Annotated in this window: 63 protein-coding genes and 3 tRNA genes (1 of these 66 running past the window's edge); 16 read left to right on the forward strand and 50 right to left on the reverse strand. The window is 45.1% G+C overall.

Features of this window, described 5'->3' with window-relative positions; translation table 11 throughout:
- Positions 1-273 (forward strand): 4Fe-4S dicluster domain-containing protein (locus Nant_RS13585; protein WP_202905021.1); only part of this gene is annotated, 273 nt, incomplete at its 5' end.
- Positions 274-485: 212 nt separating this feature from the next.
- Here Nant_RS13585 and Nant_RS13590 read toward each other — a convergent pair.
- The 4 genes from Nant_RS13590 to amrB form a co-directional block, all read right to left on the reverse strand.
- Entirely contained in the window at positions 486-989 is a 504-nt protein-coding gene (locus Nant_RS13590) for a M48 family metallopeptidase (RefSeq protein ID WP_054342213.1), read from the reverse strand.
- Positions 980-1,774: a hypothetical protein gene (locus Nant_RS13595; RefSeq protein ID WP_054342275.1), complete on the reverse strand. Its 795-nt coding sequence runs from the start codon at positions 1,772-1,774 to the stop codon at positions 980-982. Before Nant_RS13595 ends, Nant_RS13590 begins: the two co-directional genes overlap by 10 nt.
- A 94-nt stretch (positions 1,775-1,868) precedes the next feature.
- Positions 1,869-2,447, reverse strand: a complete 579-nt coding sequence (gene amrA / locus Nant_RS13600) for an AmmeMemoRadiSam system protein A (RefSeq protein WP_054342214.1) — start codon at positions 2,445-2,447, stop codon at positions 1,869-1,871.
- On the reverse strand, positions 2,434-3,270 hold the full coding sequence (gene amrB, locus Nant_RS13605; protein WP_054342215.1) for an AmmeMemoRadiSam system protein B: 837 nt from the start codon (positions 3,268-3,270) through the stop codon (positions 2,434-2,436). The genes amrA and amrB overlap by 14 nt, the downstream gene beginning before the upstream one ends.
- A 64-nt stretch (positions 3,271-3,334) precedes the next feature.
- Here amrB and amrS point away from each other — a divergent pair, with 64 nt between their 5' ends.
- Positions 3,335-4,411: an AmmeMemoRadiSam system radical SAM enzyme gene (gene amrS, locus Nant_RS13610; protein WP_054342276.1), complete on the forward strand. Its 1,077-nt coding sequence runs from the start codon at positions 3,335-3,337 to the stop codon at positions 4,409-4,411.
- On the opposite strand, the gene Nant_RS13615 is transcribed toward amrS, so the two are convergent.
- Complete coding sequence (locus Nant_RS13615) at positions 4,408-5,385, reverse strand: tRNA dihydrouridine synthase (RefSeq protein ID WP_054342216.1); 978 nt, start codon at positions 5,383-5,385, stop codon at positions 4,408-4,410. The genes amrS and Nant_RS13615 overlap by 4 nt on opposite strands.
- 39 nt (positions 5,386-5,424) lie before the next feature.
- Between Nant_RS13615 and thpR the strand changes: the two genes are divergently transcribed.
- Positions 5,425-5,952, forward strand: coding sequence for an RNA 2',3'-cyclic phosphodiesterase (gene thpR, locus Nant_RS13620; protein ID WP_054342217.1), 528 nt, complete (start codon positions 5,425-5,427; stop codon positions 5,950-5,952).
- 65 nt (positions 5,953-6,017) lie between these two features.
- Here thpR and Nant_RS13625 read toward each other — a convergent pair whose 3' ends face one another.
- From Nant_RS13625 to leuC, 16 genes are all read right to left on the reverse strand, one after another.
- Positions 6,018-7,235 (reverse strand): O-succinylhomoserine sulfhydrylase, encoded by a 1,218-nt coding sequence (locus Nant_RS13625; RefSeq protein ID WP_054342218.1) that lies wholly within the window; start codon positions 7,233-7,235, stop codon positions 6,018-6,020.
- A gap of 14 nt (positions 7,236-7,249) precedes the next feature.
- Positions 7,250-8,788: an amidophosphoribosyltransferase gene (gene purF / locus Nant_RS13630; protein ID WP_054342219.1), complete on the reverse strand. Its 1,539-nt coding sequence runs from the start codon at positions 8,786-8,788 to the stop codon at positions 7,250-7,252.
- Positions 8,789-8,850: 62 nt separating this feature from the next.
- Positions 8,851-9,345, reverse strand: coding sequence for a CvpA family protein (locus tag Nant_RS13635; protein ID WP_054342220.1), 495 nt, complete (start codon positions 9,343-9,345; stop codon positions 8,851-8,853).
- Between the two features lie 59 nt (positions 9,346-9,404).
- Positions 9,405-9,986: an SPOR domain-containing protein gene (locus Nant_RS13640; RefSeq protein WP_238377148.1), complete on the reverse strand. Its 582-nt coding sequence runs from the start codon at positions 9,984-9,986 to the stop codon at positions 9,405-9,407.
- A gap of 11 nt (positions 9,987-9,997) precedes the next feature.
- Entirely contained in the window at positions 9,998-11,311 is a 1,314-nt protein-coding gene (gene folC, locus Nant_RS13645; RefSeq protein WP_054342222.1) for a bifunctional tetrahydrofolate synthase/dihydrofolate synthase, read from the reverse strand.
- Between the two features lie 52 nt (positions 11,312-11,363).
- Positions 11,364-12,338: an acetyl-CoA carboxylase, carboxyltransferase subunit beta gene (gene accD / locus Nant_RS13650; RefSeq protein WP_054342223.1), complete on the reverse strand. Its 975-nt coding sequence runs from the start codon at positions 12,336-12,338 to the stop codon at positions 11,364-11,366.
- 33 nt (positions 12,339-12,371) lie between these two features.
- A complete protein-coding gene (trpA, locus tag Nant_RS13655; RefSeq protein ID WP_054342224.1) occupies positions 12,372-13,175 on the reverse strand; it encodes a tryptophan synthase subunit alpha in 804 nt (267 codons plus the stop codon).
- Between the two features lie 20 nt (positions 13,176-13,195).
- Positions 13,196-14,386, reverse strand: a complete 1,191-nt coding sequence (gene trpB / locus Nant_RS13660; RefSeq protein WP_054342277.1) for a tryptophan synthase subunit beta — start codon at positions 14,384-14,386, stop codon at positions 13,196-13,198.
- 13 nt (positions 14,387-14,399) lie between these two features.
- The gene (locus Nant_RS13665; protein ID WP_054342225.1) at positions 14,400-15,026 is read right to left on the reverse strand and encodes a phosphoribosylanthranilate isomerase; all 627 of its coding nucleotides are present in this window, start codon (positions 15,024-15,026) and stop codon (positions 14,400-14,402) included.
- Positions 15,027-15,085: 59 nt separating this feature from the next.
- Positions 15,086-15,955 carry a tRNA pseudouridine(38-40) synthase TruA gene (gene truA / locus Nant_RS13670; protein WP_420798932.1) on the reverse strand — a complete coding sequence of 290 codons (870 nt, stop codon included), beginning with the start codon at positions 15,953-15,955 and terminating at the stop codon, positions 15,086-15,088.
- Positions 15,952-18,999, reverse strand: a complete 3,048-nt coding sequence (locus tag Nant_RS13675; RefSeq protein WP_054342226.1) for a FimV/HubP family polar landmark protein — start codon at positions 18,997-18,999, stop codon at positions 15,952-15,954. The genes truA and Nant_RS13675 overlap by 4 nt, the downstream gene beginning before the upstream one ends.
- Positions 19,000-19,173: 174 nt before the next feature.
- Positions 19,174-20,199, reverse strand: coding sequence for an aspartate-semialdehyde dehydrogenase (locus tag Nant_RS13680; RefSeq protein ID WP_238377149.1), 1,026 nt, complete (start codon positions 20,197-20,199; stop codon positions 19,174-19,176).
- Between the two features lie 63 nt (positions 20,200-20,262).
- Positions 20,263-21,378: an aspartate-semialdehyde dehydrogenase gene (gene asd / locus Nant_RS13685; RefSeq protein WP_054342228.1), complete on the reverse strand. Its 1,116-nt coding sequence runs from the start codon at positions 21,376-21,378 to the stop codon at positions 20,263-20,265.
- 120 nt (positions 21,379-21,498) lie between these two features.
- Entirely contained in the window at positions 21,499-22,581 is a 1,083-nt protein-coding gene (gene leuB / locus Nant_RS13690; RefSeq protein WP_054342229.1) for a 3-isopropylmalate dehydrogenase, read from the reverse strand.
- 62 nt (positions 22,582-22,643) lie between these two features.
- On the reverse strand, positions 22,644-23,291 hold the full coding sequence (leuD, locus tag Nant_RS13695; RefSeq protein ID WP_054342230.1) for a 3-isopropylmalate dehydratase small subunit: 648 nt from the start codon (positions 23,289-23,291) through the stop codon (positions 22,644-22,646).
- A gap of 29 nt (positions 23,292-23,320) precedes the next feature.
- Positions 23,321-24,742 (reverse strand): 3-isopropylmalate dehydratase large subunit, encoded by a 1,422-nt coding sequence (gene leuC / locus Nant_RS13700; RefSeq protein WP_054342231.1) that lies wholly within the window; start codon positions 24,740-24,742, stop codon positions 23,321-23,323.
- A gap of 345 nt (positions 24,743-25,087) precedes the next feature.
- Here leuC and Nant_RS13705 point away from each other — a divergent pair, with 345 nt between their 5' ends.
- Entirely contained in the window at positions 25,088-25,351 is a 264-nt protein-coding gene (locus tag Nant_RS13705; protein WP_054342232.1) for a PH domain-containing protein, read from the forward strand.
- Positions 25,352-25,412: 61 nt separating this feature from the next.
- Here the strand turns inward: Nant_RS13705 and hisA are convergent, their stop codons facing one another.
- The 9 genes from hisA to Nant_RS13750 form a co-directional block, all read right to left on the reverse strand.
- A complete protein-coding gene (hisA, locus tag Nant_RS13710; protein ID WP_054342279.1) occupies positions 25,413-26,174 on the reverse strand; it encodes a phosphoribosylformimino-5-aminoimidazole carboxamide ribotide isomerase in 762 nt (253 codons plus the stop codon).
- Positions 26,175-26,308: 134 nt separating this feature from the next.
- Positions 26,309-26,572, reverse strand: a complete 264-nt coding sequence (gene minE, locus Nant_RS13715; RefSeq protein WP_054342233.1) for a cell division topological specificity factor MinE — start codon at positions 26,570-26,572, stop codon at positions 26,309-26,311.
- Positions 26,569-27,381, reverse strand: a complete 813-nt coding sequence (minD, locus tag Nant_RS13720) for a septum site-determining protein MinD (protein WP_054342234.1) — start codon at positions 27,379-27,381, stop codon at positions 26,569-26,571. Before minD ends, minE begins: the two co-directional genes overlap by 4 nt.
- 49 nt (positions 27,382-27,430) lie before the next feature.
- Positions 27,431-28,120: a septum site-determining protein MinC gene (gene minC / locus Nant_RS13725; RefSeq protein ID WP_054342235.1), complete on the reverse strand. Its 690-nt coding sequence runs from the start codon at positions 28,118-28,120 to the stop codon at positions 27,431-27,433.
- A gap of 425 nt (positions 28,121-28,545) precedes the next feature.
- Complete coding sequence (locus tag Nant_RS13730; protein ID WP_143773606.1) at positions 28,546-28,815, reverse strand: hypothetical protein; 270 nt, start codon at positions 28,813-28,815, stop codon at positions 28,546-28,548.
- Between the two features lie 222 nt (positions 28,816-29,037).
- Entirely contained in the window at positions 29,038-29,967 is a 930-nt protein-coding gene (arcC, locus tag Nant_RS13735) for a carbamate kinase (protein ID WP_054342237.1), read from the reverse strand.
- A gap of 10 nt (positions 29,968-29,977) precedes the next feature.
- Positions 29,978-30,979, reverse strand: a complete 1,002-nt coding sequence (argF, locus tag Nant_RS13740) for an ornithine carbamoyltransferase (protein ID WP_054342238.1) — start codon at positions 30,977-30,979, stop codon at positions 29,978-29,980.
- A 133-nt stretch (positions 30,980-31,112) separates the two neighbouring features.
- Positions 31,113-32,354 carry an arginine deiminase gene (locus Nant_RS13745; protein WP_054342239.1) on the reverse strand — a complete coding sequence of 414 codons (1,242 nt, stop codon included), beginning with the start codon at positions 32,352-32,354 and terminating at the stop codon, positions 31,113-31,115.
- A gap of 80 nt (positions 32,355-32,434) precedes the next feature.
- Entirely contained in the window at positions 32,435-33,841 is a 1,407-nt protein-coding gene (locus Nant_RS13750; RefSeq protein ID WP_054342240.1) for a YfcC family protein, read from the reverse strand.
- A 252-nt stretch (positions 33,842-34,093) separates the two neighbouring features.
- Here Nant_RS13750 and Nant_RS13755 point away from each other — a divergent pair, with 252 nt between their 5' ends.
- Positions 34,094-34,924 carry a hypothetical protein gene (locus Nant_RS13755; RefSeq protein ID WP_054342241.1) on the forward strand — a complete coding sequence of 277 codons (831 nt, stop codon included), beginning with the start codon at positions 34,094-34,096 and terminating at the stop codon, positions 34,922-34,924.
- Between the two features lie 712 nt (positions 34,925-35,636).
- Here the strand turns inward: Nant_RS13755 and Nant_RS13760 are convergent.
- Positions 35,637-36,410, reverse strand: a complete 774-nt coding sequence (locus tag Nant_RS13760) for a hypothetical protein (RefSeq protein ID WP_054342242.1) — start codon at positions 36,408-36,410, stop codon at positions 35,637-35,639.
- Between the two features lie 346 nt (positions 36,411-36,756).
- Between Nant_RS13760 and Nant_RS21085 the strand changes: the two genes are divergently transcribed.
- The 3 genes from Nant_RS21085 (at position 36,757) to Nant_RS21750 (ending at position 38,774) form a co-directional block, all read left to right on the forward strand.
- Complete coding sequence (locus Nant_RS21085; protein ID WP_076496133.1) at positions 36,757-36,942, forward strand: Com family DNA-binding transcriptional regulator; 186 nt, start codon at positions 36,757-36,759, stop codon at positions 36,940-36,942.
- Positions 36,893-37,654, forward strand: a complete 762-nt coding sequence (locus Nant_RS13765) for a DNA adenine methylase (RefSeq protein ID WP_054342243.1) — start codon at positions 36,893-36,895, stop codon at positions 37,652-37,654. Before Nant_RS21085 ends, Nant_RS13765 begins: the two co-directional genes overlap by 50 nt.
- 490 nt (positions 37,655-38,144) lie before the next feature.
- Complete coding sequence (locus tag Nant_RS21750; protein WP_156298834.1) at positions 38,145-38,774, forward strand: hypothetical protein; 630 nt, start codon at positions 38,145-38,147, stop codon at positions 38,772-38,774.
- Between the two features lie 192 nt (positions 38,775-38,966).
- Here Nant_RS21750 and Nant_RS13775 read toward each other — a convergent pair.
- From Nant_RS13775 to Nant_RS13800, 6 genes are all read right to left on the reverse strand, one after another.
- Positions 38,967-39,053, reverse strand: a tRNA-Leu gene (locus Nant_RS13775).
- A 37-nt stretch (positions 39,054-39,090) separates the two neighbouring features.
- Positions 39,091-39,164: transfer RNA gene (locus Nant_RS13780), tRNA-Cys, on the reverse strand.
- 16 nt (positions 39,165-39,180) lie between these two features.
- A tRNA-Gly gene (locus tag Nant_RS13785) sits at positions 39,181-39,256 on the reverse strand.
- 86 nt (positions 39,257-39,342) lie between these two features.
- Positions 39,343-39,891 (reverse strand): CDP-diacylglycerol--glycerol-3-phosphate 3-phosphatidyltransferase, encoded by a 549-nt coding sequence (gene pgsA / locus Nant_RS13790; protein ID WP_054342280.1) that lies wholly within the window; start codon positions 39,889-39,891, stop codon positions 39,343-39,345.
- 32 nt (positions 39,892-39,923) lie between these two features.
- A complete protein-coding gene (gene uvrC / locus Nant_RS13795) occupies positions 39,924-41,741 on the reverse strand; it encodes an excinuclease ABC subunit UvrC (protein ID WP_054342245.1) in 1,818 nt (605 codons plus the stop codon).
- 5 nt (positions 41,742-41,746) lie between these two features.
- Entirely contained in the window at positions 41,747-42,043 is a 297-nt protein-coding gene (locus Nant_RS13800) for a hypothetical protein (protein WP_054342246.1), read from the reverse strand.
- A gap of 113 nt (positions 42,044-42,156) precedes the next feature.
- Between Nant_RS13800 and Nant_RS13805 the strand changes: the two genes are divergently transcribed.
- Complete coding sequence (locus Nant_RS13805; RefSeq protein WP_054342247.1) at positions 42,157-43,107, forward strand: DUF1853 family protein; 951 nt, start codon at positions 42,157-42,159, stop codon at positions 43,105-43,107.
- Positions 43,108-43,161: 54 nt separating this feature from the next.
- Here the strand turns inward: Nant_RS13805 and Nant_RS21590 are convergent, their stop codons facing one another.
- Positions 43,162-43,314 (reverse strand): hypothetical protein, encoded by a 153-nt coding sequence (locus Nant_RS21590; RefSeq protein ID WP_179078952.1) that lies wholly within the window; start codon positions 43,312-43,314, stop codon positions 43,162-43,164.
- 54 nt (positions 43,315-43,368) lie between these two features.
- Positions 43,369-44,238, reverse strand: coding sequence for an NAD(P)-dependent oxidoreductase (locus Nant_RS13810; protein ID WP_054342248.1), 870 nt, complete (start codon positions 44,236-44,238; stop codon positions 43,369-43,371).
- A gap of 149 nt (positions 44,239-44,387) precedes the next feature.
- Between Nant_RS13810 and Nant_RS13815 the strand changes: the two genes are divergently transcribed.
- Positions 44,388-44,879: a TlpA disulfide reductase family protein gene (locus tag Nant_RS13815; protein WP_054342249.1), complete on the forward strand. Its 492-nt coding sequence runs from the start codon at positions 44,388-44,390 to the stop codon at positions 44,877-44,879.
- Between the two features lie 79 nt (positions 44,880-44,958).
- Here the strand turns inward: Nant_RS13815 and Nant_RS13820 are convergent, their stop codons facing one another.
- The 3 genes from Nant_RS13820 to Nant_RS13830 form a co-directional block, all read right to left on the reverse strand.
- Positions 44,959-46,137 (reverse strand): pyridoxal-phosphate-dependent aminotransferase family protein, encoded by a 1,179-nt coding sequence (locus Nant_RS13820; protein ID WP_076496135.1) that lies wholly within the window; start codon positions 46,135-46,137, stop codon positions 44,959-44,961.
- 45 nt (positions 46,138-46,182) lie between these two features.
- Entirely contained in the window at positions 46,183-46,932 is a 750-nt protein-coding gene (gene mtnN, locus Nant_RS13825) for a 5'-methylthioadenosine/S-adenosylhomocysteine nucleosidase (protein WP_202905022.1), read from the reverse strand.
- Positions 46,933-47,124: 192 nt separating this feature from the next.
- Complete coding sequence (locus Nant_RS13830) at positions 47,125-47,943, reverse strand: pseudouridine synthase (protein ID WP_076496136.1); 819 nt, start codon at positions 47,941-47,943, stop codon at positions 47,125-47,127.
- Between the two features lie 145 nt (positions 47,944-48,088).
- Between Nant_RS13830 and Nant_RS13835 the strand changes: the two genes are divergently transcribed.
- The 6 genes from Nant_RS13835 to Nant_RS13860 all read left to right on the forward strand — a co-directional run bounded on the left by Nant_RS13835 (position 48,089) and on the right by Nant_RS13860 (position 51,005).
- Complete coding sequence (locus tag Nant_RS13835; protein WP_054342251.1) at positions 48,089-48,769, forward strand: Bax inhibitor-1/YccA family protein; 681 nt, start codon at positions 48,089-48,091, stop codon at positions 48,767-48,769.
- A gap of 77 nt (positions 48,770-48,846) precedes the next feature.
- Positions 48,847-49,239: a sulfurtransferase complex subunit TusD gene (gene tusD / locus Nant_RS13840; RefSeq protein WP_054342252.1), complete on the forward strand. Its 393-nt coding sequence runs from the start codon at positions 48,847-48,849 to the stop codon at positions 49,237-49,239.
- A 1-nt stretch (position 49,240) separates the two neighbouring features.
- A complete protein-coding gene (tusC, locus tag Nant_RS13845) occupies positions 49,241-49,603 on the forward strand; it encodes a sulfurtransferase complex subunit TusC (RefSeq protein WP_054342253.1) in 363 nt (120 codons plus the stop codon).
- Between the two features lie 2 nt (positions 49,604-49,605).
- On the forward strand, positions 49,606-49,902 hold the full coding sequence (tusB, locus tag Nant_RS13850; protein ID WP_054342254.1) for a sulfurtransferase complex subunit TusB: 297 nt from the start codon (positions 49,606-49,608) through the stop codon (positions 49,900-49,902).
- Positions 49,902-50,237: a TusE/DsrC/DsvC family sulfur relay protein gene (locus Nant_RS13855; RefSeq protein WP_054342255.1), complete on the forward strand. Its 336-nt coding sequence runs from the start codon at positions 49,902-49,904 to the stop codon at positions 50,235-50,237. The genes tusB and Nant_RS13855 overlap by 1 nt, the downstream gene beginning before the upstream one ends.
- Before the next feature lie 207 nt (positions 50,238-50,444).
- Positions 50,445-51,005, forward strand: a complete 561-nt coding sequence (locus tag Nant_RS13860; protein ID WP_054342256.1) for a chemotaxis protein CheW — start codon at positions 50,445-50,447, stop codon at positions 51,003-51,005.
- Positions 51,006-51,099: 94 nt separating this feature from the next.
- Here the strand turns inward: Nant_RS13860 and Nant_RS13865 are convergent, their stop codons facing one another.
- From Nant_RS13865 to pabC, 8 genes are all read right to left on the reverse strand, one after another.
- The gene (locus Nant_RS13865; protein ID WP_054342257.1) at positions 51,100-52,200 is read right to left on the reverse strand and encodes a malate dehydrogenase; all 1,101 of its coding nucleotides are present in this window, start codon (positions 52,198-52,200) and stop codon (positions 51,100-51,102) included.
- 125 nt (positions 52,201-52,325) lie between these two features.
- The gene (locus tag Nant_RS13870; RefSeq protein ID WP_054342258.1) at positions 52,326-53,225 is read right to left on the reverse strand and encodes a radical SAM protein; all 900 of its coding nucleotides are present in this window, start codon (positions 53,223-53,225) and stop codon (positions 52,326-52,328) included.
- Positions 53,225-54,025: a TatD family hydrolase gene (locus Nant_RS13875; protein ID WP_054342259.1), complete on the reverse strand. Its 801-nt coding sequence runs from the start codon at positions 54,023-54,025 to the stop codon at positions 53,225-53,227. The genes Nant_RS13870 and Nant_RS13875 overlap by 1 nt, the downstream gene beginning before the upstream one ends.
- A 13-nt stretch (positions 54,026-54,038) precedes the next feature.
- Positions 54,039-54,389: a PilZ domain-containing protein gene (locus Nant_RS13880; RefSeq protein ID WP_054342260.1), complete on the reverse strand. Its 351-nt coding sequence runs from the start codon at positions 54,387-54,389 to the stop codon at positions 54,039-54,041.
- Between the two features lie 21 nt (positions 54,390-54,410).
- Positions 54,411-55,430 (reverse strand): DNA polymerase III subunit delta', encoded by a 1,020-nt coding sequence (locus tag Nant_RS13885; protein WP_054342261.1) that lies wholly within the window; start codon positions 55,428-55,430, stop codon positions 54,411-54,413.
- Complete coding sequence (gene tmk, locus Nant_RS13890) at positions 55,430-56,065, reverse strand: dTMP kinase (protein ID WP_143773609.1); 636 nt, start codon at positions 56,063-56,065, stop codon at positions 55,430-55,432. Before tmk ends, Nant_RS13885 begins: the two co-directional genes overlap by 1 nt.
- Positions 56,065-57,102 carry an endolytic transglycosylase MltG gene (mltG, locus tag Nant_RS13895; protein ID WP_076496137.1) on the reverse strand — a complete coding sequence of 346 codons (1,038 nt, stop codon included), beginning with the start codon at positions 57,100-57,102 and terminating at the stop codon, positions 56,065-56,067. The genes tmk and mltG overlap by 1 nt, the downstream gene beginning before the upstream one ends.
- Positions 57,099-57,395, reverse strand: partial view of an aminodeoxychorismate lyase gene (pabC, locus tag Nant_RS13900; RefSeq protein ID WP_054342263.1) — the 3' end only. The gene runs 546 nt beyond the window's last position; only the last 297 of its 843 coding nucleotides appear in the window; the start codon falls outside the window, past its right edge — the gene reads right to left on this strand; the stop codon is at positions 57,099-57,101. Before pabC ends, mltG begins: the two co-directional genes overlap by 4 nt.

The following is a 57,395-nucleotide window of genomic DNA, read 5'->3' on the forward strand; positions in this document are numbered from 1 at the left end:
ACCAATCATGAAGAGAACCAGCCGTGCCATCTGAAGCTGAAAGACAGTAACCTGCCACTGAGCAAAAATCTGCCCTTATATGCCGAACCTGCTCAGCGTTACTGTCCTGCCGGAGTATATGAAATCGTTGAAAATGAAGCGGGAGAAAGCAAGTTTCAGATCAACTCACAGAACTGCGTTCACTGTAAAACCTGTGACATTAAAGATCCGTCGCAGAACATTACCTGGGTAACACCGGAAGGCGGCGGCGGGCCTAACTATCCAAATATGTAGCAGCCCAATATGTAGGCCCAATATGTAGCAGCCCAATATGTAGAGGCTAAATATAGAGGCTAATATGTAAAAATCTGCTGCAAAAGCCCGGTTATCCGCAATGCTGTTTACTTAAGAAGAGCAGCATTGCGATCTACCACATATCGATTTTTTGATATATTGACTGTTCGAGACGCTGCTGGCCTCTAACGCTTTTTTACAAATTTTACTTTTTAAGAATACAGCGTTCCATCCAACTCCACGTGAGTGAGATATAAACGCATTTCAAACTCCAGTTGGTGATAATCAGGCAGCATATATTGGCACAATTGATAAAATGCCTTGTTATGCTCTTTTTCCTTTAAATGTGCCAACTCGTGCACAACAATCATGCTTAAAAACGCTTCAGGTGCTTTTTTAAATAGAGTACTGATACGAATCTCATTTTTACTTTTTAGCTTGGCACCTTGTACACGGGACACATAACTGTGCAATCCGAGTGCATTATTGATGACATGAATTTTACTATCGTAGCCAATTTTACTCAGTGGTGCAGACTTCTTCAGATACTGATTCTTCAACGTCATAACATAATCACGTAAACATCGATCATTAACGACATCATGCGGATTTGGATATTTTGTGAGTAAAAATTGTGCCAAACGCTTTTGATCAATCATTTCCTGAACCTGATTTTGCAGTTCAGGCGCATAAGCAGATAGATACTTTAATGACATAAAGAAGAATCCCTCCTGTATTTCACCAGTCTTTCCAGAGCCTCAGGCTGCTTTGCAATCTGTTTACGCGCTCGCTTATAACTGCTTCTCAAGTGTTTTTTTAAGAAAGACGTGGCGTGCGCGTCTGGAATTTCTTTCAATAAACAATACAGAGCCAAAGCAAAAACTGTTTCGTCTTCTGATAAAGTCGCCTGACGGTTAGCCTGTCCGTTATAACAACTACCGCAGCCACCTCGAAAAGTATAAGCAGAGTTTGATAACAAAACACCAAAACCCATCACAACAGCCAGAATTTCTGTCCCTTCCGCTAAATAGTCAACGCCTTTTGGCGGAAATTGCTGAGATTGAGCAACCAGATGCTGGGCAATCCAATGAGCGAAGCTGGAAGACAGGTCTTCCGGCTTTAAAGTTTGTTGAGGATTATAGGTGAGGTGTAAAGCATGCTCACTTATTAGCGCTGGCAAGGTATTATCTGTCGAGTCACGCACAACAGCAGCGAAATGCAACGGCACTGCAGGTATATTCTCAAACTGTTCTGGCGATTGCAGCCTGAAAGGCCAATGCCTAAGCCCCGCATGCCTGACGGTATGCTGAAATATATTTTCTGCTTTAGCATGAACGCTGTCGACATTTCCGGGGAAAAAATCGTTTGTGGGTTGCACTAAGCGGCTACGATGAAAAAATTCATCGCTGTCGAAATTCTGCAATACCCACTCAAACGTATCAAAAATCCAATCAGCACTGGATGAATCAATGAGCGGGCGTGATTGAAAAATAGTTAGCATTTTTTTAGTCTTATCGGAGTCAAATTCCGAAAATAATAACACGTATATTTCTCGAAACAAGGATCAGAATAAACACGCTAACGGTGTTTTATTTCTAAGAACACTTGTGAGAGTAATTTTCATAAAAATTAATAGCCTGATAGATCGAAAACCTTGTCGAGTCACTCCAATAATTATCAGATAATCCTGCCTTACGTTTTAAATGCAGGAGAAACTCCTCAGGAGTCGGCAATGCTTCCCACACAGCAGGTAAAAAAGTGGCTCGATGATGCCCCTCTTCTAATATCAACCCATCAATATCAGGACGTAATCTATTCAAGAGATCCTGTTCACTGGCAACACTGATAGGCTGGGGCGCTGTTAACACCGATATCTCTATTCTTACCTGGTGGAACTCGTCCTCCATTAACGGAGGAAACCGCGGATCCCTAAATGCGGCACTATATGCATTCTGCCATACATCCGACATTAAAGACTGGTAAGCCTCGAGCGTTCCGATACAGCCACGCAACTGACCATGCAATTTCAATGTAACGAATGCGGCACCCAAGTCATCCGGTTCTAGAATCGCAGGCTTCTGATCCCAATCTCCGTTTAGAGCCTGCTGTATAGATTTTCTTGCGCAGACTAGTAGTGCCTTTTTTTTCTCGTCGCTCAAATTAATAGATGCCATAACAACCATACCCCACGACGCGGTCTTGATCCCCTGCCGTATCACCGCTATTACACATCGCGATTTTTTCAATTGTTAAATTCTGCCGCTTAACAGCCAATAGCAAACCATTTAAGGCATGACAACCACAAGCTTCAGTCGGTTGAATATCATGATCAGCATTCATAATTTTAAGACCCGTACGTTCATCAATTTTCACAGCATTACTATAACTATGAAAGTGACTCAAATCTGTGCTGATAATCACTAGTTTAGTCGGATCATTCAATAGTGGCTCAATAATATCCGCAATTTCGGAAGCAGGACACTCCCCCACGACTACCGGAACGATCGGCATATCGATTCTCATAAACTGAAGAAATGGCAACTGAACTTCCACACAATGCTCTTGAGCATGAACCTCATCAGACATAATCATCAGCGGCGATTTCAATAACTCCTGAACGGCTTTCTGGTCTACTTTTAATCTACCCAGCGGGGTTTCAAAAGCGTCGCTTTCGGGCAAGGCACAGCCATGTAAGGCTACCCGGTGATTAGGTCCAAATAAATAAACAGCATCATAAACAGAACCTTTTCTTAGAAGGCCGTAGCCCTGCCCTGCTATAGCACCGGAATACATATAACCAGCGTGCGGCACGATTAGCGCCTTAGGATTATTGGAAGCATGAAAATGTATCGGAGGTTTCTCTGGTACCATCCGGGCAAGCATGGCATACAAATCATCCTTGTCTTCAGGATAAAAGAACCCTGCGACAGCGGCTGGCCGAATATTCATAGAACTATTGATTGGACTGTTAATTGAGTTATGAATTGGATCACTCATTTCAGTACCCTCTTCCATAAATATGTTTTATATTTTTAATATAAATAATAAACCGGCAACGTTTATGAATCCAGATCAACATAAAACTCTTTTCTGGCATAAATTGGATAACGATCGCATCCAGTGTGACCTTTGTCCTCATCATTGTTCTTTAAGAGAAGGACAACGGGGCGTTTGTTATGTTCGGGGTCATGAAAACGGGCAGATGAAACTGCATACGTATGGAAGGTCCAGTGGTTTTTGCATTGATCCGATCGAAAAGAAACCACTCAATCATTTTCTACCGGGCACACCAGTACTCTCTTTCGGTACGGCAGGGTGCAACCTTACCTGCAAATTCTGTCAAAATTGGGATATCAGTAAAGCACGGGACATGGATCACCTCAGTGATCAGGCTTCGCCCGAACAACTGGCTATCACCGCTAAGCATTATAAATGCCGGTCAATCGCCTTTACTTATAATGATCCGGTGATTTTTCTGGAATATGCTGAAGATGTAGCGGCAGCATGCAGAGCAGAGGGCATTAAAAGTATTGCCGTAACCGCTGGCTACATAACGGATATTGCCCGCCCCCGCTTTTTCTCTTCGTTTGATGCCGTCAATGTTGATCTGAAAGCATTCACCGAAGATTTTTACCAACATATTTGTGGCGGTCAGCTCAGTACAGTCCTTGATACATTACTGTACCTTAAACGTGAAACAACCATCTGGTTTGAAATAACAACGCTACTGATACCCGGTAAAAATGACTCCGAGCAGGAAATTGAAGCACTCTCTAAATGGATTTACGATAATTTAGGGCCCGATGTACCTTTGCACTTCTCGGCATTTCATCCTGACTGGAAAATGTTAGATACGCCACCAACACCTGTCGCTACATTATTAAGAGCGCGCAATGTCGCACTGAAAAATGGTATCCGATATGTGTATATAGGTAATGTTCATCACCCCGAAGCAAGCTCAACACACTGCCACCATTGCAAACATTTATTAATTGAACGCGACTGGTATGAGCTTGGCCAATGGAATATTCATGACGGAAAATGCCGAAAATGTGCCACACCCATTCCCGGCATTTTCGAAAACGAACCCGGCACGTGGGGCGCTAAAAGACAACCGGTGAGAATTCAGCCGGTTTAAAGCTCTCGTTCAAGCATAGAACGCAAGTCGTTCAGATCATGGATGGTCTTGACATCAAAAAAGAGCTTTTCCGCTTCAGGTCGTTGTGGACGCATCATATGTAGCCATTGTTTGATACGACCATGAACATATTTAGGGGGCAGCTTGGCCTCAACATGACCAAAGTAATCTAATAACATCAGGATTATTTTCGACCACGCCTCACCCTCGGCGCTTTGCCCCAGCTGAAAACTTTTGATCATAAGCCCCAACTCGGGTCGTGCAATCAGCCCGCGTCCGATCATCACATCGTCACAACCGCTCAATTCCCGGCACCGCTGATAATCATCACAATTCCACACTTCGCCATTGGCGATAACGGGCAAGCTAACCTGTTCTTTAATGCGGCCAATCCACTCCCAGTGAGCTGGCGGCTTATAACCTTCAACCTTAGTGCGTGCATGTACCGCCAGACTAGTAGCACCTGCTTCCTGAATGGCACATGCATTATCTATCGCTAGGGATTTATCCTGATTACCTAAGCGCATTTTTGCAGTAACAGGAATATTCTCCGGAACGGCCTGGCGAACCGCTTTAACTATTTGATGAATTAATGCAGGTTCATCCAGTAACACCGCGCCGCCACGATGCTTGTTAACCGTTTTCGAAGGACAGCCAAAATTAAGATCGATGGCAGGCGCGCCCATCTGTGCAGCGCGTATAGCATTCATAGCAAGTAGCTCGGGCTCACTTCCTAATAACTGCACCACAACAGGAATACCTGCAGGCGTATTGCCATGGTTATCCAGTTCAGGTGAATACTTAAGAAACTCTTTTTCCGGTAAAGTATAACCCGTGATACGTATAAACTCAGTGACACAAAGATCGACCCCCCCCAATTGAGTAATCAATTTACGCATGGTTGCATCAACCACTCCTTCCATCGGAGCAAGGATAATTTTACCTAGTTGTGTATTCTCTTTAGCCGGGTTCATGTCTATGCTTTAATCACTATTTAAATTGAGGAATCTCGGATGCGTCTTTTTATTGCTATCGACATACCCGACACAGTACAGCAGCAGATTTCTCGGCTTTATTGCAACTTTCATGGCATTAGCTGGACACCACCAGAAAGGCTACATATAACACTGGCTTTTTTAGGCCGGGTACAAAAAAAGAAACTTCCCGATCTTAATCGCCAACTAGACAAAATCACTTTCACGCCCTTCACATTATGCTGTGACCGGTTTGGTAGTTTTCAAAGTGGTGATGTGTGGTTAGGCATAACTCCTGAAGATTCAATAACACAACTCCATCAACGAATTGTCGATGCATTACGTGAAATTGATATGGGGTTTGAAGGGAGGTTATTCAAACCTCACATCACCTTAGCGTACACAAAGAAAAATGATGAACAACAGATTATGACTGTTCTGGAAAACCGCCGAACATTTGATACGTTAAGCTTTACCGTAGATCACTTCAATCTTAAAAGCAGCTGGCCCAGACCTTCTGGGTCCCTGCATCGTATTGAAGCAATCTACAGTAGACACTCAATGTAACCTGAATTTTTACTCAGAATTTTTACTCAAGCCGCATAATCCGGCTGTACAATCCGGCTTCACGATTAAAGAGCAGCCAGACCCAACAGCATATCCGCCCGGATATCGTCTACATCTTCAAGACCCACCGATAGGCGAATTAAGTTGCTTTTAATACCCGCTTCTGCCCTGGCTTCCGGCGTCATCCGCCCATGAGTAGTCGTTGACGGGTGAGTAATCGTGGTTTTAACATCACCAAGATTACCGGTAATGGATACCATTTGAGTCGCATCGATAAAGCGCCAGGCCGCCGCCTGATCACCGGCTACTTCAAATGATAATACGCCACCGAAACCTGTCTGCTGTTTAAGCGCAAGCGCGTGCTGAGCATGACTCGCCAAACCCGTATAATGTACCCGTTCAATACCCGACTGTTGCTGCAACCATTCAGCTAGCTCGATAGCATTACGGCCATGAGCTTCCATTCGGATTTTTAATGTTTCTAATCCTTTATGGAACACCCATGCATTAAACGGGCTCATACAAGCACCACCAGTACGGATAAAGCCGTAAACTTCTTCCATCAGTTTATCAGAGCCTAGTACTACACCGCCGATACAACGTCCCTGGCCATCCAGATACTTAGTCGCTGAGTGAATAATAATATCAGCACCCAATGTCAGCGGACGCTGGAAAATAGGGGTAAGAAAACAATTATCTACCGCTAACCAGGCATCATATTTATGCGCAATAACAGAAACTGCTTCGATATCCGTTAACTCGCCTAATGGATTGGAAGGCGTTTCCATAAAGAATAATCGGGTATTCGGCTGCACAGCTGCTTCCCACGCCTGCAGATCTTTTGGATCAACATAAGTCGTAGTAATACCTGCACGACTCAGATATTTTTCAAATAATGAAATTGTCGAACCAAACACACTGCGGGAACAAACAACATGATCCCCTTGCTGCAACAACGCCAAACCAATACTCAGAATAGCAGCCATGCCTGATGAAGTAGCGATGGCACGCTCAGCACCCTCTAATGCCGCCATACGTTTTTCAAACGCATGGACGGTCGGATTAGTGAAGCGTGAATAAATATTACCCTCTTCATCGCCACTAAAACGCGCTGCCGCTTCACGTGCACTAGAGTAAACAAAACTGGACGTGGGGAAAATAGCGTCGCTATGCTCGCCTTCCGCTGTCCGGGTTTGCCCAGCTCTGATCGCTAATGTCGAGAGCCCTGCATCTTGCAGCGTAAACTGAATGCGCTCTTCCCGTTCAAAGCCTGGTTTAGCCATTATCCGGATCTCTCTTATCGAATTTCTGTGTGAAGATCAGCCTCAGCTTCATCTTCATGGTCGTGATCATGATCAGTCGTTTCAGGCGCTATCTTAGCCGCATCGTTACGTTTCTGGTCCAGGCGCTCAAGATAGGCCGCATCAATATCACCCGTCACGTAATAACCATCAAATACTGATGAATCGTAGTCTTTAATTAAATCGGTATTGCCAGCGGATACAGACTCTTTCAGATCGTCCAATTCCTGGAAAACTATCCAATCGGCACCAATAGCTTCACCTATTTCATCTTCGCTACGATTATGTGCGATAAACTCTTCAGGTGATGGCATATCAATACCATAAACATTCGGGAAGCGAACCGGTGGCGCTGCTGAGGCAAAATAAACCTTACGCGCACCGACATCCCGGGCCATCTGAACGATCTGTTTGGAGGTAGTTCCGCGAACGATGGAATCATCCACCAGCATGACAACTTTATCTTTGAATTCAAGCTCAATGGGGTTGAGCTTTCGACGCACTGAGTTATTACGCTGCGTTTGCCCTGGCATGATAAAAGTACGACCAATATAACGATTCTTAATGAAACCTTCGCGGAAGGTCACATTCAGATGCTTAGCCATTTCAAGCGCAGACGTTCGGCTAGTATCAGGGATGGGCATAATGACATCAATGTCATGATCAGGCTGCATGAGTTTTACTTTTTCAGCGAGCTTAATACCCATACGCATACGGGCTTGATGCACGTTAATATTATCAATAATTGAATCAGGACGTGCCAGATAAACAAACTCAAACAAACAGGGTGTCAACTGGGTTTTTTCTGCACATTGGCGAGTAAAAACATTACCCTCCAAATCAATAAAAATGGCTTCCCCGGGTGCAATATCACGAACACGCGTAAAGCCGGAGATGTCTAACGCAACGCTTTCAGAAGCCACCATACATTCTTCACCTTCCGGTGTAGAACGCGTGCCATACACCAACGGGCGAATGCCATTAGGGTCACGGAATGCAAGCACGCCATAACCTGTAATCACGGCGACAACAGCATAACCACCTTTAACACGTTGATGTACTTTAGAAACAGCTTCAAAAATATCATCGGGTTCAGGCTTCAACTTCCGCTGCCGCTGCAACTCATGTGCAAACACATTGAGCAAAACTTCAGAATCAGAGGTGGTGTTGATATGTCGTAAATCTTCACGGAATATCTGCTCAACCAACTCTTCTGCGTTGGTCAGATTACCATTGTGCGCCAGTGCGATACCGTACGGTGAGTTAACATAAAATGGCTGCGCTTCAGCCGCACTAGAGCTACCGGCAGTAGGGTAACGAACATGTCCGATACCCACATTACCTAGCAGTCGTTTCATATGACGCGTACGAAACACTTCATTAACTAACCCATTATCTTTACGCAGGAAAAAACGGTTTCCATCACAGGTCACCATGCCTGCCGCATCTTGTCCACGGTGCTGAAGCACGGTTAGTGCATCAAAGATCGTCTGGTTAACAAGTGATTTGGCTACAAGTCCAACAATACCGCACATTTAAACTACCTCAAGGGAATCAGAAAAAGCTATCAGACCTGCAACGAGGCCACTGTTTTATCTTAACGTCCTGCGTTCCAAATCAACTGTCCCACTTCTGAGGCAACCTCTTTAGACCATGCTTCCATCAAAACAAAATGAGGAATCAATTGTGACTCCTGCCACCAAGCGTCTTGCACTGCAGGAGTACCTCCCAGCAAAGCAATAAGCACGACTACCACTAAGGCACCTCGTGCAAGACCAAAGCCCATGCCCAATATTCTGTCAGTACCGCTTAAACCGGTTGCCTCCACCAGCATGCCAACCAAGTTACTAATCAATGCCCCAACAATTAATGTTATGACAAACAATATCGCAAATGCTGAAGCAATACGAAATGAAGGTGTTTGAATATAATCAGCCAACACCAAAGCCAATGCATCCGTAAAAAGCCTGGCGACAACAAAGGCAGTAACCCAGGTGACTAACGATAATGCTTCTTTAACAAAGCCACGCTTAATGCTGAAAAGTCCAGAAATTCCAACAATCGCGAGGATGGTCCAGTCAGCCCAGTTCATTTATTCTTACCATCTATCCAGTTTGCGCGCATTCTAACAGAGCCCCAAGGTGAACCCAATCACTGAGTCGTGAATCTGAAAATTATTCCATCCAGACCGAAATCACTTTTCAACGTCTCTTTTAATTTTTCAAGACGATCACGTTGCATATCTGGCCCAACATAAACCTTATACAGATCAGCATTTCTACGTGTATATACTTTGTGACCCGCACCTATCAATAGCGTACGTAAAGCGCGAGCATTGGACTCATCACTAAAACTCGCCAGCTGCAACGTCCACGCAACCGGCACATTCTGTTCGTCGAGTAACGGCCTGCTGTTATCAACACTGATTACCGGCCTTTTCTTCTGAGGCGGCATTTCTTGATCTGGCTTGGGCTGAACCGTAACTACTACTTTTTGAGAGGACTTTGATTCAGACACTACCAGTTCTGTTGCCACTTGCGCTGCCGGGTATTCAGATGTATCAGGCAATAGCTGCGTTTGTGGAGTTACATCTATAGCATCAGCTACAGCTGGCGCTGTCGGTATATGACTTTCCAAATGCCGCTCCCGATATCCTTCACCTGTCAGAAACAGAGGAAAAAGAACCACAGCGGCGAGCACCATAACGGAGGCACCCAAAATGCGCTTCTTCACACTATCATCCATTAATTAATTTCTCTTTTAAAAACATGGTACGCATCACCTACGGTATGAAAAGACCCAGCGACAACTACCCTATGCACTCCCGAGCGTTCTTCCATAGCCACTTTTTTTGCAACAACCAGGCTTTCAATAGCCTCAGCAACGCTGTTATGACAAACAACGTTCGAGCTATCGATATCTATTTTCTTTAGATAAAGCTTTAATTGCTCTGCCGTTTGTCCTCTTGGCACATCAAGAGTGACCAAATGCCAGAATGAAACAACAGGTTTTAACGCATCGATCACAGCAGCACAGTCTTTATCGGCCAACATGCCCAAAATCAACTCAACTTGACACTCACCAGACCCATTATCAAGTTTCTGTAATTGTTTAGCCAGATAAGCAGCCGACTGAGGATTGTGGGCAACATCCAGAATAAAAGAATGCCCCTGATAGAGAGTTTCATCCATACGCCCGGCAACAGACGCTTTCTGTAATCCTGCTTTAATACTTTTCGAGCAACAGGGTAATCCTGCAAGCATTATTGCCTGTATAGCAGTAGCGGCGTTTTGTATTGGTAACCGGGGAATTGGTAAATCGGTAAATATTATTTGTTGTTTATCTTTCCCCTCACCCTGCCAGCACCAATGGGCATCCTTAATATGATATTCATAAGACGAGTTTACTTGGTATAAACTAGCACCCAACGCCTGAGCGTATGACGCAATCGACGCAGGTGGATGCAACTCACCACAGACAGCAGGCTTTGTCGTCCGGAATATGCCCGCTTTTTCCCAACCAATTTTTTCCCGATCGTCTCCTAACCAATCTACATGATCAATATCGATCGTGGTAATAACAGAAACATCAGGATCCACTACGTTAATCGCATCCAAACGACCACCTAACCCAACTTCCAATAAGGCCACATCAGGTTGTTGCTGAGCGACGAGCCATAAAGCAGCGAGGGTTCCCATTTCAAAATACGTCAGGGTAATCTCTTCGCACACCTGATCAACCGCCTGAAACGCAGCAACTAACTGGTCATCAGTCACTAGCACACCATTCAGACGAATTCTCTCATTATAAACTTGTAGATGAGGAGACGTGTAGCAAGCCGTTGTGTAGCCCGCTTCGCGATAAATCGCATCCAGCATGGCAACGGTCGAACCTTTTCCGTTGGTGCCCGCTACCGTAATAATACAAACATTCTGAAAATTCAAAACTAACCGGCTGAAAACTTTTTGTACCCGCTCAAGACCAAGATCAATCGCAACAGGATGACTTTGTTCCATCCAGCGCAACCATTGCTCAAGTGTAAATTCAGATCTGTTCATCAAGATTGCTTACCATAAAAAAGGCCGGTGTTTACCGGCCCTTAGTGTCCTATCAACTATTAGCAGCGGCACCTTGCTCAACCGTCGATGCTTGCTGCTCACCAGCGCGCTTAGGCTCTGTTACTGCTACCACGTCGGCATCCACAGTAGGCTTAACATCGCTAACCGGTTCAGCAAAACGGTGCATAAACATTGAAAGCATAGAATACAAGCGATCTCGCATTTCTAGCCGGGAAACAATCATATCAACCTGACCGTGTTCCAATAAAAATTCAGCCCGCTGAAAGCCTTCTGGCAGCTTTTCACGTACCGTTTGCTCAATAACCCGGGGACCGGCAAAACCCACCAATGCTTTCGGCTCAGCAATATTCAGATCACCCAGCATGGCTAAACTCGCTGAAACTCCACCATAAACTGGATCAGTCAATACAGAAATATAAGGGATACCGGCCTGGCGCATTTTTTCTAATGCCGCACTGGTTTTTGCCATCTGCATCAGTGAAATCAGCGCTTCCTGCATACGTGCGCCCCCTGAAGCAGAAAAACAAATCAGGGGTATCTTTTCTTTAAGCGAAACATTAACCGCTCTAACGAAACGCTCGCCAACCACGGCGCCCATTGACCCACCCATAAACCGGAAATCAAACGCAACCGCTACAACGGGCATACTTTTCAGCTTACCGCGCATCGCAACCAATGCATCTTTTTCCCCTGTTGCTTTCTGCGCAGCAGTCAGACGATCTTTATACTTTTTAGTATCACGAAATTTCAGACGATCAACCGGTTCAACTTCTGCCGCCAACTCAGTAAAAGAGCCTTTATCCAGAAATGTTTCCAAGCGCTGGCGTGCAGCCAATCGCATATGATGTTCGCACTTGGTACAAACGTTCAGGTTTTTTTCCAACTCAGGAAGATATAGAACAGCCTCACACTTCGGGCATTTTTTCCATAGACCTTCAGGAACACTCGCTCTCTTGTTCTCTGAACGTACGAGCGAGGGAATAATTTTATCTAACCAGTTACTCATGCTTATCTAACCCAGTGTAATAATTCGTTATTCTCAGGCATCCATCGCACTGCGCATCTGCGCAATGATAACAGCGACATCCGCATTAATTTGTTCAGGATGGGTAACTTTTTCAGCAATAGCATTAACCAGTACGCTTCCCACAATCACACCATCAGCAATTTTGGATACAGCAGCCGCTGATTCACCATCGCGAATACCAAAACCAACACATACCGGCATATCGGTATGACGGCGTATGATTTCCAGCTTACCAGCAACCTCATTCACATCTAATGCAGCGGAACCGGTGACACCTTTAACAGACACATAATAAACATAGCCTGAACCGAACTCGCATACTTGCTGAATGCGACTTTCCTCGGTTGTGGGTGCCAGCAAATAGATCACATCCAACGCATATTGTTTCATAATAGCGGCGAATTCTGCAGACTCTTCCGGCGGCAGATCTACTGTCAGAACACCATCAACACCCGCTGCACTGGCTTTTTCTGCAAAATTTTCATATCCAAGCGCTTCAACCGGATTAAGATAGCCCATCAAAACGATAGGTGTCTGGTTGTCTGTAGCACGAAACTCTTTGACCATCTCCAGTATATCTAACAACCGCGTACCATGACTTAACGCACGTTCACATGCCAATTGAATCACTGGGCCATCGGCCATCGGATCAGAGAATGGCACGCCCAATTCAATAATATCGGCACCGGCATCCACCAATGCATGCATCAACGGCACGGTTACCGACGGTTGCGGATCCCCTGCAGTAATGAAGGGGATCAGTGCTTTGCGACCGCCGACTTTAAGAGACTCGAAACATTGACTAATACGACCCATTACCAAAATCTCCTTAGCTATTACAGCTCAATACCATCGATACCAGCAACGGTGTGAATATCTTTATCGCCACGACCGGACAGATTAACCACAATAATCTGATCTTTATCCATCTCTTTAGCGACTTTCATTGCATGAGCAACGGCATGACTCGATTCCAGTGCCGGCATAATGCCCTCAATCTGCGTCAATGTCCTAAATGCACTTAAGGCTTCCTCATCCGTAATGGATGCATATTCCGCCCGACCTGAATCTTTCAACCAGGCATGTTCAGGACCTACACCCGGATAATCAAGGCCAGCCGATACTGAATGCGTGCCCATAATCTGGCCGGCATCGTCTGACATCAAATAGCTTCGGTTACCGTGTAACACGCCCGGACGCCCTGCACATAAAGGTGCGGCATGCTGCCCGGTTTCAATACCATAACCACCTGCTTCAACGCCGATCATACGGACATTGGCATCTTCAATAAACGGGTGAAAAAGACCAATAGCGTTAGAGCCTCCGCCCACACAGGCAATCAGAACATCAGGCAACCGACCTTCATGCTCAAAGCACTGCTGACGTGCTTCACGGCCGATTACACACTGGAAATCCCGCACCAGTTTAGGATAAGGGTGTGGACCCGCAGCGGTACCGATAATGTAAAATGTATTATCGACATTGGTCACCCAATCCCGCATCGCTTCGTTCATGGCATCTTTTAATGTCCGGGTGCCCGATTTAACCGCGACAACTTCAGCACCTAATAGCTTCATACGGTAAACATTGAGTGATTGACGCTGTACATCATCAACCCCCATATAAACTTTACACTCAAGACCCAAACGTGCTGCGACGGTAGCCGAAGCAACTCCATGCTGCCCTGCACCAGTTTCAGCAATAATACGAGGTTTACCCATAAACTTAGCCAGTAAAGCCTGGCCAATCGTATTGTTGATTTTATGCGCGCCGGTGTGATTAAGATCTTCACGTTTAAGGTAAATTTTTGCTCCGCCGACCTGTTTTGTCAGGCGTTCGGCAAAATAGAGCGGCGATGGACGACCTACATAGTGAGCCAGATCACGATCGAACTCCTTCTGAAACGCTGCATCTTTTGAAAGCTGCTCATAGACCCTTTCCAGATCCTGAAGGGCTCCCATCAACGTTTCAGATACAAAACGACCACCGTAAGGACCAAAGTGCCCTCGCTCATCAGGCAGCTGCATGAGAGCAGCCAGATCAGTTGTTGTTGGCACGTGCCACCTCTTCAAAAAAACATTTAATTTTATGGATATCTTTAATACCCCGGGATGCTTCCACCCCTCCGCTGATATCAACAGCATAAGGCATCACTTTTTGTATCGCTTGCGCGACATTGCCCGGCGTTAAGCCGCCGGCCAAAATAATATGGGGTCGCAGCGAGTCAGGAATCATACTCCACTCGAAAGATTCTCCGGTACCGCCTGGGATGCCTGGTTTATAAGCATCCAGCAGTATTGCCCGCGCAGCAGCGTAGTATTTTGCTTGTTGAATCAGATCAATACCCGGCTTCATTCGCAGCGCTTTAATATAAGGACGATCAAACTGTTCGCAATACACAGGGGGCTCTTCACCATGAAACTGCAGCAGATCAATTTTTGTCAGCGTAATAACTTCTCTGACATAGGTAGGGTCTGCGTCCACAAAAAGAGCTGTCGTGGTGACAAAGGGCGGGATAGCAGAGATAATTTCAGCGGCCACACAAGGATCGATATAACGCGGGCTTGGCTCATAAAAAACGAAACCAAGCGAGTGAGCTCCTGCCGCTACGGCTATCTGCGCATCTTCAACGCGCGTTATCCCGCAAATTTTTACGCGTACTGCCATGATTAAGTCTATATATGATTAGGCAAAGACAGAATTCTAACAGAACTCGCGCCACAACGTTAGCCAGTAATATTAAGGAAGTAAGGTCCGAGTTTAGATTTGGGTAGTGGATAAACCTCCGGATATTTCACATCGACAAAATAGAGGCCCGATGAGGGTGCCGTAATGCCTCCCGCACAACGATTTTTTGCTTCCAGCACCTCTTTTGCCCACATAGGTTCAGCCTCACCCGCCCCAACCGTCATCAAGACCCCGGCAATATTCCTAACCATATGCTGCAAAAAAGCATTGGCCTGAACATCAATAACAATCAACTCCCCCGACTGGTACACATTTAATGCTTTGATATCCCTAACCGGACTTTTTGCCTGGCAGGCGACAGCACGATAGGAAGAAAAATCATGAATACCGACCAAATGATCGCCGGCGGCACGCATACGTTCAATATCTAAGGTTTTATAGGTCCAGGTAATACCTTTCGATAAAAGCGCGGGCTTTATCGGGTGGCTGTATATCAGGTAACGATAACGACGCTCTCGCGCACTGAATCTCGCATGAAAACTGTTATCGACCGGCACAGCCCATCGCAGTGCGATATCATCGGGAAGATTGGTATTGGCGCCTAAAACCCACGCCCGACCCTCCCGCTTTGCAGTAGTGTCGAAATGAATGATTTGATAAGTCCCATTAACGCCTGCATCGGTTCGCCCTGCACAAACAACCGATACCGGCTCATTAGCCACGACAGAAAGTGCTTTTTGAACATGACCCTGGATCGTTGGAACTTCATCATTCTTTTGAATTTGCCAGCCATTGTAACGAGCGCCTGCGTATTCAACACAGAGCGCATAACGATAAGGAGCGACCGAAGTCGCTCCTTGTGTATTCTCTAATTGAATAGAGCCTAATTGAATATTTTCTATCGTCAAGCCTGCAATCCCTCCAGCAACTCTTGTGCTTCAGCTTTCTGAGCATCGTTACCTTCCTTAGCAATTTCGTCCAAAATATCTATGGCGCCATCAACATCGTCCATATCAATGTAAGCTCGCGCTAAATCAAGCTTAGTCTCAACTTCGTCAGCACCATCCAAAAAGCCTAATGAATCAAGTGTTGGCTCTTCTTCAGACGAAGATTCTTCTAAAGCGATATCGTTATCGGTACTACTAAGAAGCGCTTCTAACTCATCATCTAATTCAGTACCAAGATCGTTTTGAATATTTGCGGTTAACTCTTTTGTGGTCTCTTCACTTGAAGGTGTTTTAGGTAATGGCGTGTCTTTTTCATCATCCAGATCCAGACCATCAAGATCGAAACCTGCCAAATCCATCGTTGCTTCTTCATGCTCAGACGGTAGGACTTCCTGATCCAATTCAACAGGATCAGATAACAATTCAGTCACTTCAGGATCCAGCGCAGCAGCCATGGAGACATCATCCAGAACAGCAGAGTCTTCACCCTCCATTTCATCAGTCAGATCCAGATCAAATGCATCTTCAAAATCATCAGGAATATTTAGATCACTCGAACTGTCAGAGGCAAGACGATTTTTCAGATCACTTAAATCCTCCAACTCTTCCAAATCACCTACATCTGCTATCTCGGAACTATCTGTTTTTAAAACATCCTCTTCTAAACCATCCGCTTCTAAGTCATCGACTTCTAAGCTGTCGTCCAAACCGACTGCACCAAAACTTTCGTCGACCTCAGCAGGAACATCACTCGCCGAAGAAGCAACATCAGATTCTGACGCAACATCTGACTCTTCATCCAAAATGGAGTCAAGATCTGCCATTAAATCAGCTTCAAAGTCCAGGTCATCATCATTATCTAACGAATTTTTTTCAGGGGTAGGCTCTGAAGGCGTAGCCTCTTCAAAATCCAGATCATCCAGTTCAAAATCAAGATCATCAATGCCAGCATCAAGTCGGCTCATCTCGATATCGTCATCACCTGCTGCTACAGACTCCTCAGACAGATCATTAAGCCCTAATGATTCCAGAGTATCCTCTGTCTCCGCTATGTCGGCCATAGGCTCAAGCATACCCATGTCTGAACCCGCATTCTTTTGCTGAGATAACTCAAGCGCATCCAGCTCATCACTATCAGCCGCCAGCAATTCGTCCAGCGCAGTATCCGTAGTATCCATAGCTAACGCACTATCTGTCATCGAATCGACATCAAGCTCATCGGCGTCTAAATCCGGCATCGTCGTCTGTTGCTTATCTTCTGCGCTGCTTACTGGTTCATCTTTAAAGTCGTCCAGCTCATCTAATCCCAGGTCAAACTCATCATCATCAACAAGCTCATCCTCATCGTCCAGAATAGAGCCAAGCAGATCATCTTCATCCAGATCATCTACCGGCTCGGCTTCTGGAGCTTTAGGCTCAGAATCATCAATATCATCTAGCGCCAAGTCATCCAGGTCATTATCAAATGATTCATCCAAGTCCAGATCCATATCCAGATTAAGATCATCTAAATCATCAAGCGCATCGAAATCATTATCATCAATACTTTCAAGACCCTCTTCAGCTAGATCTTCGGCGGTAACATCTGCCGAATCGCTGGATACGTCCTCTATTTCAGCAACCGGACTGTCTTTATCATCATCCAGCGTAACCGCACTCGGTAATTCTTCCGCTTCAACAGCATCTTCCGCTTTTTTCTTACGGCGCAGTATTAACCACAGCCCGACCAATACAGCTATCAAACCCGCGCCAATACCCGCCAGATATTCTGGTGCCTGCAGAAGCTTATCCAACAAACTTTTTTCTGGGACGGGAGGCTCAACAGGCAACGGGGCTGGTTTATTAACTTCATTTTGTAGCACAGCTAATTGCTGATCTTTTAACTCAATCAGTCGCAGCAACGAGTCCAACTGTTGCTGTATTGAATCTAACTTATCATTAAGATCAATATTATCGCGCTCTAAACGATCAAGCGTTTCAAGAGAAACTGCCAGTTGATTTTCCAGCAATTCATTTTTTTCGACTAACTGCTGCTTCTCCGGGTTTTCCGACTGCTCACTCTGATCATTAATTGCTGCGTTATCTTTATTAATAGATTCAGAGGGTGTCACTAATTGCAACTGTCCCTTGTCAGCATCATCAGACTCTGCTGTTTCAACGGTTTCACTCTTCAGAGTTTTTTTCGAGCCATCAATGGGCGCTTTTTCAGGGACTGAAGTTTTTCCCTGTTTCCATAACGCTGTTTGCCTATGAACGTCTGCTGCCGCATCTTGTGATGAGACTGCGCGGGCCTCTGCTTCAGTCGGAAGATTAAGCATCACTCCCGCTTTCAAATTATTGATGTTTCCACCAGAAAAGGCCTGTGGATTTTTTTTAAGTAACGCCACCATCATCTGATAAGAAGAGATGCCCGGTGCGACACGATGCTTAAGCGCCAACCCCCAGAGAGTATCTTTAACATCAACATAAACCTGTGTTTTTTTATCCATGCGCGTGCGAATGTTTGATGTTGCATTTGCAGTATTGGCTGACGAACCTGATTGAATGCTCGGGCGAGGATCAATAGGAGTCGTTGCAGGCTCAACAAATCTTTGAGTGGGCGCAGGATCAAATACAGGAGGATCAAGAAGGAGTGTATATTCGCGTACCAGACGGCCACTTGGCCAGCTGACTTCTACCAGAAAGTTTATAAAGGGTTCTTTTACGGGTTCTTTCGAGGTTAACAGAATGACACCCGTACCGTTGGGGCTCACTTTAACCTGAAAGCGAATGTCAGATAACATCCGCTGCTGGCTTAATCCGGCTAATGCAAATTCATCCTGACCCGCCATTTTTGGGCGAATCTGTAGAGGACTCAAATCACGCACCTGATTCAACTGAATCTCTGCGTTCAAAGGCTCATTTAAAGCTGACTTGATGCGAATATCACCCAGCCCTAACGCGTTAACCTGTGTAGATACAAGTGCACCTGCAACAGCCAGACTCAAAGCAAGTTTGCGCAGCATTTTATATTCCTTAAGTTACTTGCTGATTATTACTTGCATAATCAGCAAGTTGCCGATCCGATAGATGCTTAAAGTATTGTTAAAAAGTATCAATCGGTCAAGAAACTGAGCAAATAAGGGCGTTATTTGCTCAATTATTCTTAATTTCTCCGCTCATTTTGCAAATCAGACAACTTATAGGTATTCGTTAATCAACAACTCAGCTACCTGAACTGCATTGAGAGCAGAACCTTTACGGACGTTATCGGCCGTTATCCATAAACTAATACCCTGACGACCATTTAAATCTTCACGAATGCGGCTCACATAAATAGCATCGCTGCCTGCAGCATCGGAAACGGGTGTAGCAAAACTCATATCAGCAACACTGCTTAGAACTTCAACGCCCTCAGTGGTCTCGAGAATATCAATCACTTCTTCTGCACTGATATAAGCAAGCGTTTCTATGTAAACAGACGCACTATGACCGAAAAAAACCGGCACTCTGACACAAGTAGGATTGACCCGTACTGAAGTATCATCCAGAACTTTCTGCGTTTCCCACACTAACCCCATCTCTTCATGAGTATAGCCGTTTTCCAGAAAACTGCCGACATACGGAATAACATTAAATGCAATCTGCTTATCATAAACACGGGATTCAATTTCACGGGCATTTAAGAGTTGCGCGGTTTGCTGTGCCAGCTCCTTCACCCCTTTTCTACCTGAGCCCGAAACCGCCTCGTAGGTCGAAATATTGATCAAATCAATACCGACCGCACGATGAATCGGCGCTAAGGCCATTAGCATCTGAGCCGCTGAACTGCTAGGGCAGCTAATAATATTACGGATAGAAAAATCAGCAATACGGTAGGCATTAACATCAGGAATAACGAGCGGAACATCAGGATCATTTCTGAAGCATGCACTACTATCAATCACGATGCAGCCCGAATCAGCAGCAATCGGTGCATAGTTAGCTGCGACCTCTTCTCCTGCGGCAAACAAAGCGATTTGAACCTGAGTAAAGTCAAAATCGACAATATCCTGCACTTTAACCGTATGGCCCTGAAATGAAACTTTTGTTCCGGCACTACGATCACTGGCTAACAAAAACAAATCATTAACAGGAAATTTTCGCTCCTCAAGAATACTCAGGATATTTTCACCGACTAATCCGGTCGCACCCACAACAGCAATATTGAAAACTCTATCCATCATACCCTCAAAAAAAAACAGCCCGAACAATGTCGGGCTATTATAAATATAGTTACTAGTACACTATCAGGCTTCTTCTAACAGGATCCGTAGCATACGACGCAACGGCTCTGCCGCGCCCCATAGTAGCTGATCACCCACACTGAAAGCATTTAAATACTGACCACCCATCTGCATTTTGCGCAGACGACCCACAGGAACACTCAGAGTACCTGTAACTTTCGCCGGCGTCAGCTCAGCTACCGTAATATCACGCGAATTAGGAACCACTTTAACCCAATCATTCGCTTCTGCGATCATTGCTTCGATCTCATCCAGCGGGATATTCTGTTTCAATTTAATAGTAAACGCCTGACTATGGCAGCGCATTGCGCCGATACGGACACAGGTCCCGTCAATTGAAATAGGATTCTCAGAGCGACCGAGAATTTTATTAGTTTCAACGAACCCTTTCCACTCTTCTTTGCTCTGGCCATTTTCCAGCGCAACGTCGATCCAGGGAATCAAGCTACCCGCCAACGGAACGCCAAAATTATCAACCGGCATATCAGAACCACGGATGGTTTCAGCCACACGCTTGTCAATATCCAGAATAGCACCGTTTACATCAAGCAAGCCCTCGACTGAGTTATGAATCACACCCATCTGGCTAATCAGCTCACGCATGTGACGTGCGCCGCTACCCGAAGCCGCTTGATACGTCATCGACGTTAGCCATTCAATTTGACCCGACTTAAATAAACCGCCCAGCCCCATTAACATCAGAGAAACCGTACAGTTGCCGCCAATAAAGTTTTTTACTCCAGCCGCTAAGCCTTTATCAATAACACGACGATTCACCGGATCTAAAACAATAATACTGTCATCGTCCATACGCAATGTAGACGCCGCATCAATCCAGTAGCCTTTCCAACCAGACTCACGCAACCTGGAGAATACTGCTTTCGTGTAGTCCCCGCCCTGACAGGAAATAATTGCGTCCATCGCCTTCAGCGCGTCAATATCCATCGCGTCTTTCAGTGCTGGAATAGCCTTACCTATATCCGGACCCGCTTCGCCAACCTGAGAAGTGGTAAAGAAAACGGGCTCTTCGATATGATCGAAATCACGCTCTTCCATCATGCGTTGCATCAGCACAGAACCAACCATTCCGCGCCAACCGACAAAACCTACACGTTTCATTGGTATCCCCAATTTAAAAATATAAAGAATAAATATATACAGAGCGAATAGAAACAAAAGCCGGCATCCAAAGACGACGAATAATTGTACATTACCTACACTTCATTCGCTGACGTAAAACTAGCCTTTCAGTGCTGCCACAACAGCATCACCCATTTGCGATGTACTGACCAACACCATCCCTTCTGACATGATATCTGCCGTACGCAGGTTCTGATCCAATACCTGACTTACCGCTGCTTCAATCTTGTCTGCCACTTCGCCAGCGTCCAGCGAGTAGCGTAACATCATAGCGGCTGAAAGAATCGTTGCCAATGGGTTAGCTTTACCTTGCCCGGCAATATCAGGCGCAGAGCCATGACACGGCTCATACATACCCTTACCATTTACGTCAAGAGAGGCCGATGGCAACATACCAATAGAACCTGTCAGCATGGCAGCAGCATCAGACAAAATATCACCAAACATATTACCCGTAACTATTACATCGAACTGCTTAGGTGCGCGTACCAACTGCATAGCTGCATTATCTACGTACATATGGCTCAGCTCAACATCCGAGTACTCTGCTGACAACTCTTCCATAATTTCGCGCCACAGAACGGTCACTTCCAACACATTCGCTTTATCGACAGAACACAACTTTTTACCGCGCTGACGTGCCGCTTCAAAAGCGACACGACCGATACGACGAATCTCATTCTCGTCATACACATAGGTATTATAGCCTTCGCGAATACCGCCTTCTTTCACCCGAATACCGCGCGGCTGGCCAAAATAAATGCCGCCCGTTAATTCACGTACGATCAGAATGTCCAAACCCGATACTATTTCAGGCTTAAGGGAAGAGGCATGCGCTAACTGCGGATATAAAATCGCAGGACGCAAATTACCGAATAAACCCAAATTAGAACGAATCCCCAACAACCCCTTTTCCGGACGAATCTGAAAATCAGGATTAGTATCCCATTGAGGGCCACCGACAGCACCCAACAGAATCGCATCGGCTGCTTTTGCGGCATCCAGCGTAGAGGCGGGCAATGGCACACCCTCAGCATCTATCGCAGAGCCACCGATAAGCGCTGTTGTAAACTCCAGCCCTAATGAACACTGTTCGTTTACCAGATCCAGAACACGTTTTGCTTCTGTAACGATCTCCGGACCAATACCATCACCAGGCAGAATCAGTACATTTTTACTCATTTTCAAAACCCTTTATCTTACTGTTACTTATCGCTGTTACTTGCCGCTACCAGATAGCGCTATTACTTGATGGCATCAAACAACCATGGAGCTTCCTGACGACGGCGCAGCTCGTAAGCCGCGATATCATCGGCAAATCCAAGCGTCAAACCGATATCATCCAAACCATGTAACAGGCAATGTTTACGAAAGCTGTCCACTCTAAATTCCATCTCAATACCTGATGGCGTGACCACAACTTGTTTTTCCAAATCAACCATCAGTTGATAGCCTACTGTCGCCGCCACTTCTTCAAATAACTGATCAACCTGAGTATCCGATAAAATAATCGGCAACAGACCATTTTTAAAACAGTTGTTGTAGAAAATATCAGCAAAACTCGGCGCGATAACACAGCGAATACCGAAATCATCTAACGCCCACGGCGCATGCTCACGGCTAGAACCACAACCAAAGTTCTCACGCGCCAGCAACACGCTCGCCCCTTGATAACGCGCCTGATTCAATACGAAATCAGGATTCAGTGGTCGACCGCTACAATCCTGGTCTGGCTGACCCTCATCCATATAACGCAGCTCATCGAACAAATTTGGTCCGAAACCAGAACGTTTAATCGATTTAAGGAACTGCTTAGGAATAATCATATCCGTATCAACATTGGCACGATCCAGCGGTGCCGCCATACCAGTCATCAATGTAAATTGTTTCATTATGTTCTTCTCCTATCTGGCGCGCGTGCTTAGTAACCCATCAGCTCACGAACATCAATAAAGTGACCGGTAACAGCCGCCGCTGCAGCCATGGCAGGACTCACCAAATGCGTGCGTCCACCAAAGCCCTGACGACCTTCAAAATTACGGTTACTGGTTGATGCGCAATGTTCGCCATTACCCAGTTTGTCCGGATTCATAGCAAGGCACATAGAGCAACCCGGTTCACGCCATTCCAAACCAGCTTCAATGAAGATTTTATCCAAGCCTTCTTTTTCAGCCTGCGCTTTCACCAAGCCAGAACCTGGCACCACCAGCGCCTGCTTGATAGTAGAAGCGACTTTACGCCCTTTAACCACCGCCGCTGCCGCACGTAAGTCTTCAATACGTGAGTTAGTACACGAGCCAATAAACACACGATCTAATTGGATATCCGTGATTTTTTGATCCGCCGTCAGCCCCATATACTTCAGCGCACGACGAATCCCATCGGCTTTAGTCGGGTCTGACTCTTTATCAGGATTAGGCACCGTGGCTGTCACATCCACTACCATTTCGGGCGATGTGCCCCAGGTTACCTGAGGAATAATATCAGCGGCATTAATCACAACGACTGTATTAAATTCGGCGTCGTCGTCAGATACCAGCTCTTTCCAGGCAGCCGCGGCCGCATCCCACTGCGATTCCGTTGGCGAGAAAGGACGACCTTTAAAGTAATCAATTGTCGTCTGATCAACCGCCACAATTCCGACACGGGCACCGGCCTCGATCGCCATATTACAAATAGTCATGCGGCCTTCCATAGAAATACTACGAATCGCCTCACCACCAAACTCTATCGCACTACCGTTACCGCCCGCTGTACCAATCACACCAATAATGTGCAATACGACATCTTTAGCCGTAACACCAACACCCAGCTGCCCATCAACACGCACCAGCATATTGTCCATTTTCTTAGCGATAAGGCACTGAGTTGCCAATACATGCTCAACTTCTGATGTCCCGATACCATGCGCCAATGCACCAAATGCACCGTGCGTAGAGGTATGAGAATCACCACACACCACCGTAGAACCCGGCAACGTCATCCCTTGTTCAGGCCCAACCACATGCACGATACCTTGACGTGTATCGTTCATTTTAAATTCTACGATACCGAAGGCATCACAATTATCGTCCAGTGTTTTCACCTGAATACGAGAAACCGGATCAACAATCAGCTCAACACCACCAGAACGCTCTGTCGTTGGTACGTTGTGGTCGGGTGTTGCCAGGTTGGCATCAATGCGCCAGGGTTTACGGTTCGCCAGACGCAGACCTTCAAAAGCCTGCGGAGAAGTCACTTCATGCAAAATCTGGCGATCAATGTAAATTAATGCACTACCATCATCGTTCTGGCGAACAAGATGCTGATCCCATAATTTGTCGTACAATGTTTTACCCGCCATCAGAACAATCTCCTCTATCCGGCTTTATTGGCGTCCCGCATAACAAAGAAACAGTCATGGGAACACGGGGCGCACGCTGTTTGTTGACGTGCGCGTTATTATGTCGCCATCGTAATTGAGCGTTAGAAATTATACAAATTCATATTTTTTATAGTTTTGATTCCTATTAGGAATAGTAAGCACAATTAACAATACTAAGTCGAACTCTCAATAGCCAAGTCTAATTAATGACTCACCCTGACAGTACTGATTAATTATAGAAAACTGCTTTATATCAATGTCGAACGAACCACATCCTTTAAAATAGCCTTCATTGCACAGGAAAATCCAATCAAAGAGCACAGCATGAAGCCAGACACCACAACCGCCATGCAAAAACTGATTGATGAAGTCCGTTTCACCATTCCTTTCGAGCTACCTATGAGCGAGCTATGCTCTGGCATCTGCACTGGCTGCTCGAAAAAGCTGATCGACTTTCTGGACATGGAAGTAGGAGAGTGGGAGCAACGTCTCCAGCAAGGCGAAAAACCAGGATTGGGAGATATCAACAAGCTGGCTAAAACCAGCCGGAAAATTTACCGCGTTCTGCAGAAAAACCAACGAGTGTAACAACTAACAAGGAGTTACATAAAGATTCAAGTAAAGAGCCGAACTGAGAATGAAGCCAGCACTACAGGTTTTGTCCGTTCCATTCAATACAAGCATCCAGCGTCACACCGTTACCACCAAAAATATCCAACGCACTGCCAATCGTTAAATCAACCTTACCTGCCGACAACTGACTAACTTGCTGCAAGTCCTCCAGCGAACGTGCACCACCCGCATAGGTAACAGGAATCGTTGATATTTCACCTAACAATGCCACTAAATCCTGATCAATGCCCGCCTGCAACCCTTCAACATCTGCCGCGTGAATCAAAAACTCCGCACAATGCTGCTCAAGCTCACGTAACGTCGGCAAATTGATCACCGTTTCAGTTACTGTCTGCCAACGATCCGTTGCGATATTCCAGCCAGAAGCAGTGCGCCGACAACTCAGATCAAGTACCAGTCGCTGCGTACCGGTTTCGGCTTTTATTTGTTCCAAACGCTCCCAGGAGAAACGTCCGTTTTCAAACAGATAAGAAGTCACAATCACATGCGAGGCACCTGCCCGCAAAAACTCGGCCGCATTCTCTCGATTCACCCCCCCGCCAAACTGCATTCCATCCGGCCACGCCTGCAACGCCTGCAACGCCTGCTCTTTATTGCCAGGACCAAGAGCGATAACGTGCCCGCCGGTCAGATTATGCTTATGATACAAACGCGCATAATAAGCAGCATCATAAGCACTGACAAAGTTAGTAGTGGCACCGTGATCATTCAGGCTACCGCCCACTATTTGCTTAACCTGACCCTGATGCAGATCGATACAAGGACGAAACTGAGTCACACACATCTCCAACTCTATAAAAACCACATCTAACGAAAATCTAACATAGACCTAATAACACATAACCCCACCTACCAAATTTTGCTGGAAGGTGAAGTCATGCTAAAGCGACAAAGCGCTAGAACTAAAACAACCTAGTCAGCGGATCTATCGGGTAATGTGATATTTAACTCCAACACAGAACAATCATCATTGTTATCTAATTGCACAGAAACCTGATCATCATCGATATTCACATACTTACGAATAACAGCAATAATTTCCTGCTGCATTTTCGGGAAATAATCTGGCTGGTGCCTTTTATTCCGTTCATGAGCAACAATAATTTGCAACCGTTCTTTGGCGACAGACGCCGTGCTCTTTTTCTCTTTTTTTAGAAAGTAGTTAAAAATACTCACTTCTTACCTCCAAGCAGTCGCTTCAAAAATCCTTTTTTCTGGACTTCAAGAAAACGGTGTTCAACTTCTTCACCCAACAAACGCGATACAGCATCAAGATAAGCCTGCCCCGCTTCAGATTCATGGTCTAAAATAACCGGAGCACCCTGGTTAGAAGCCTTAAGCACGGCATCTGACTCAGGAATAACGCCCAACAAAGGAACCGCCAGAATATCTTCCACGTCAGCAACGCTAAGCATCTCAGCCGCCGCTACGCGCTCAGGGTTATAACGCGTCAGTAATAAATGCTCTTTAACCGTTCCGCCCTGCTCAGCTTTCAATGACTTGCTTTGCAGGATGCCCAAAATACGATCAGAGTCACGCACTGAAGAGACTTCAGGGTTGGTTACAACAATCGCTTCATCGGCAAAATACAGCGCCATCTGCGCGCCTTGCTCGATACCGGCCGGCGAATCACAGATAATGTATTCAAAATCCTTAGCCAGGTTATCTAAGACCGTCTGGACACCTTCCATCGTCAACGCATCTTTATCACGCGTTTGTGATGCGGGCAGAATATACAGACCTGGCGTACGCTTATCTTTAATCAGCGCCTGATTTAAATTAGCTTCTTTATTAATTACGTTAACGAAGTCATAAACCACGCGGCGCTCACACCCCATAATCAAATCCAGGTTCCGTAAACCCACGTCAAAGTCGATCACTACGGTTTTAAAACCACGCAATGCCAACCCTGTGCCGATGGCAGCACTCGTCGTTGTTTTACCTACGCCACCTTTACCGGACGTCACTACAATAATCTTAGCCACTTGAATTCCTCATCATCTGTTTGATCAAACCCACGTAACAGCAATACGCCTAAAGAGCTGCCACCTGAATGGATTCGCCTTCTAAATATACTTGTGCCGGCTGCTTCCAGCACTGCTCACGCAGCTTATCGTTTAATATAAAATATCCAGCGATAGACACTAACTCAGCTTCCATCTGACGACAGAAAATACGCGCGTCTGTATCACCCTTAACACCGGCCAATGCACGGCCACGAAGCGGACCATAGACATGAATATGACCATCAGCCAGCACTTCAGCACCCTCACTGACGGCGGCCATTAAAATCAAATCAGAACCTTCGGCGTAAACTTGCTGGCCTGAACGGATAGGTCTTGTGATGATTTTAGTCGCCCGTGGAGACTCTACCTGAGCAACCGGCTCAGCTTCTATTTTTGTTGTCCGCGCATTAGATGCCGGCAAACAAGCCATACCCAGCTTTTTAATGGCCCCAAGCAAATGCTCAGGCGCCGCTTTGCAGGCCATAGGCTGCAAACCCAACTCGCGACAAGAAGCCACAACCTGAGACAAATGTTCAGACTGCAACAGACCATCATAAGATGATAAGTTAAGAACAAGAGGAGAAGCGTTAAAAAAATGTGGAGCTGTATCAATTTTTTGTTTCAGCTGCTCATAAAAAACACCTGAAGAATAATTATAAAGATCCATTACAACTGCTGTTACTGCTGTACCTTTCATCTGAAAACAAACGTCTGTCATTCAGCAACCCTAACCTACAATGAAAAAACCGACACACAACTCTACTGCCGCCATCCTTACCGCCATCCCATTATTGCCCGAAAACTACGCAAACAAACATGAAACGACCCATTTACGCGGCATATTATCAAATTCACATCATCACAGGAAACGAAACCCGCATAGGATATAAAGATTTAATCATTAAATTTGATAAATAATGGATTAAAACAACAGACTTATTAATTACCGCCCCGATACTGCCTCGGCGTGAAACTTTGACCACACTCCTCCGGTGCTACAGCTTGCACAAATACCCATACCAGCAACGTATCAAGCGCCACAATACAGACCGTTATTCTTCGATTTTGTTCACGTGCTGCCTTGCCTACAACTGCATAACAAACAAGAGCAATGCCCTCCCTCCTTTAGCCAATGCACTAACGTCACTCTTTTTTACCTAAATGAATAATTGAAGATCGACGATTGTCATCGTCGCAATATACCCGCCCCGACAGCAAGCATGAAAATATATGCTCGAATACCTTACCCGGCTCCCCTTTTTGCCCTTCATGCAGCGTCTCATTGATCACGTCCACCGCCACTAAGAAAGTATTCATGAAAATAAGGGGTACGCCTTGAGGAAGGTCGTACTTATCCCACACAGACAATGTTTCACGCAACACACGGTTACCCGTCGAGTGAGCCAACGACATAGAATAAGCCAAATACTGCAACATAATTAAGACCAATAAAATGGGTTTCAAATAACATAAGATATGTCTCTGCAAGTAAGCTCTTTGTAACGGGGTTACTTATGCTATGGAGTGGGCTATCAAACAACCATGACAACAATAAAAAAGACGAAAAAAAACCTCGAAGCCAGTAGCTACGAGGGTTTAATCTTTTGGAATGTGGTACCAAGAGCCGGCATCAAATCAATAGCATTCCATTTCCACAACCTGCTTACTCACTAAAGTACCCGCAGTACCTGCCACTATGTTTTCTAAATCAGCCAAGGCTCCAATAGCCGCTACTTTACCTGTCATTTCTGCAAATTGGCGGGCAGCACTTACCTTTGGCCCCATGGAACCAGCTGCAAATGAGTGGTTAGCTAAGTCAGCGGGATTTACACTTTTAATCCCTCGCTGCCCGGGCGTCTCCCAATCAAGATACACAGCCGGCGTATCGGTAGCCATAATATATAAGTCAGCGCCCAACTCACGTGCCAGTAACTCACTCGACAGATCTTTATCAATCACCGCCTCGACACCCTGCAGATTATGGTCTGCATCATACATTGTCGGAATGCCTCCACCGCCGCTGGCAATCACAATGGTATTTTTTTCCAACAACCAGCGAATTGGATTAATTTCAATAATGCGTTTAGGCAAAGGAGAAGGAACCACACGACGCCATTTTTTTCCGTCAGGCTTAATCGACCAATGATTATCTCGGGCCATTTTCTGAGCTTCGGCTTCATCATAAACCGGGCCAATAAACTTCGCTGGATTGCCAAAAGCAGGATCGTTTGAATCTACCTCCACCATCGTCAGCAAGGTTGCTAATGGCCGTTCATCAGGTACTAAGTTGCCCATTTCCTGTTCTATCATATAACCAATCATGCCCTCTGTTTCTGCACCTAGCACATCCAGAGGATACAATTCATCCGGCTTATAAGCATTGCCTTGCAAGGCAAGCAAGCCGACTTGAGGGCCATTACCATGAGTAATAATCAACTCGTTATTGATGGCGATTTTTGCCAATGCATGCGCAGCGGTTTTAATATTCTCGCGCTGCGCTTGTGCTGTTAATGGTTGGCCACGTCGAAGTAAAGCGTTACCACCCAGAGCAACTACGATTCGCATAAGTTGCTCCTTAATTACCCAGCGTCGCCACTAGCATAGCCTTAATAGTGTGCAAGCGATTCTCTGCCTGCTCAAACTGAATACCCGCGACCGATTCAAAGACTTCATCGGTAACTTCCATTTCAGTAATACCAAATTTTTGATAAATATCTTCACCCACCAAGGTGTCGCGATTATGAAAGGCAGGTAAACAATGCATAAATTTAGTAGTACTAATACCCGTCGCTTGCATCAACTCACTATCAACACGGTAAGGTGTTAACAATTTAATTCTTTCTTCCCATACATCATCAGGCTCGCCCATAGATACCCAGACGTCGGTATGGATAAAATCACACCCTTTCACTGCTTCTTTTGGATCTTCCGTAATCGTTAGCTTACCCCCATAAAGTTTTTCAAACTCGCGTGCAGGTTTTAAAAACTCATCACTTGGCCATAACGATTTAGGGGCTGCAATCCGCACATCCATCCCCATTAAACAGCCTGCAATCATCAGTGAATGCCCCATATTGGAATGGGCATCACCCACATAGGCATAACTGATATCAGACAAAGGTTTGTCACTGTGCTCGCGCATCGTTAATAAATCTGCCAGCATTTGGGTCGGGTGAAATTCTTCGGTTAAACCATTGTAAACGGGCACACCTGCGAACTTAGCAAGCTCTTCAACAACACCCTGTCCAAAGCCACGATATTCAATCGCATCGAACATACGCCCCAGTACACGAGCGGTATCTTTCATTGATTCTTTCTTACCTATTTGCGAACCAGAAGGTCCTAAATAAGTAATTTGCGCACCTTGGTCGAAGGAGGCCACTTCAAATGCACAGAGAGTTCGAGTCGAAGACTTTTCAAAAATAAGGCAAATATTTTTACCTTTGAGTCTCTGCTGCTCCATACCGGTGTATTTTGCACGCTTAAGATCTCGTGATAAATCGAGTAAAAATTTAACATCTCGCTGACTAAAATCTAAGAGTTTAAGAAAATTTTTATTGCGTAAATTAAACGACATTTTTAATGCTCCTTATATACCTTGAATGCAAAATGACTAAATTAAAACACCCTGAATTTAGCCAATGACTTATATTGGAATGACAGCATCAAACGGTATGAATTAAATAGTAAAAGAGACGCATAATGCGTTTTTAATATTCAACCGGATCACGCCAAACAGGACACGTCATACAATGACCGCCGCCACGACCGCGTCCTAATTCAGCACCGCTAATAGTGATCACTTCTATTCCAGCCTTGCGCAATAAAGTATTGGTATAAGTATTACGATCGTAGGCAACGACAACACCCGGTTCCAATGTAATTACGTTGTTACCGTCATCCCACTGCTCACGTTCTTTTTGATAACTATCACCTCCGGTTTGCACAATGCGCAGCTTATTAATGCCTAAACACTCCGCCACAAGAGCGAACAAATGTTTATCTTCTTTGCGAAAATCCACATGCTCAGTATTGTCACTAGGGCGCAAGCTATAACATTGAATTTGATCGCAAACATCAACAAATGCGGTGGCTACATCCCGATCAATATGACTAAACACCGTATCTAAATGCATAGCCGAACGAGAGCGTGGCATCTGACAAGCAATCACTCGTGTCGCAGCGCCCTGATTGAAAAGTCTTTGGGCGATTTGCCCAACCGCTTGAGGCGAAGTGCGCTCGCCCATACCGATCAATACACAGCCATTACCGATCGGCATAACATCACCACCTTCAGCAGTCGCTGGGCCGTGATTTTTATCTGGATTCCCCCACCAAATTTTAAAATCACCCTTATTAAACGCTGGAGCAAACGCGGGATGAAATTGATAAATAGCGGTGATTAATAAGGTTTCAGGACGACGTGCCGGCCAATACATTGGATTAACCGTGACACCGTTATAAATCCAACTGCTGTTATCACGTGTAAACTGAGTATTCGGTAACGGAGGAATAACAAATCCATCTGCCCCCAAATAATTACCAAACATACCATGCGGTTTAAAAGGCAGATCGTGAACTGAAATCCCCCCCACCAGATAAATGGCTAGCTGCTCGGCCGACATACCATCGAGCCAACTGCGCAGCTCGTTTAACATGCCAACGCCTACCTGATCCTCGTCAATACGACGGTCAAGAATCCAAGCCCTGGCCTTGTCATCTTGTATCGTTTCTTTTAATAACTGGCCAAATTCGAGTACCTCTGTGCCACGACTTTCCATCTTCATACGGAAGTCCATGTGGTCAGTACGTGCCTGCTGCACCCATAACACATCGTCGTATAATAATTCAGCCGCATTACCCGGTGTAAGTCGAGAATGCGCAAGTCCCGGCTGACATACAATGACTTTATGCAGTTTGCCAATTTCAGAGTGAACGCCAAATTCAAGCATTTTATTGTCCTTTTAAATTGCGTGAAAAACCTAATTACAAAGCTAAAATGCAATTAAGAAAAGTACGAATAATTCATTGCTTACGCGCTTAAAGCCATAATACTGAGGGAACCCATAATAATTAGGGTAAGAATTAATAATAGTGGCCAAAGAAAGCGTAACCATCTTTCATAAGGTACTTTACCGATAGCCAAAGCTCCCATAACAACAGCAAAAGTTGGATTAAATAAATTAACCAAACCATTAGCGGACTGATAAGCTGTCACCACCAATTCTCGACCCACACCGGAAAAATCAGCTAATGGCGCCATAATCGGCATAGTTAATACCGCCAGCCCTGAGGATGAAGGAACAAAAAACGACATGAGTACTTCAATACCAAACATAACATTGATAAAGACGACGTCAGATAAACCACTAAGCGTTTGCTCACCCAGATGCAAAATCGTATCGGTCATGTGACCTGCATCCATCACGACAACAATGCCTCGCGCAATACCAATAATAATGGCCACCCCTAATAAATCACGGGCTCCATTGATAAAGACTTCCGTGAAATTTTGCTCACCCATTCGGGTAACAAAACCAATCAAAATGGAAGCAACAATAAACAGCGCCCCCATCTTCGCCATCCACCATCCTTGACTCGAAACGCCCCAAATCATGACCGCAAAGGTTGAGGCAAAAATAACCAATACAACCTTCTGAGAAAGCGTCAGAAGAGATTGTCCATCATCACTCGGCTCTTTACGAAACTGCGCCTCAATTTCAACTCGACGATCAGCAACGATGGATAAAGTAGGATCTTTTTTGACTTTAGCGGCATAGCGCATCACATAGATGACACAAGCGAACCAACCACTAACCAAGATAAAAAATCTGAGACCGATACCTTGCGTAAAAGGAATATCTGCCGCATTCGCAGCGATAACCGTTGCAAAAGGATTAATCGTTGAACCCAGACAACCTATTCCCGCTCCCAGAAGAATGATGGCCACCGCAACAACGGAGTCATAACCCGCCGCAATCATCACAGGAATAAGTAATGCATAAAAAGCCAGCGACTCTTCAGCCATGCCATACGTGCTACCGCCAGCCGCAAACAATGCCATAAGAATCGGAATCATCCATTTTTCATGACCTTTAAGATCCACCATCGCGCGCGAAATACCGGCATCAATCGCACCCGTTTTGGTCACGACCCCTAAAAACCCACCTATAATTAAGACAAACAAAGCCACATCAATAGCAGCTGCCTGGTAAGTGTCTGGATCATAAAACCCGGCAATAGGCGCAAGGAAAACATCAACAACACCTTGAGGATCCGCATCAACTTGCTGGTAAGTGCCAGGTACAGGCACTTCCTTTCCTAACGCCACATTTTCAACACGGTCGTATTTTCCCGCCGGAACAACCCAAGTGCCAGCAGCAACCAAAGCAATCAACAAAAAAAGAATAGTGTAAGCGGTGGGGAATTTAACGGTCATATTGAACGTCCTTTTCAAATAGACTAGAGGTCTCTTTGGGATACCAAAAACACATGTTTAAAATTCACTGTAAATTAAAGTACAAACTTAAAAAACCCCATCATCAAAATAGAATATAAAACCTGCATTAATACTGCGACAGATCAGTAAGTGAAACTTAGGTGCCCAACATAAGCGACACACGCTTGCCCGGTTTAACTATTGTCATCAACAATAGCGAGGCGCTTATCAATATCAACACGATGAGGTGCAATGAAAGAAGTGCGCCTCACGATTAACGGCGACGTATGGGAGTTCTTTGTCTCAAAAATCAGCGAGACAGAGCGCTTTGCCAACAAGATATGGACAGTGCTGGCCTACAGCAAAACCAAGCTGCTCTCATCACCCTACAGCGTACAAAAGAGCCACACCGAAACCAGCGGCTCTACCGCCGCACAGCTGGCAACCAGCGAATTATTTGGTACAGGGTTTACACTCAACTGGAGCGCACCCGACTGGTCGATACCGGCCAACGTCTTCAGCTACAGCAGCCAGTCACCGATTGCCTCTATACTCAGCCTGACCAACGCGATCGGGGCCGTGATCCAGCCACACCCTGCTAACAAAGAGCTAACCGTTAAACCGCGCTTTACTCATTCTTCCTGGAACTGGGACGCTGCTACAGAAGACCGTACCATCCCGCGCGCACTGTTTAGTGAGATGTCGGAAGAGTACCAGCCACAGATCAAATATAACGGCGTATACGTGGCAGGCCAAGAATATGGCGCACTCGCTAAAGTGAGGCAGCTGGGCACCGCCGGCGACAGCCTGTTACCCGACATAGTGGATAACCTACTGACAGACGCCATCGCCAATACAGAGCGGGGCCGCATCGAGCTATCCAAATCAGGCCATAAAGAAGTGTTCAGCGGGCGAATATTCTACGATCCAAACGAAGGCTTTGTGGATATTGGCGAACTAATTAAGATACTCGCCCAAGACGGCTCCAGTTGGAAAGGCGTCGCCACCGCCAACAGCATCGCCATTAGCAAAATGGGCGCAGTGGTGTACCAAAACCTAAGCATACTGAGGCACTACGAATGAACGTATTCTCACGCTTCAAAGCCCCATCGGCAGCGCCAGCAACGAGCTGATAATCACCACCAACAACGGCGACGGTACCAGCACCGGCACAACCCTTGCTGGTAATACCGTCGTGGTAAAAGGCGAAAGCGTGAGCGCTGGAAATCGAGCGTTAGTAAGGGATGGAGAAGTGGTTAGACAGATGCCAAATCTAACAGTGGTTGAGGTGGATTTTTAGGGTTCAAATAACGTAGTTTATAACAGAGTTTTTAGACTCAGCAAGCATAACCATAATTAACCTACCCATTAGATATAACCACCTATTGGGAGTTAGCTATGAACCGTGTAAGTACCTTTATAAAACTGATATCTATGCTGTTTCTGATGCGCTTAATGACGAATAGTGATTTGGAATTGGAGCTTTCCAGTATCATCCAGTTCATTCATGAGCACATAGTCATTCAAATCACAGCTCAACTTAGAATATCGATTTATTTTGTGAAAAAATAACAAAAAAGGCTTTGTGGGCTTCGGCGAGGAGGTCAACAGCGGCCCAGCCGCCGGCACAACCTTCGCCGGTAATACCGGCGTGATAAACGGCGAAATTGTGACTGCTTGGCATCGAGTGCTAGTTAGCGATGGCGAAGTGGTTAGGCGGATGCCAAATCTAAGGTGGTGGAGGTGGAGGTGGATGTTTAGGGGGAGTCATACTTCCCGCATCGATTTAGCTTTGTTACATCCGAGCGTTTTTGCTTGTTAAATTTAAGTATCTTAGTGATGGGTTGTTTCTTAAGATTGCTTCTAGAAATATTTCTATTCTTGTAGCTATAAAATAGCCTTTTGCATTCCAAGTATGCCCTATACCTACAAGCTTTCTATTCTTTGGTGGGGTTTCTAATATGTTTTTGGGCCATATAAATACCCCTCCGCCACTTATTCCATGTGGTAGAACGGGAAGTTCGACTCTTCCCGACTTTAGGTTAAACGAATTTTTTCTATTGAATTTAGTCACGATATTGGCATCTTGCTCAAACTCTAAGAGTTTATATTCAGATAGTTCTGCGTGATATGTTCCATATGAAAAACAATCAGTTGAAACCTGTTCTCCTGAGGTGTTTGACTTTCGATGCGGGAAACCTACGAATGAAAATAGCTCTCTTCTCGCATAGCTTTTCTCTACACCTAAATCATGCTCTTTGACAAAATAAAAGTGCTCTTTCAAGCCGGATATAAACTTGGTATCCAGTTTAAAATAGCCGTAATCAAGAAAGTCTTCAGCTCTGTTTACAGAAGGGCTTATGTAAGAATAAGCACCTTCAATAGACTTAATAACATTATTGGCATGAGGCACTAAAAGGTCTGCATCTTTTAGTTCATCAATCACATGAGCGGCTGTGAGAAGAAAAAAACACCCTCGAAATTCAATCAGAACACCAGACCCTACCTGAAAGAGCCTTTCATCTTCTCTTTCACAAAAAATTGGGCATACTGCATCTAGTTGGTCCATTCGCCCTCTCTAGAAATTTGATATTGATCACAGTCCATTGATAGCCCTTAATATAAACAACTGAACCCCTTCCTGTAAGTCTATGTGCGCGCAACTGATTAAATAGATTTTGCCGAATTTAATTAAGTGAACCGCGCTGATGATCAATATCTTAGATAGCGGCAGCACAAACAATATGAAAGTCACTGAAGGCAAGTAAAAAAGACAAGAGGAAGCGGCTCGATCTCCTTTCGAGAGTTGATCGAACCCCAATCCACAGTGCTACGAACACTGTGAACCAGCTAAGGCTCCCTCACCACGACGCCATGGCGGAGGTAGCCTATCAAATCTAACGGTAGGTTCACATATGCTAAACGAAATACGCTGTACTAAATGCTCGAAATTATTAGCAAAAGCTATTTTCTCTGAAATCGAAATCAAGTGCCCACGTTGCCGGCACATCCAGAGGGCCATGAGCCCCATCACAAAAGATGGAGTACACCATGGCAAAACCTCTAACTCCCTGGATAGGCGGCAAGCGCCGCCTGGCTAAACATATCCTACCGTTGTTCCCAAATCACCAATATTACGTTGAACCGTTCGCCGGAACGGCCGCTCTCTTCTTTATGAAAGAGCCGTCTAAAGCTGAGATCCTAAACGATATCAACGGCGATATAGTGAACCTGTATCGGGTAGTAAAACATCATCTGGAAGAGCTCTATAAACAACTGAAATGGACACTCTGCAGCCGACAGAACTGGGAGTGGTTACAAGCCACACCCGTTGAAACGCTAACCGACATACAACGTGCAGCCCGTTTCCTCTACCTGCAAAAATTAGCCTTCGGAGGAAAGGTCGCGGGTCAAACCTTCGGTACCTGCACCACCCATCGTCCACGCTTCAACATCTTCACGATGGAGCAAGACTTAGCCGACGCTCACTACCGCTTAGCAGGAGCCACCATAGAAAGCCTCGACTGGAAAGCCGTCATCAAAAAGTACTACCGACCTCACACCCTTTTCTACTGTGATCCACCCTACTGGCAAACCGAAGGCTACGGCGTCACGTTCCCCTTCGAGGAATACCAAGCCATGGCAGAATTAGCCAAATCGATACAAGGAAACATGATAATCAGCATCAACAACCATCCCGATGTACGGGCGATTTTTAACGGATTAAACCTAAAAGAAGTAGATCACAAATACACAGCAGGAGGAGGAGCAAAAGCAGTCGCAGTGAAGGAAATTATTTATACGAATTTTTAAAAAGAGGAATCACAAAATGATTCCTCTAATAAAGTAAGTTTACTCTTGGCGCTATTCATATCTTAAAATGAGCGCCCTTTTGCCCTCACCAGACATCCTACGTAGCTGCCGCTGCGCATTACTAAAAATGCTGTGGAGGCCAGTTACGGCAGGCGAAGAACAACTCAAATCAACTACTAAATACTTTGAAAATTTTGGTCGGGTTCGAATAGTAGAGAAAGTATACTGAGTGGTGGGCTGATCATTATGATCGAGAATGAAAAAAGACATTTAGACTCCTATGCTGTCATCACGACAGTATTAGCTAAGAGTAACGCGATGTACGTTACGCGCATCAATACTAACCGCAGTATCTACTTTTGTCACTGCCTAGTAAGAAGGAATATTGTGCCGAACATACATAACTTAATTACAGCGCAAAAGCACCGAGAATAATTTCAATTAACTAGTGTAATAGTGGATTTTTGAGTGACAAAAGATGCGCTAATCCGTGCCCAAAACGCCGCGAATTTACATATTTACAGTATTTACAGTATTTACAGTATTTACAGTATTTACAGTATTTACAGTATTTACAGTATTTACAGTATTTACAGTATTTACAGTATTTACAGTATTTACAGTATTTACAGTATTTACAGTATTTACAGTATTTACAGTATTTACAGTATTTACAGTATTTACAGTATTTACAGTATTTACAGTATTTACAGTATTTACAGTATTTACAGTATTTACAGTATTTACAGTATTTACAGTATTTACAGTATTTACAGTATTTACAGTATTTACAGTATTTACAGTATTTACAGTATTTACAGTATTTACAGTATTTACAGTATTTACAGTATTTACAGTATTTACAGTATTTACAGTATTTACAGTATTTACAGTATTTACAGTATTTACAGTATTTACAGTATTTACAGTATTTACAGTATTTACAGTATTTACAGTATTTACAGTATTTACAGTATTTACAGTATTTACAGTATTTACAGTATTTACAGTATTTACAGTATTTACAGTATTTACAGTATTTACAGTATTTACAGTATTTACAGTATTTACAGTATTTACAGTATTTACAGTATTTACAGTATTTACAGAAAAGTATTAAGTTTTATTAGGCGAGCAAAATAAACAAGATAAATGCAGCGGGTTATTGTTTGTTTCTACAGGTGATTATTCAGATTGCTTAAGCAGAAATATTGTAGATAGAGAAGAAAGAGTAAGTAATTAATATAGAATTTAAGTCGGACAATAAAAAACCCTTGAAGCTTAGCGCCGCAAGGGTTCAGTATTTTTGAATTGGTGCCCGGAGCCGGAATTGAACCGGCACGCTCTTTCAAGCGCAAGATTTTAAGTCTTGTGTGTCTACCAATTTCACCATCCGGGCTGGACAGCTCATTATTAAAAGCGCAGTGCTTTAATAATGGAGGCGCGGGTCGGAATCGAACCGGCGTTAACGGAGTTGCAGTCCGCTGCATGACCACTCTGCCACCGCGCCTAATCATTGCATAAAATGGAGCGGGAAACGAGATTCGAACTCGCGACCCCGACCTTGGCAAGGTCGTGCTCTACCAACTGAGCTATTCCCGCCCTGTGCAACAATGAGGCGTATTATAGAGAGATCTGCGTCGGTGTCAACCTTGTATTGAATTTATTTTTGCTTAAAGATTAACCACTTACAGATCTTCTGTAAGATCCGGCCATGCCGCCTTGATGTAAACGATCATTGACCACAATGTGAGTATAGCGGCAGCATACAACGCCCCTACCCCAATCCATGACTGAACAGAGTACGGATCGAAAGATATCAATATGAAAATGGATACCATCTGCAAGACTGTTTTGACCTTCCCTACGTAGGAAACAGCAACGCTAGCCCGTTTACCCAGCTCTGCCATCCATTCACGTAATGCCGAAATCACGATTTCCCGGCCTACGATAATCATCGCAGGAATAGTCATCCAAGGCTCGGCGAACGTCTCGGCAAGCAACACCAGCGCGACACATACCATGAGCTTATCGGCGACGGGATCGAGGAACGCACCCAACGCTGACGCCTGGTTCCAGCGTCGCGCTAAATAGCCATCTAGCCAGTCAGTGGCGGCCGCTACAGCAAACACAGCACCCGCTGCTATCGGCGACCAGCTATAGGGCAAATAATATAAACCCACTAATACAGGTATCAGGCCAATACGTAGTAATGTGAGTAAGTTTGGTACATTCATCGATAACAGCATATCTGCTGGAAACTCCGGGATCAGACTTCTGGATGCAGCGCTGCATAGATCTCATCTGCTAGCGCTGGGCTTATGGTAGTGACTTTTGCAATTTCTTCAACACTAGCGCGCTCAATTGCCGGTATTCCGCCAAAATGCTTTAATAATTCGCGCCTTCTTTTAGGTCCCACACCGGAAATACCCTCCAGCTTGGATTGGTTCCTGGCTTTACCGCGTCTCGCACGATGCCCGGTAATGGCAAACCGGTGAGCTTCATCTCGTATATGCTGAATCAGATGAAGCGCCGCTGAATCAGATGCCAACACTACTTCTTCATTATTTTCTGCCATGATCAGGGTTTCAAAGCCCGCTTTCCGGCTTGCCCCTTTCGCCACGCCAATAATCTGAACTTCGGTGATTTGCAGCTCTTCAAGCACTTTTACGGCCTGCGTTACCTGCCCTTTCCCACCATCGATCAGCAGTATATCAGGTAAAACACCTTCCCCTTTTTTTATACGGGTATAACGGCGCATCAACGCCTGATGCATCGCGGCATAATCATCGCCCCCGGTAATACCTTCGATATTAAAAGTACGATAATCTTTTTTGAGTGGACCATTTCGATCAAACACGACACAGGAAGCCACGGTTGCTTCACCGGATGTATGCGAAATATCAAAACATTCCAATCGCTTCGGCACTTCATCCAAACCAAATACTTCCTGCAATGACAGAAAGCGCTTATAGATGTTTTGTTTACTCGCCAAATGACTGGAGAGATGCTGCTCTGCATTAGTCAACGCCAACTTTTGCCACCCCGCCCGCTCCGCCTTAACACGCGAGCTCAGATGGATTTTTTTACCTCGCCGCTCACTCAATGCTTCTTCAAGGCAATCCTGATCTTCTAAGTCGTGGCTGCAAATAACCTGGTCTGGTATTTCACGCGTATTACCAATGTACCATTGCGCTATAAAGGCAGATAACACCGTTGACTCGCTGTCTTCAACAGACACTTTTGGATGCAGCGCCTTACTGCCAACAATACGTCCACCCCGCACAAACAGCACATGTACGCATACGCCTCCGGGCTGCATCGCGCAGCCCATTACATCGGCGTCGCCGCTGTCGCCAAAAACGTACTGTTGCTCTTGAATAAGCTGTAAGCTGCTGATCTGATCCCTATAAATAACAGCGCGCTCGAAGTCCAGACTTGCGGCAGCGGCTTCCATCTGTGTCGCCAACTCCTTCATGATAGTGCGACTTTTACCTTCGAGAAACATTGAGGCATGCCGTATATCTTCAGCATACGCTTCAGCCGATACGGCCTCTACACACGGTGCGCTACAGCGCTTAATTTGATATTGCAAACAAGGACGTGAGCGGTTCCGGAAAAACGCGTTATCACATGACCGGATTCTAAAGATTTTCTGCAGAATATTTAAGCTATCGTTTACCGCCGCACGGCTAGGAAAAGGGCCAAAGTAACGCCCTTTTTTTCGTTTAGTACCACGATGAAACGTTAATACCGGATAATCTTCTTTTTCAGAAATAAAGATATAAGGATAGCTTTTATCGTCTCTGAGCAAAATATTATAGGGAGGCCGATACTCTTTAATCAGATTTTGCTCAAGCAATAAAGCCTCGGTCTCACTATTAGTGACCGTGACATCAATATCTGCGATATGGCTGACCAACGCTTGAGTTTTTACCGTTAGGCCCGTTGCTCGAAAATAACTACTGACACGTTTTTTCAGGTTTTTCGCTTTACCAATATAGAGCAGCTCGCCCGCCGCATCCTGCATCTGGTAAACACCTGGCCGCTGCGTTAAACGCGCTAAAAAAGCCTTACTATCGAACATAGTGATTATTCAGCAGCCCTTGATGCTTTGTTGGCGTCCATGTGCACATGTGTCGCTTCTCGATGAATCGCTTCCAGGCGCTGACGCGTATCATCAGAAATACCGGCACCACGCGACAATGACACTTCAAGAAACACGCCGATTTCGGCATAAAAATATAACCGCGCATTAAAGGACCGGGCACGTTTTAACTTACACAACGCAATCTGTGCACCATTCATCATCACAGTGTTAATGTTACTGTCAGATAACAGCGGAAAACGTTGTTGCGCACGCTGATCAGTATTGGTTGTTTCGCTCATCTATTTACCCATTTTCAGCTATTAATTATCACGTTCCTGATACCGCATCCATAGTAATATACTTTAGGGGAGATTCCTTCGGATGTGAAACATTAATATTGGACACGCTACCCATGAAAGACAGGTTAGTTATTGATATTGAAAAAGATCTTCAATGGTTTTTAAATACTAAAGCCCTGATGAACACCCCTGCCACTATTGAGCAATTTACAGCAGCCGAACACCTTATTGGCGAGCAAGATTTCCCTCCTGCACTGATGAACTACCCTGCACCACCCGCGTATCGCTTAGGTTTGCAATTTGAAGACTGTATCGAACTGCTGTTCAAACACAGTACGCGCTCCCAATTGCTGTATAGAAATCTTATCATCAAATATAACAGAAGAGTGATTGGCGAGCTTGACTGCCTTTACCAAAACGCCGCTGGAGATAATGTCCATCTTGAACTTGCCATCAAATTTTATCTTTTACACCCGCCATTCAGCGGGCTTGAGTGCTTTATCGGACCCGGCGGACGCGACCGGCTTGATATAAAATGGCAACGACTGTTGCAACACCAGCTTCCGTTAAGCTTATTACCTGAAACGCTCAATACGCTAAATGAACTCGGTGTAAAACCACCCGTTAAACATGAATTACTGTTAACGGGCATGCTATTTTATCCCTATCAAAACTGGACTTCTCTCGACGTACCTTTTCTATGCGTTAACCCACAGCATCATCGCGGCTGGTGGCTATTTCAGAACCAAATCCATCTGCTGTCACCTGAAATAAAATCACAGTACTCATTTTTTATTTTACCTCGCTGGCACTGGATGGGAGGCATTAGTCACTACGAGACGTTACAGCCTTTGAACTATCAAACTCTGATTGAACACGTGCTAATGGATGACGAACCTAAGATGGTGGTTATCATTAAGAAAAACGAGGAATGGCTAGCATCTCAAAAAAAAGGGCATAAAGAATTTCAAGAAGAATGGCAAGAAGTGAGCAGAGGATTTATCGTGAGAAATAACTGGCCAGAGACCAAACCAAAACAGGTACAGCAAAACGTTAAAAAATAAGGCAGTTACACCGAGTCATTTACAGGCGGCGTATTGTAACTGCCTTACTATTAATTATTCAGCGTCACGTGCCGCTGCTTTTGCTGCATCCTGCGCCATCATTTTTTTCAATACGCCAATACCGACAAAAACCAGCACAATGGAAACCCCTATAACGGCTACGCTCGGTACAAAAGAAATTAAATTGTATTTATCAACGCCAAACATAGGGTCATACCTTTAGTCTAATAATGAATTAAGTTATGACCTTATTATAACTATTTATTGATCTGTATCAAAACGTTTTACTAAACTTGAAGTATCCCAACGCCCTCCTCCTATACTTTGAACGTCTGCATAAAACTGATCAACCAGCGCAGTAACGGGTAATTGCGCACCATTGCGACGTGCTTCGTCCAGGGTAATACCCAGATCTTTGCGCATCCAGTCAACAGCAAAACCGTAATCAAACACGCCATCAATCATGTTTTGATGGCGATTTATCATCTGCCACGAACCCGCTGCGCCATGCTGAATCACATCAAACACCTGCGCTGCATCCAAATTCGCCTGTTTAGCGAAATGGACTGCCTCTGACAACCCCTGTACTAAACCTGCGATACAGATCTGATTCACCATTTTTGCCAGTTGGCCGCAACCGGCGTCGCCAAGCAGACGGATCGACTTACCATACGCTTTCATCACTGGCTCAGCTAAGTCGTATGAGGCCTGATCACCACCGACCATCACGCTCAAAACACCATTTTCTGCACCGGCCTGCCCACCTGAAACCGGCGCATCAAGAAAACCAACACCTTGACTAACCGCTATTTGGCTCAACTCGCGCGCAACCTCTGCCGACGCCGTCGTATGATCGACCAGCACGCTTCCTGATACCATGACCCCTAAAACACCGTCTGCTCCGGTGGTCACTTCACGCAAATCATTATCGTTACCTACACAGGTAAAAACGATCTCCGCGCCGCTAGCCGCCAGCGCCGGAGTAGCCGCCATTGCTCCACCATAGGTGTCAACCCACTTATCCGCTTTCGCCGATGTACGGTTATATACAGTCACATCATGGCCACTTTTTTGTAAGTGCCCCGCCATTGGAAAACCCATCGTTCCCAAGCCGATAAATGCTAATTTCATTTTTTTTCCTTAATTCATATTTAACAAGTCGCCTGCTGTTAAGCGTATTTATGCCATACTACAACTTTATAAGATACCCAACAAATTGAACCATTTGCCGCTGCGCCGGATCTATTGTCTGTGCTGTTGTTTTGTATTGGAGATACGTCATGATTATGCGTCGTTTTTTTGCCAGCCTGTTATTACTGATATCCAGCTACTCATTTGCCGATGACAGCATGATGTTTAACGATATCGCATTCCCAGATCTAGAGGGTCGCGAAGTCAATATGACGGAACATCGAGGCAAAGTAGTTTTGCTCAATTTCTGGGCAACATGGTGCCCGCCTTGTGTTAAAGAGATGCCATCAATGGAATTACTGAGACAAAAATATGCGGATCAGAATTTTGAGGTAGTTGCCATTAACGCAGGTGAAGATGTCGAAACTATCGAAGCATTTCTGCTGCAAATGGATCAAGAACTCACCTTTCCCATTCTCTTAGATAAACACGGCGCATCATTTACCACGCTCGGCATCCGAGGCTTACCGATGAGCTTTCTACTCAACAAAGAAGGCCGTAGCGTGATGACCTTTTTAGGAGGCCGCGAATGGATGGCCTCTGCTCAGATCGAGCTAATAGAAACAGAATTAGCTCGATAAACAGCCATTTAGTTATGTGAAAAAAGACAGGAATAAGCATACTTATACCTGTCTTTTAAAAATATTTTATAGAGCGATATCAGCCCTGATAAAAAGTTTCAGCAGCAGCGAGAGCCTTACCTGCATTCACTGGTGCGCCCATCTGTACCAAAGTGCTTTCCAGTGCAGACAAACAAAGCGTCACGTTACGACGGTTACACGCCGCTCCCATCAAGCCAATACGCCAGACTTTACCCGCCAACGAACCCAAACCAGCACCGATTTCAAGTCCATAGTTATTCAGCAAGGCAGCACGTACGGCCGCTTCATCGACGCCTTCCGGAATAATAACAGTGTTGAGCTGCGGCAAACGGTAGGCTTCTTCCACCAGAAAATGAATCCCCATGGCTTCCAAACCGGCTTTAAGCGCCTGATGATGATGGTCGTGACGGACATGAGCATTTTCGAGCCCTTCTTCCCGCAACATCACTAATGACTCATGCAGCGCATAAAGCGAATTAACGGGCGCGGTATGATGATAAGCACGCTTACCTTCGCCGCTCCAATATCCCATGACCAGCTTCTTATCAAGAAACCAACTGGATACTTTTGACTCCCGCGCCTGCACTTTAGCGACCGCTTTCGGACCAAAGCTTACAGGGGAAATACCCGGCGGGCATGACAAGCATTTTTGCGTGCCTGAATAGATCGCATCAATGCCCCACTCATCGACTTTCAATTCAATACCGCCCAACGATGTTACGGCGTCGACGATACTCAATGCGCCATACTCCTGCGCTAACTTACACAGCGCCTGCGCATCAGAACGTACGCCAGTGGAGGTTTCCGCATGCACGAAAGCCAGTATTTTAGCATCGGGATGTGCTTCAAAAGCAGCTCTTACCTTATCCAGACTGACAGGGGTTCCCCAGTCATCAGAAACCAGCACGACCTCACCACCAAAGCGTTCCACATTTTCTTTCATGCGGCCACCGAATACGCCATTCTGGCAAACAATCACCTTTTCGCCCGGCTCTACTAAGTTAACGAAACACGCTTCCATTCCGGCAGAGCCTGGCGCAGAAACTGGCATTGTTAGTTCATTTTCTGTTTTGAAAGCCGCTTTAAGCATAACCTTCAATTCATCCATCATCTGCACAAAGGCAGGGTCCAGATGACCAATAGTAGGGCGTGCCATCGCCTCAAGTACACGAGGACTTACATCTGAGGGCCCCGGGCCCATCAGGATTCTTTGCGGGGGATGGAACGACTTAATCATAGATATACTCTTAGTCTGGAAAAGATCAGATATTACAAAAAAAAATCACAGCTTAGCCAATGAGCGCACGATTTCTAACACCATTTGAGCGGAGTGAAGCGCCGCTGTTTCAAGAAACTCATCAAATGACAGATGCGATTCTTTTCCGGCAATGTCAGAAAGCGCCCGGATAACAATAAAAGGTGTGCCAAACTGATGGCATGTCTGAGCTATCGCTGCAGCTTCCATCTCAATTGCTTTCATCGAGGGAAAACGTGTACGGGCATACTCAACACGCACAGGATCATTCATGAAACTATCACCCGTAGCTATCAGGCCATGAACGGTGCGCATACCTTTAAGTCGGCCAATACTCTGCTCAGCCATTTTAGCCAGCGTCACATCCGGTTCAAATGCAGCAGGTAACCCCGGCACTTGCCCTGGCTCGTAACCAAAGATAGTGACATCAACATCATGGTGGCGGACTTCAGATGAGATCACAACATCACCCACATTAAGTGAGGGATCAAAACCACCAGCAGAACCTGTGTTTATAATGCAGTCTGGATTGAACGTATGTAATAACAGCGTGGTACTTACCGCCGCATTGACTTTCCCAATGCCTGATTTTAATAAAACAACCTCAATACCGGAAATGGAGCCAGTATAAAAATCATAGCCTGCTACCACATGCTTTTCACGATCATCAAGGCTGTTACAGAGAATCTCTATTTCTTGATCCATCGCGCCAATAATGCCGACTTTAATTTTTTTGTTACTTTTTATAAGATCGTTGAGTGACCGCTGCTTAATCATTGAACCGAACTGTCCTTTAGTAAGATAGGTTGACTGTATATCGATATATTCCCTACAGGATACGCAATTTAACCACGGGAACAAACTGAATATGAGTGTAGACGACATTAACTTCAATCAGACAAAGGGATCGTACTCTGTTAAGCAATATGCTGTGTAATGACTTGAGGCGATACGTTAGCCCTTAGCGTCTCATTCTTCGCTATTTTCGCCATCCATCTGCTCCACCTCCCCTGCCAGAGCTTCTAACACCGCCTCCTGACTTTTGGGAACAAAAGCAGGATAAAGCCCTTGCCAACCTAACCGGTCGAATAGCGTCGCTACTTTATGCGTAACGGGTGCCTTAATCGTTAACACCTCACCTGTACCAGGGTGCTCAAATGTAAGCTCAGTTGCCATTAACAACATCCGGCGTGTATCCAGGTGCTCGCGAAAAAGTCGATTATGCCGTCCTTCACCATAGTTTGTATCGCCTATCAAAGGATGCAAAATATGTTTCATGTGACGTCGGATTTGATGCTTTCTGCCGGTCGTCGGCTTTACTTCCACCAGAGAGTAGCGAGCACAAGGATACTTCCCTATCTCGATAGGTAATTCAACAGTGCCCAGCCGACGGTAAGCTGATACCGCTTCTTTGGGGGGTTTATCCGGATCAGAGAAAGGGTCGGCCATTTTATCAAAAATAGGCTTTAACGCGTAATCAATAACACCCTCTTCAGGCGTATATCCACGCGTCACACAAAGGTAGGTTTTTTTAACCTTACGCTCTGCAAATTGTGCATTCATCTGCTGCGCTGTATGTTTATTTTTCGCAAAGACGATCACACCAGAGGTTGCTCTGTCGAGGCGGTGTATCGTATGCACAGGAGCCCCACGAAAATAGGTTTTCAGTGAATACACCAGGTTAGGCGTCATTTTTGGTGCTATCCAGCTAGGGTGGACCAACAACCCTGCCGGTTTATGTACGGCTATCAGGTCTTCGTCCTGATAAAGGATATCCAGATAAGGCATAAGGCTATTAATAATTCCAGACAAAAACAGTTGAATTCTTATTTTACGTGGAATCTTTATCGCAGAATAGTGTCATAAGACTTGAAATGGCTATAGAAACAGCCATTATAGCAATTAGCTTAAATTACTAATTTCCGGGGAATACATGAGTAACGCACATTCGATTGGCAAACATTCCGAACAATCTGTTCTGCAAACCAATAAGGTAATTCGTAATACTTACATGTTATTGTCGATGACTTTGGTCTTTAGCGCAGTAACTGCCGGTATTTCCATGGCGATGAACCCTCCGTTTATTGTTTATCTGGGAAGCGTTATTGCCAGCTTTGTTTTGCTATTCATCCTTAACAAAAAACAGAACACGGCTGCAGCTCTGCCCATGGTATTTGGCTTTACCGGCCTACTGGGTTTCAGCTTAGGTCCGATTCTGAATCAATATCTGGGCTTACCTAACGGTGCAGAAATTGTAATGACGGCAATGGGTATGACAGCACTGACATTTGTCGGCCTTTCTGCTTATGTACTGACCAGCCGTAAAGATTTCAGCTTCATGGGTGGATTCCTGTCTGCTGGCATCATGATTGCTCTCATTGCTATGGTAGCCATGTTCATCCTACCTATGTTCGGTATCAATGTTGGCGGTTTCCATCTAGCCTTATCCTCATTGGTCGTGCTGCTGATGGCAGGTTTTATCCTGTATGACACTAGCAATATTATTAATGGCACATACACCAATTACGTCATGGCAACCACCAGCCTTTACCTGAACATTTATAACCTGTTTATTCATCTGTTGGTCTTAGTCGGCGTGTTCAACGACGACTAAATCAGTTAATAGCAGCATCACACGCCCTGCTTTCTTTGTTAAGATAGCAGGGCGTTTTTCTTTGTACGGATTTTTGCATGATCTTTTCTATTCTTATTTACGGCTCCGCCCATAATAGCCAATCAGTCCACACCGCTTATCGCTTTGCAAAAAGCCTACTGGCTGCAGGTCATACCCTTCATCGTGTATTTTTTTATGGTGAAAGCGTGTATACCGCCTCTGCACTTTGTGCTCCTCCACGCGATGAACAAGACATTCACCAACTGTGGAAATCATTAGCCGAAACGCATCAACTCGACTTGGTGGTATGTATTGCTGCTGCCTTAAAACGCGGTGTAATTGATCAAGCTGAAGCACAGCGTCATGAAAAACCGGCGTTTAATACACATGCACCTTATGAGTTATCAGGATTAGGACAGCTCAGCGAAGCGGCTATTATTTCTGATCGCTTAGTGACCTTTGGAGCCTGAGATGCAATCAAAAAGTATCTTACTCATACTCTCACATGCCCCTTACGGCGACACCCGTGCCAAAGAAGCGCTCGATCTAGCCCTGACAGCCGCCGCATTCGGACAAGATGTCTCTTTGCTATTCACTCAAGACGCCCTCTACTTACTGTTAAAGTCACAACAACCTCAGGCGATTGAGCAAAAAAACCTGGCTAATATCTGCTCCGCTTTACCGATGTATGATATCGATAAAATTTATATCGAAAACAACACCTCCCAAACAAAACACATCACCGCAGAACAACTGATTTTACCTGGCGTATTTGTCAATCATAATCAGATCGCCCTAATGATTCGTGATCACGATGTGGTATTGAGATTTTAAGCATGAGCACGTTACACACTATTAACAAATCACCTTCTGATAACACGCTCTGGCAGTCCTGTTTAGCGGCACTATTACCTGGTGACGCATTACTGATGATAGAGAATGCGGCATATGCCGCCGCGCAACCCTCTGTAATGACACAACTACAAGAGTACGACATCGATATTTATCTTCTTAGTGCTGATGTCGATGCACGCGGCTTATCTGGCAAACTTTATACGAATGCCAACATCATTGATGATCAGCAGTTTGTTACCCTGGCTTGCCAACACACAAAAGTAGTGAGCTGGTTCTGATGCGACACATAACTATTGCAGATAAGGATCTGACACTGGATGATGAAGGTTATCTACTCGATTTGACTGATTGGTCAGAGGCTGTTGCCGAGTACTTGTCCAATGAAGAGCAGATTCAGTTGACCGATGCTCACTGGGAAATCATTCATGTCATACGCGATTTTTACCGGCAATATGAATTATCACCCGCCATGCGACCTTTGGTAAAAGCCGTGGGCATAACTCTGGGGGACGATAAAGGAAAAAGTATCTATCTGATGAAGCTGTTTCCACAAAGCCCCGCAAAACAAGCCGCCAAGTTAGCAGGACTTCCCAAACCTACTAACTGCCTGTAAAAAGTACCTGAAAAATAAACCCGTCATTATTTATATAGCCCGATTAATGCCCTTATCGTTGAATAAAATGCAGCGTAAAATACATTTTATGTAAATCTGGGCTATGCTGGAACGTATAGGCAAACTGAGCCAAATAAGTAGTTGATTAAACAGTCTTTGAATATGAATATAACAGTTAAATAGATAATTAAGGGTGGACAGACCAACATGAGTTTACAAGCCGAATCAGATCACCTCAAATCAATTGAAAGCATGCGGCAAACCAAAAAAGATAAAAGCGAGCGTACCAGACGAGCGAATCAGGTAGAGGTGGTCTACCATCAATGGGCTACTTTTAAAGTTAACAAAGAACTTTATGGCATCGATGTCATGAAAGTTAAAGAGGTCCTTCGTTTTTCCGATCTCACCCCTGTACCTGGCGCTGAGCATTATATTCTTGGGATTATCAATCTGCGCGGCAATGTTGCTACCGTTATTGATACGCGCCGACTATTCGGCATGCCGATTGTAGAAGTTGATGATAACACGCGTATCATCATGGTCGACTATAACGAGCAAGAAGTGATAGGCCTGGTGGTCGATAGCGTCGACGAAGTGATCAATATTCCACAAGATGACATTGAGCGCGCACCAAGTGTTACAGGTGAAGAGTCGAGCCGGCGTTATGTTCAGGGCGTATGTTATTACAACAGCCTGCTAACCATACTGCTAGATATCAACAAAATCATGATTAGCATCACCCCCGCCAGCGACGAAGATATTCATTAATTACCAAATAGCCTGTTGCCGATAGCCTACCGGCACTACTAAAAAGCCTCTGTAAATTAACAGAGGCTTTTTAGTTTTCGACAGGTTGCTAATTCTACATAACGCGGTTAGTTGTCATAAATTTACTGGTTTGCTCAGGCCCTGTGCCATCTGCATAGAGAGTAACGCCTGAGCGCAAACAAATGGACAAGTTCAGGTGAGACGCTTCAGTCTCTTTTGGCAACAGATGCTCTATCACTGCTTTTTCATCTAATAATTCTTGCTCTGTGTCATTTAGGCGTTGCTGACTGAACTCATTAATCTCGATACCCCGTACAATCTGATAGCGGCCATAGTTACAACGCACAGGAAAGGAGAAAAATATTCCTTTTTCAATACCATAACTACCATCACTCAGAATTCCCATGCTGACAATTTCGCCAGGATCTGTGCCTAGTACCCAATCATGCATCTGGTTAACAATAGCCTGAGCCGCAGAGGCCGCACTGGATAATCCACGGGCATCAATGATGGCACCACCGCGCTGCTGCACCTGAGGAATAAAAACATCACGGTACCAATCCATATCAATTTGCGATAAAGCAGGTTCACCCAATATTGTCGCTTGATGTAAGTCCGGATATTGTGTCGGAGAATGGTTACCCCAAATGATGATACCGTTAATATCGCGAGCCGTAGCTCCTGAATGGCTCGCCAGAATGCCTTTAGCACGATTATGATCAAGTCGCGTTAAACAGGTAAATTGTGATGGACTCAGGTTAGGCGCATTACGGCTGGCAATTAATGCATTGGTATTCGCAGGATTTCCGGTCACTAATACCTTAACATCTCTGTTTGCAAAATCATTCAGCGCCCTGCCCTGACGCGCAAAGATCTCAGCATTGACTTCAAGCAAGTCACTACGCTCCATCCCAGGCCCACGCGGACGCGCACCGACTAACAGTGCATAGTGAGCACTTTTGAAGCCATCTTCGACGTTATCATGCAGCGTTATGGTATGTAACAGCGGATAAGCACAGTCTTCCAGCTCCATCGCCACACCACGCAAAGACTCCATTGCATGAGGCAACTCAATAAGCTGCAGAATCACAGGCTGATCTTTACCCATCATTTCGCCAGCCGCTATTTTGAATAAAAGACTATAACTGATGGCACCTGCTGCACCGGTAACGGCTATTCTAACGGGACGTCTCATATCTATATTCCTGCTGATGTATGAATTGTTCTTATAATGGCTTGAGATTAGCTCTAAAATTTATACCACACTCGTCAAGCACAACAACAGGTGCAACGTAATAAAAACACGAAAGGGGCAAAAAATCAGAGATTTCTGTCGGTTGAATGTCGCAAAAAGACAGAAGATTCACCTGCTATAGCAGATTGCAACTGCCCCAGCAAACGCACTTTATCAGCACCTAACACCCCTTTTAGTACCAGTACATTAGAAGCATGATCGCTTCTGAAAATTGTTTTGTGTAAATCAAGCGCCTGCATAAACTGCTGCATTTCCTGAAACAACTGAATATCGCTCATTTCTATATATTGCCCATCAAAGGCTTCTTTATAACGCTGGTCTCCGTTAGAAAAGAAAAGAACCAGGCTAGCAAGGTATTCAGGTTGCGTTGCATTCATCAATCGCGCTGTTTCGATGGCATGTTGATCACTAAATTTACGTCCGCCAATACCATTAATGACCATAACAGAGCGTTTAATGCCAGCGGCATGTAGCTTGATTAAGGCATCATGCGTGGTTTGATACGTCTCACCTTTATCTATCAGGCCAAGCAACTCATCATCTCCGGTTTCTACACCGATATAAACCATCGTCAGCCCGAGTGTTTTTAATTCAGATAACTCTTCAACCGTTTTGTTTTTCAGGTTCCGAGGCAAGCAGTACGCAGTCACACGCGTCACTAAAGGCAGATACTGCCTGATAGCGGCCAGAGTACTTTTCAAACGCCGGAACGATAATGCCATTGCATCACCATCCGTCAGAAAAACACGACGCGTTCCGGGCAATTGATCACCACAACGCTTAATTTCCGACAGTATTTCCTGTTCAGGCTTCGGTTTGAATTTTTTCTGTACGTCCGTATACATTTCGCAGTACACACAGCGATTCCAACTACAGCCGTTTGTGACCTGCAAGATGAGCGATCGAGCCTCACTCGGTGGACGGAATAAAGGCTCTATATAGTCAACCGGCGGCATCATCCACATTAGCGTATGCCATCCAGCTCAGCCGCTTTAGCAAATAACCGATAGAAATTTTCAGACGTCGCTTCCGCTACTTTCTCTACTGAAACACCTTTCAAATCGGCAATACATTGCGCGACCTCAACTACATATTTCGGCTCATTCTTTTTACCACGATACGGGATAGGTGCAAGATAGGGAGCATCCGTCTCGATTAATATCTTATCCAAAGGAATAGCTTTAACCACCTCGCGCAACTCTTCAGCATTACGAAAAGTAACAATGCCTGAAAAAGAGATAAGGTAGTTCATATCAATTGCGGCTTCAGCCATTGCCTGAGATTCAGTAAAACAATGCAATACCCCACCCGACTCCCCGCCATAGGTTTTAATTAGCGAGAGAGTATCTTCGCGAGCATCACGGGTATGCACAATAACGGGTAATGAGAGCTGATCTGCGGCGCGCAACTGGTTAATAAAACTCTGTTGCTGAACCGCTTTGGTGTCGGTCTGATAAAAGTAATCCAGCCCGGTTTCACCGATGGCGATAATTTTTGGATGCTGTCTCACTTTCTCGATCAGGTAATCAATTGGGACAACGCCTTGTTCATTTTCTACGTGCAGCGGATGAACACCTAGTGAAGCGAAAACCTTAGGATGATCCTGTATTAACGAATACATCTCGCCAAACTTCTCAAGATCTATGCAAACACACAGTAATCGGGAAATATCCCTCTGGAAAGCGGCGTCGAGCATAGCAGAAAAATTATTTTCGTACGGAGACAGGTCTAACTTATCGAGATGACAATGGGAATCAATAAACATATATATATAAGAACTAAAGAGTGTTGGTAGGACGGCCAGAGTTAAGAGCGCCGGCCAGATGAGTCTCAATTTTTTGGACCAGTGTTGTATCTTCAGGAGACAGCTGTATACCAATGCCTGGTTTTTTAGCGCCCTGCGCGGCCTTTGGCGTTACCCAGATAACCTTACCGGTCACCGGTATTTTATCGGGATCATCCATTAGCGTTAAAAGCATAAAAACTTCTTCCCCTAAGTGGTAGGAACGAGTCGTCGGGATAAAAATCCCACCGTTGGTTACAAAAGGCATATAAGCTTTATAGAGATCTTCCTTCGCCTCTATTTTAAGTGACAATATGCCATGACTAATACGAGGAACGACTGACATTGGGTCTTGAGAACTCCTTCTCTATGATCTCACTAAAGCGGACCAATCAATTAGTATGCGTTCTAACAATAGCTGCTTATTAGGGTTTTGTCTTCGCTGTAAACCCAACCGCTCAGCCTGGACAAGATCAGATAAGGTAAAGATTTTATCTTTTGTGCTGTTTTTAGCAACACCCTTTAACATTTTCTGCATATCTCTGTTACGAATAAGGTCATCACTCTGAGTTAATAGTATCCGGATGATATCTGCAAGCATGCCTTGTAACCACTCAAGCAACAAGCTCAGATCAGCCTTAAGAAATTGACTGGCGACCTCAACCGGACTGCTTCGCTGTCGCAGTATTTCCCTTAATGCAGTCAAAAAGTCAGCTCGAAGCGCCTGATGGCCTTGCTTTTTAAACGCTAATCCTGCCAACGGGGCACCATGAACAACCTTAAGCAATTGTTGCGCCTCAGGAGGCTCTACAGACAACTGCTGGCACAACCACTCCACCGCCACAGCCTCATCCGGAGGATGACAGTCCAGCCGTTGACAACGACTTCTGACCGTAGGCAGCACCTGCCCTAGCTGATGCGTAATCAATATCAACAACGTATCCCGACCAGGCTCTTCTAATGTTTTGAGCAAAGCATTAGCCGCCGATAGATTCATCGACTCAGCGGGCTCCAGTACCACCGCCCGATAACCACCCTGCTGAGCAGTATTGTGCATGAATTCAGTTAACTGCCGAACCTGATCAACTTTTATCGGCTTACCGGTTTCTTCTGGTCTCAAAAAGTAGAGATCAGGATGGCCGCTGGAATTTAATAACAGGCAACTACGGCATTGCCCACAGGGAGCCATTGCCTGATGTTGGTGGCACATCACATACCCGGCAATCGCTTCCGCTAAGCGTGCCTTACCTATTCCCGGCATACCATTGAGCAACAGCGCATGTGGCAGGTGTTTATCGTTATGCAAGCGAACGATTCTTTGCCACTGATCTTTAAACCAAGGATAAATAGCAGCATCTAGCGAATGATAACGATCACTGATTTCCATTAAACAAGACCCAATTTTTCAGTGAGCGCTTGCGCAATCTGCTGCTGCACATGATCTAATGACTGGGTAGCATCAATCAGCGCAAAACGATCCGGCTCCGCTCTTAAACGGCGATGATAGCCCTGTCTGACCTTATCAAAAAATGCTAGTTTTTCCTGTTCAAACCGATCAGGAGCGCCGCGTTGCATTACTCTGGCCATACCGACTTCAACAGGAAGATCCAACAAGATAGTTAAATCGGGACGAAGATCAGCCAACACATACTGTTCAAGTTGCTGTATCCGATCCCAGCTAATCCCTCGTCCAGCTCCCTGATAGGCAAAAGTGGCATCAGTGAATCGATCACTCAAAATCCACTCTCCGTTAGCCAGCGCTGGTTTTATCACCCGATCAACATGTTGCGCACGTGCAGCAAATACCAATAATATTTCAGCATCATCACTGACAATCTCCTCACGAGGCTTAAGCAGCAACTCACGGATCTCTTCCGCCAATGGTGTACCGCCAGGCTCACGCGTTAGCCGTAAGCTAATTCCTTTATCTGCTACGAACTGGCGAATGAACGCAACATTAGTGCTTTTACCAACTCCTTCCGTTCCCTCAATACTTATAAAACAACCTTTTTTTACTATCATCATGGCTCCGGAGTTGAACGGTATTGCTGCTTTCGCTTGAGCTGATATTGTCTTACTGCTTTATTATGCGCAATCAGAGATGGAGAGAATTGATGACGCCCATCACCCTTGGCAACAAAATACAGCGCTTTTCCAATATCAGGGTTTAATGCCGCGTGAATAGCCTCTCGCCCGACCATCGCTATAGGCGTAGGAGGCAACCCTGTTATTGTATAAGTATTATAAGGAGAAGGTGTACGTAGATCCTTACGGGTAATATTACCCTGATAATCATCCCCAATACCATATATCACCGTTGGATCGGTCTGCAGTCTCATCCCTATAGTTAAACGCTTAATAAAAACACCCGCTATAAGTGGTCGTTCTTCAGCGACAGCGGTTTCTTTCTCGACAATCGACGCCATAATCAGTGCCTCGTAAGGCGTTTTATAAGGCAACGTCTGATCTCTCTGTTGCCAATACTGATCGAGCACTTGCTGCATGGCTTTGTAGCTTCGCTGCAACAACTCGAGATCAGTCGAGTTTCGTTCTACCTGAAAGGTTTCGGCTAAAAATAATCCTTCAGGATGCAATTCGTCAGCCCCGATAGCCGCCAAAATTTCCTGGTCACTTTTATCGGCTAATGTCTGTTTAACTACGTCTGCATGGGCTGCCAACACACTTCTCAGTTGCTTGAATACAGTACCTTCCACGATCGTAATACTATGCTGAACCCCTTTACCCTCAATTAACGTCGTGAGCAACTCGCTTGGCGTGAAATCTTTATTAATAAAATACTCACCCGCTTTAATCTGCCCGCCAAGCTTATTCATACGCACATAGATAGTAAAATAAAGTGGATTAGTGATGACTACAGCTTTTTCCAGTTGCCCGGACAAAGCGTTAAAAGAGGTTCCTTTCGAGACAACAAAAGAAGGAATATTTTTATCTAAAAAAAGAGGCGTTTCCATATAGCGATGCATGTCTTGCCACAGCCAAGCTAACGCGGCGGTACCGACAGATAACATAATAAAAAATACAACCAGTAAACGTTTCAAACGGAATTTTCCTCTTTCAATAATGTTTGTAACTGACCTGTTACAGGCCCTATTTCCCACGTCAATCCATCAAGCCTAATCACCGGCCAGATATCAATCAGTGAATTACAGATAAATACTTCGTCAGCTTCATTGAGAACGTCAGGCATAAAGCGCCCTACAACAACCGGGATCTGATGTTTCAAAGCAAGCGCGAGCAACGTCGCCCGCATTACACCCGCTACTCCACATCGGTCAATATCAGGGGTATAAAGTACGCCAGCAGAACACCAGAAAAGATTACTCATGGTGCC

Source organism: Neptunomonas antarctica (assembly GCF_001305295.1).
GTDB classification, from domain to species: Bacteria; Pseudomonadota; Gammaproteobacteria; order Pseudomonadales; family Balneatricaceae; genus Neptunomonas; species Neptunomonas antarctica.

What these genes read in the sequence shown, in the direction of transcription:
- trpA (WP_054342224.1), bottom strand. Translation starts at nt 13,175, where the DNA reads ATGGGTCGTATTAGTCAATGTTTCGAGTCTCTTAAAGTCGGCGGTCGC.
- Nant_RS13810 (WP_054342248.1), bottom strand. Translation starts at nt 44,238, where the DNA reads ATGAAATTAGCATTTATCGGCTTGGGAACGATGGGTTTTCCAATGGCG.
- trpB (WP_054342277.1), bottom strand. Translation starts at nt 14,386, where the DNA reads ATGCAGCTGCCTGATGAGCGAGGGCACTTTGGTCCTTACGGTGGTCGT.
- tusB (WP_054342254.1), top strand. Translation starts at nt 49,606, where the DNA reads ATGAGCACGTTACACACTATTAACAAATCACCTTCTGATAACACGCTC.
- Nant_RS13760 (WP_054342242.1), bottom strand. Translation starts at nt 36,410, where the DNA reads ATGGACCAACTAGATGCAGTATGCCCAATTTTTTGTGAAAGAGAAGAT.
- asd (WP_054342228.1), bottom strand. Translation starts at nt 21,378, where the DNA reads ATGAAACGTGTAGGTTTTGTCGGTTGGCGCGGAATGGTTGGTTCTGTG.
- Nant_RS13805 (WP_054342247.1), top strand. Translation starts at nt 42,157, where the DNA reads ATGAAAGACAGGTTAGTTATTGATATTGAAAAAGATCTTCAATGGTTT.
- amrS (WP_054342276.1), top strand. Translation starts at nt 3,335, where the DNA reads ATGAATCCAGATCAACATAAAACTCTTTTCTGGCATAAATTGGATAAC.
- Nant_RS13665 (WP_054342225.1), bottom strand. Translation starts at nt 15,026, where the DNA reads ATGGCAGTACGCGTAAAAATTTGCGGGATAACGCGCGTTGAAGATGCG.
- Nant_RS21590 (WP_179078952.1), bottom strand. Translation starts at nt 43,314, where the DNA reads ATGTTTGGCGTTGATAAATACAATTTAATTTCTTTTGTACCGAGCGTA.
- Nant_RS13765 (WP_054342243.1), top strand. Translation starts at nt 36,893, where the DNA reads ATGGCAAAACCTCTAACTCCCTGGATAGGCGGCAAGCGCCGCCTGGCT.
- Nant_RS13730 (WP_143773606.1), bottom strand. Translation starts at nt 28,815, where the DNA reads ATGTCGTTGGCTCACTCGACGGGTAACCGTGTGTTGCGTGAAACATTG.
- Nant_RS13860 (WP_054342256.1), top strand. Translation starts at nt 50,445, where the DNA reads ATGAGTTTACAAGCCGAATCAGATCACCTCAAATCAATTGAAAGCATG.
- Nant_RS13595 (WP_054342275.1), bottom strand. Translation starts at nt 1,774, where the DNA reads ATGCTAACTATTTTTCAATCACGCCCGCTCATTGATTCATCCAGTGCT.
- mtnN (WP_202905022.1), bottom strand. Translation starts at nt 46,932, where the DNA reads ATGATTAAGCAGCGGTCACTCAACGATCTTATAAAAAGTAACAAAAAA.
- Nant_RS13820 (WP_076496135.1), bottom strand. Translation starts at nt 46,137, where the DNA reads ATGATTAAGTCGTTCCATCCCCCGCAAAGAATCCTGATGGGCCCGGGG.
- Nant_RS13755 (WP_054342241.1), top strand. Translation starts at nt 34,094, where the DNA reads ATGAAAGAAGTGCGCCTCACGATTAACGGCGACGTATGGGAGTTCTTT.
- amrA (WP_054342214.1), bottom strand. Translation starts at nt 2,447, where the DNA reads ATGGCATCTATTAATTTGAGCGACGAGAAAAAAAAGGCACTACTAGTC.
- purF (WP_054342219.1), bottom strand. Translation starts at nt 8,788, where the DNA reads ATGTGCGGTATTGTTGGACTTGTAGCCAAATCACTTGTTAACCAGACG.
- tusD (WP_054342252.1), top strand. Translation starts at nt 48,847, where the DNA reads ATGATCTTTTCTATTCTTATTTACGGCTCCGCCCATAATAGCCAATCA.
- Nant_RS13680 (WP_238377149.1), bottom strand. Translation starts at nt 20,199, where the DNA reads ATGATGGATAGAGTTTTCAATATTGCTGTTGTGGGTGCGACCGGATTA.
- amrB (WP_054342215.1), bottom strand. Translation starts at nt 3,270, where the DNA reads ATGAGTGATCCAATTCATAACTCAATTAACAGTCCAATCAATAGTTCT.
- tmk (WP_143773609.1), bottom strand. Translation starts at nt 56,065, where the DNA reads ATGATAGTAAAAAAAGGTTGTTTTATAAGTATTGAGGGAACGGAAGGA.
- minC (WP_054342235.1), bottom strand. Translation starts at nt 28,120, where the DNA reads ATGACAGACGTTTGTTTTCAGATGAAAGGTACAGCAGTAACAGCAGTT.
- Nant_RS13835 (WP_054342251.1), top strand. Translation starts at nt 48,089, where the DNA reads ATGAGTAACGCACATTCGATTGGCAAACATTCCGAACAATCTGTTCTG.
- Nant_RS13855 (WP_054342255.1), top strand. Translation starts at nt 49,902, where the DNA reads ATGCGACACATAACTATTGCAGATAAGGATCTGACACTGGATGATGAA.
- Nant_RS13830 (WP_076496136.1), bottom strand. Translation starts at nt 47,943, where the DNA reads ATGCCTTATCTGGATATCCTTTATCAGGACGAAGACCTGATAGCCGTA.
- Nant_RS13615 (WP_054342216.1), bottom strand. Translation starts at nt 5,385, where the DNA reads ATGAACCCGGCTAAAGAGAATACACAACTAGGTAAAATTATCCTTGCT.
- tusC (WP_054342253.1), top strand. Translation starts at nt 49,241, where the DNA reads ATGCAATCAAAAAGTATCTTACTCATACTCTCACATGCCCCTTACGGC.
- Nant_RS13635 (WP_054342220.1), bottom strand. Translation starts at nt 9,345, where the DNA reads ATGAACTGGGCTGACTGGACCATCCTCGCGATTGTTGGAATTTCTGGA.
- Nant_RS21085 (WP_076496133.1), top strand. Translation starts at nt 36,757, where the DNA reads ATGCTAAACGAAATACGCTGTACTAAATGCTCGAAATTATTAGCAAAA.
- leuC (WP_054342231.1), bottom strand. Translation starts at nt 24,742, where the DNA reads ATGGCGGGTAAAACATTGTACGACAAATTATGGGATCAGCATCTTGTT.
- Nant_RS13590 (WP_054342213.1), bottom strand. Translation starts at nt 989, where the DNA reads ATGTCATTAAAGTATCTATCTGCTTATGCGCCTGAACTGCAAAATCAG.
- Nant_RS13880 (WP_054342260.1), bottom strand. Translation starts at nt 54,389, where the DNA reads ATGTCAGTCGTTCCTCGTATTAGTCATGGCATATTGTCACTTAAAATA.
- Nant_RS13705 (WP_054342232.1), top strand. Translation starts at nt 25,088, where the DNA reads ATGAAGCCAGACACCACAACCGCCATGCAAAAACTGATTGATGAAGTC.
- Nant_RS13675 (WP_054342226.1), bottom strand. Translation starts at nt 18,999, where the DNA reads ATGCTGCGCAAACTTGCTTTGAGTCTGGCTGTTGCAGGTGCACTTGTA.
- Nant_RS13815 (WP_054342249.1), top strand. Translation starts at nt 44,388, where the DNA reads ATGATTATGCGTCGTTTTTTTGCCAGCCTGTTATTACTGATATCCAGC.
- accD (WP_054342223.1), bottom strand. Translation starts at nt 12,338, where the DNA reads ATGAGTAACTGGTTAGATAAAATTATTCCCTCGCTCGTACGTTCAGAG.
- Nant_RS13875 (WP_054342259.1), bottom strand. Translation starts at nt 54,025, where the DNA reads ATGTTTATTGATTCCCATTGTCATCTCGATAAGTTAGACCTGTCTCCG.
- pgsA (WP_054342280.1), bottom strand. Translation starts at nt 39,891, where the DNA reads ATGAATGTACCAAACTTACTCACATTACTACGTATTGGCCTGATACCT.
- folC (WP_054342222.1), bottom strand. Translation starts at nt 11,311, where the DNA reads ATGAACAGATCTGAATTTACACTTGAGCAATGGTTGCGCTGGATGGAA.
- leuB (WP_054342229.1), bottom strand. Translation starts at nt 22,581, where the DNA reads ATGAGTAAAAATGTACTGATTCTGCCTGGTGATGGTATTGGTCCGGAG.
- argF (WP_054342238.1), bottom strand. Translation starts at nt 30,979, where the DNA reads ATGTCGTTTAATTTACGCAATAAAAATTTTCTTAAACTCTTAGATTTT.
- leuD (WP_054342230.1), bottom strand. Translation starts at nt 23,291, where the DNA reads ATGAAACAATTTACATTGATGACTGGTATGGCGGCACCGCTGGATCGT.
- Nant_RS13625 (WP_054342218.1), bottom strand. Translation starts at nt 7,235, where the DNA reads ATGGCTAAACCAGGCTTTGAACGGGAAGAGCGCATTCAGTTTACGCTG.
- Nant_RS13745 (WP_054342239.1), bottom strand. Translation starts at nt 32,354, where the DNA reads ATGCTTGAATTTGGCGTTCACTCTGAAATTGGCAAACTGCATAAAGTC.
- Nant_RS13750 (WP_054342240.1), bottom strand. Translation starts at nt 33,841, where the DNA reads ATGACCGTTAAATTCCCCACCGCTTACACTATTCTTTTTTTGTTGATT.
- Nant_RS13865 (WP_054342257.1), bottom strand. Translation starts at nt 52,200, where the DNA reads ATGAGACGTCCCGTTAGAATAGCCGTTACCGGTGCAGCAGGTGCCATC.
- arcC (WP_054342237.1), bottom strand. Translation starts at nt 29,967, where the DNA reads ATGCGAATCGTAGTTGCTCTGGGTGGTAACGCTTTACTTCGACGTGGC.
- Nant_RS13800 (WP_054342246.1), bottom strand. Translation starts at nt 42,043, where the DNA reads ATGAGCGAAACAACCAATACTGATCAGCGTGCGCAACAACGTTTTCCG.
- Nant_RS13885 (WP_054342261.1), bottom strand. Translation starts at nt 55,430, where the DNA reads ATGGAAATCAGTGATCGTTATCATTCGCTAGATGCTGCTATTTATCCT.
- Nant_RS13870 (WP_054342258.1), bottom strand. Translation starts at nt 53,225, where the DNA reads ATGTGGATGATGCCGCCGGTTGACTATATAGAGCCTTTATTCCGTCCA.
- thpR (WP_054342217.1), top strand. Translation starts at nt 5,425, where the DNA reads ATGCGTCTTTTTATTGCTATCGACATACCCGACACAGTACAGCAGCAG.
- uvrC (WP_054342245.1), bottom strand. Translation starts at nt 41,741, where the DNA reads ATGTTCGATAGTAAGGCTTTTTTAGCGCGTTTAACGCAGCGGCCAGGT.